At 71.1% G+C, this 56,438-nt stretch carries 53 protein-coding genes, 1 tRNA gene and 1 pseudogene (1 of these 55 running past the window's edge); 34 read left to right on the forward strand and 21 right to left on the reverse strand.

Going from position 1 to position 56,438, the window contains the following annotated elements; all coding sequences use genetic code 11:
* The coding region (locus PSH03_RS02550; RefSeq protein WP_305076066.1) for a rhamnogalacturonan lyase at window positions 1-1,802 on the forward strand (1,802 nt) is incomplete at its 5' end.
* A 200-nt stretch (window positions 1,803-2,002) separates the two neighbouring features.
* On the opposite strand, the gene PSH03_RS02555 is transcribed toward PSH03_RS02550, so the two are convergent.
* Both PSH03_RS02555 and PSH03_RS02560 read right to left on the reverse strand, forming a co-directional pair.
* Window positions 2,003-3,013, reverse strand: coding sequence for an LLM class flavin-dependent oxidoreductase (locus PSH03_RS02555; RefSeq protein WP_307850653.1), 1,011 nt, complete (start codon window positions 3,011-3,013; stop codon window positions 2,003-2,005).
* A 72-nt stretch (window positions 3,014-3,085) separates the two neighbouring features.
* Window positions 3,086-3,565 (reverse strand): Lrp/AsnC family transcriptional regulator, encoded by a 480-nt coding sequence (locus PSH03_RS02560; RefSeq protein WP_210785920.1) that lies wholly within the window; start codon window positions 3,563-3,565, stop codon window positions 3,086-3,088.
* A gap of 83 nt (window positions 3,566-3,648) precedes the next feature.
* Between PSH03_RS02560 and PSH03_RS02565 the strand changes: the two genes are divergently transcribed.
* On the forward strand, window positions 3,649-4,827 hold the full coding sequence (locus PSH03_RS02565) for a trans-sulfuration enzyme family protein (RefSeq protein ID WP_238688133.1): 1,179 nt from the start codon (window positions 3,649-3,651) through the stop codon (window positions 4,825-4,827).
* A gap of 3 nt (window positions 4,828-4,830) precedes the next feature.
* Here PSH03_RS02565 and PSH03_RS02570 read toward each other — a convergent pair whose 3' ends face one another.
* The 3 genes from PSH03_RS02570 to PSH03_RS02580 form a co-directional block, all read right to left on the reverse strand.
* Window positions 4,831-5,481: an NAD-dependent epimerase/dehydratase family protein gene (locus PSH03_RS02570; RefSeq protein WP_238688134.1), complete on the reverse strand. Its 651-nt coding sequence runs from the start codon at window positions 5,479-5,481 to the stop codon at window positions 4,831-4,833.
* 91 nt (window positions 5,482-5,572) lie between these two features.
* On the reverse strand, window positions 5,573-5,836 hold the full coding sequence (locus PSH03_RS02575; RefSeq protein ID WP_238688135.1) for a hypothetical protein: 264 nt from the start codon (window positions 5,834-5,836) through the stop codon (window positions 5,573-5,575).
* 517 nt (window positions 5,837-6,353) lie between these two features.
* Window positions 6,354-6,430: transfer RNA gene (locus PSH03_RS02580), tRNA-Leu, on the reverse strand.
* Window positions 6,431-6,535: 105 nt separating this feature from the next.
* Between PSH03_RS02580 and PSH03_RS02585 the strand changes: the two genes are divergently transcribed.
* From PSH03_RS02585 to polA, 11 genes are all read left to right on the forward strand, one after another.
* Complete coding sequence (locus PSH03_RS02585; RefSeq protein ID WP_112582684.1) at window positions 6,536-7,156, forward strand: ANTAR domain-containing response regulator; 621 nt, start codon at window positions 6,536-6,538, stop codon at window positions 7,154-7,156.
* Window positions 7,157-7,169: 13 nt separating this feature from the next.
* A complete protein-coding gene (locus PSH03_RS02590) occupies window positions 7,170-8,339 on the forward strand; it encodes a Kelch repeat-containing protein (RefSeq protein WP_238688136.1) in 1,170 nt (389 codons plus the stop codon).
* Window positions 8,340-8,596: 257 nt separating this feature from the next.
* A complete protein-coding gene (locus tag PSH03_RS02595) occupies window positions 8,597-9,757 on the forward strand; it encodes a branched-chain amino acid ABC transporter substrate-binding protein (protein ID WP_210785916.1) in 1,161 nt (386 codons plus the stop codon).
* Between the two features lie 109 nt (window positions 9,758-9,866).
* A complete protein-coding gene (locus PSH03_RS02600) occupies window positions 9,867-10,817 on the forward strand; it encodes a branched-chain amino acid ABC transporter permease (protein WP_210785915.1) in 951 nt (316 codons plus the stop codon).
* Window positions 10,814-11,923: a branched-chain amino acid ABC transporter permease gene (locus tag PSH03_RS02605; RefSeq protein ID WP_091407909.1), complete on the forward strand. Its 1,110-nt coding sequence runs from the start codon at window positions 10,814-10,816 to the stop codon at window positions 11,921-11,923. The genes PSH03_RS02600 and PSH03_RS02605 overlap by 4 nt, the downstream gene beginning before the upstream one ends.
* Window positions 11,924-11,969: 46 nt before the next feature.
* The gene (locus PSH03_RS02610) at window positions 11,970-12,761 is read left to right on the forward strand and encodes an ABC transporter ATP-binding protein (RefSeq protein WP_210785926.1); all 792 of its coding nucleotides are present in this window, start codon (window positions 11,970-11,972) and stop codon (window positions 12,759-12,761) included.
* Window positions 12,751-13,461, forward strand: a complete 711-nt coding sequence (locus tag PSH03_RS02615) for an ABC transporter ATP-binding protein (RefSeq protein WP_091407914.1) — start codon at window positions 12,751-12,753, stop codon at window positions 13,459-13,461. The genes PSH03_RS02610 and PSH03_RS02615 overlap by 11 nt, the downstream gene beginning before the upstream one ends.
* 37 nt (window positions 13,462-13,498) lie before the next feature.
* Complete coding sequence (locus tag PSH03_RS02620) at window positions 13,499-14,410, forward strand: ABC transporter substrate-binding protein (RefSeq protein ID WP_210785914.1); 912 nt, start codon at window positions 13,499-13,501, stop codon at window positions 14,408-14,410.
* Window positions 14,411-14,413: 3 nt separating this feature from the next.
* Window positions 14,414-15,391 carry an amino acid ABC transporter permease gene (locus PSH03_RS02625; protein ID WP_210785913.1) on the forward strand — a complete coding sequence of 326 codons (978 nt, stop codon included), beginning with the start codon at window positions 14,414-14,416 and terminating at the stop codon, window positions 15,389-15,391.
* A complete protein-coding gene (locus PSH03_RS02630) occupies window positions 15,391-16,197 on the forward strand; it encodes an amino acid ABC transporter ATP-binding protein (protein WP_282102895.1) in 807 nt (268 codons plus the stop codon). Before PSH03_RS02625 ends, PSH03_RS02630 begins: the two co-directional genes overlap by 1 nt.
* A gap of 90 nt (window positions 16,198-16,287) precedes the next feature.
* Window positions 16,288-18,987 (forward strand): DNA polymerase I, encoded by a 2,700-nt coding sequence (gene polA / locus PSH03_RS02635; protein ID WP_238688137.1) that lies wholly within the window; start codon window positions 16,288-16,290, stop codon window positions 18,985-18,987.
* A gap of 105 nt (window positions 18,988-19,092) precedes the next feature.
* Here polA and PSH03_RS02640 read toward each other — a convergent pair whose 3' ends face one another.
* The 5 genes and pseudogenes from PSH03_RS02640 to PSH03_RS02660 form a co-directional block, all read right to left on the reverse strand.
* The gene (locus PSH03_RS02640) at window positions 19,093-19,440 is read right to left on the reverse strand and encodes a DUF3140 domain-containing protein (protein ID WP_030489062.1); all 348 of its coding nucleotides are present in this window, start codon (window positions 19,438-19,440) and stop codon (window positions 19,093-19,095) included.
* Entirely contained in the window at window positions 19,427-19,645 is a 219-nt protein-coding gene (locus PSH03_RS02645) for a hypervirulence associated TUDOR domain-containing protein (protein ID WP_238688138.1), read from the reverse strand. Before PSH03_RS02645 ends, PSH03_RS02640 begins: the two co-directional genes overlap by 14 nt.
* A 36-nt stretch (window positions 19,646-19,681) precedes the next feature.
* Window positions 19,682-20,122: pseudogene (locus PSH03_RS02650) on the reverse strand (Uma2 family endonuclease); the annotation flags it as partial.
* Between the two features lie 15 nt (window positions 20,123-20,137).
* Entirely contained in the window at window positions 20,138-20,284 is a 147-nt protein-coding gene (locus tag PSH03_RS02655; protein ID WP_238688140.1) for a hypothetical protein, read from the reverse strand.
* Between the two features lie 57 nt (window positions 20,285-20,341).
* Complete coding sequence (locus PSH03_RS02660; RefSeq protein WP_238688141.1) at window positions 20,342-21,148, reverse strand: class I SAM-dependent methyltransferase; 807 nt, start codon at window positions 21,146-21,148, stop codon at window positions 20,342-20,344.
* A 432-nt stretch (window positions 21,149-21,580) separates the two neighbouring features.
* On the opposite strand from PSH03_RS02660, the gene rpsA reads away from it, so the two are divergent.
* Both rpsA and coaE read left to right on the forward strand, forming a co-directional pair.
* A complete protein-coding gene (gene rpsA / locus PSH03_RS02665) occupies window positions 21,581-23,092 on the forward strand; it encodes a 30S ribosomal protein S1 (RefSeq protein WP_091407939.1) in 1,512 nt (503 codons plus the stop codon).
* 250 nt (window positions 23,093-23,342) lie between these two features.
* The gene (gene coaE / locus PSH03_RS02670) at window positions 23,343-24,524 is read left to right on the forward strand and encodes a dephospho-CoA kinase (RefSeq protein WP_238688142.1); all 1,182 of its coding nucleotides are present in this window, start codon (window positions 23,343-23,345) and stop codon (window positions 24,522-24,524) included.
* Between the two features lie 8 nt (window positions 24,525-24,532).
* Here the strand turns inward: coaE and PSH03_RS02675 are convergent, their stop codons facing one another.
* Window positions 24,533-26,461 (reverse strand): hypothetical protein, encoded by a 1,929-nt coding sequence (locus tag PSH03_RS02675; RefSeq protein ID WP_238688143.1) that lies wholly within the window; start codon window positions 26,459-26,461, stop codon window positions 24,533-24,535.
* Between the two features lie 206 nt (window positions 26,462-26,667).
* Between PSH03_RS02675 and uvrB the strand changes: the two genes are divergently transcribed.
* The 4 genes from uvrB to PSH03_RS02695 all read left to right on the forward strand — a co-directional run bounded on the left by uvrB (window position 26,668) and on the right by PSH03_RS02695 (window position 31,181).
* The gene (gene uvrB / locus PSH03_RS02680) at window positions 26,668-28,776 is read left to right on the forward strand and encodes an excinuclease ABC subunit UvrB (protein ID WP_210785907.1); all 2,109 of its coding nucleotides are present in this window, start codon (window positions 26,668-26,670) and stop codon (window positions 28,774-28,776) included.
* Window positions 28,777-28,858: 82 nt separating this feature from the next.
* A complete protein-coding gene (locus PSH03_RS02685; protein ID WP_238688144.1) occupies window positions 28,859-29,668 on the forward strand; it encodes a helix-turn-helix domain-containing protein in 810 nt (269 codons plus the stop codon).
* A 90-nt stretch (window positions 29,669-29,758) separates the two neighbouring features.
* Complete coding sequence (locus PSH03_RS02690) at window positions 29,759-30,127, forward strand: VOC family protein (protein ID WP_238688145.1); 369 nt, start codon at window positions 29,759-29,761, stop codon at window positions 30,125-30,127.
* Between the two features lie 196 nt (window positions 30,128-30,323).
* Window positions 30,324-31,181, forward strand: a complete 858-nt coding sequence (locus tag PSH03_RS02695) for a helix-turn-helix domain-containing protein (RefSeq protein WP_210785905.1) — start codon at window positions 30,324-30,326, stop codon at window positions 31,179-31,181.
* A gap of 122 nt (window positions 31,182-31,303) precedes the next feature.
* Here the strand turns inward: PSH03_RS02695 and PSH03_RS02700 are convergent, their stop codons facing one another.
* Window positions 31,304-31,597, reverse strand: coding sequence for an antibiotic biosynthesis monooxygenase family protein (locus PSH03_RS02700; protein WP_210785904.1), 294 nt, complete (start codon window positions 31,595-31,597; stop codon window positions 31,304-31,306).
* A gap of 83 nt (window positions 31,598-31,680) precedes the next feature.
* Between PSH03_RS02700 and pnuC the strand changes: the two genes are divergently transcribed.
* The 3 genes from pnuC (at window position 31,681) to PSH03_RS02715 (ending at window position 34,769) form a co-directional block, all read left to right on the forward strand.
* The gene (gene pnuC / locus PSH03_RS02705; protein WP_124858838.1) at window positions 31,681-32,337 is read left to right on the forward strand and encodes a nicotinamide riboside transporter PnuC; all 657 of its coding nucleotides are present in this window, start codon (window positions 31,681-31,683) and stop codon (window positions 32,335-32,337) included.
* Window positions 32,334-33,458, forward strand: a complete 1,125-nt coding sequence (locus PSH03_RS02710) for an AAA family ATPase (RefSeq protein ID WP_238688146.1) — start codon at window positions 32,334-32,336, stop codon at window positions 33,456-33,458. Before pnuC ends, PSH03_RS02710 begins: the two co-directional genes overlap by 4 nt.
* A gap of 312 nt (window positions 33,459-33,770) precedes the next feature.
* On the forward strand, window positions 33,771-34,769 hold the full coding sequence (locus tag PSH03_RS02715) for a TerC family protein (RefSeq protein WP_238685543.1): 999 nt from the start codon (window positions 33,771-33,773) through the stop codon (window positions 34,767-34,769).
* 44 nt (window positions 34,770-34,813) lie between these two features.
* Here PSH03_RS02715 and PSH03_RS02720 read toward each other — a convergent pair whose 3' ends face one another.
* Together PSH03_RS02720 and PSH03_RS02725 are read right to left on the reverse strand one after the other, a co-directional pair.
* Complete coding sequence (locus PSH03_RS02720; protein WP_238688147.1) at window positions 34,814-35,737, reverse strand: C40 family peptidase; 924 nt, start codon at window positions 35,735-35,737, stop codon at window positions 34,814-34,816.
* Between the two features lie 59 nt (window positions 35,738-35,796).
* Window positions 35,797-36,894, reverse strand: a complete 1,098-nt coding sequence (locus PSH03_RS02725; protein ID WP_238688148.1) for a mandelate racemase/muconate lactonizing enzyme family protein — start codon at window positions 36,892-36,894, stop codon at window positions 35,797-35,799.
* A 44-nt stretch (window positions 36,895-36,938) separates the two neighbouring features.
* Here PSH03_RS02725 and PSH03_RS02730 point away from each other — a divergent pair, with 44 nt between their 5' ends.
* Complete coding sequence (locus PSH03_RS02730) at window positions 36,939-37,736, forward strand: tyrosine-protein phosphatase (protein WP_210785899.1); 798 nt, start codon at window positions 36,939-36,941, stop codon at window positions 37,734-37,736.
* Here the strand turns inward: PSH03_RS02730 and PSH03_RS02735 are convergent.
* From PSH03_RS02735 to typA, 3 genes are all read right to left on the reverse strand, one after another.
* Window positions 37,705-38,406 carry a lysoplasmalogenase gene (locus PSH03_RS02735; RefSeq protein WP_238688149.1) on the reverse strand — a complete coding sequence of 234 codons (702 nt, stop codon included), beginning with the start codon at window positions 38,404-38,406 and terminating at the stop codon, window positions 37,705-37,707. The two genes, PSH03_RS02730 and PSH03_RS02735, sit on opposite strands and share 32 nt — an antisense overlap.
* Window positions 38,407-38,481: 75 nt before the next feature.
* On the reverse strand, window positions 38,482-39,333 hold the full coding sequence (locus PSH03_RS02740; protein WP_238688150.1) for a serine hydrolase: 852 nt from the start codon (window positions 39,331-39,333) through the stop codon (window positions 38,482-38,484).
* 114 nt (window positions 39,334-39,447) lie between these two features.
* Window positions 39,448-41,316 (reverse strand): translational GTPase TypA, encoded by a 1,869-nt coding sequence (gene typA / locus PSH03_RS02745; RefSeq protein ID WP_124858831.1) that lies wholly within the window; start codon window positions 41,314-41,316, stop codon window positions 39,448-39,450.
* Window positions 41,317-41,449: 133 nt separating this feature from the next.
* Here typA and PSH03_RS02750 point away from each other — a divergent pair, with 133 nt between their 5' ends.
* The gene (locus tag PSH03_RS02750; RefSeq protein WP_210787206.1) at window positions 41,450-42,871 is read left to right on the forward strand and encodes a DedA family protein; all 1,422 of its coding nucleotides are present in this window, start codon (window positions 41,450-41,452) and stop codon (window positions 42,869-42,871) included.
* A 34-nt stretch (window positions 42,872-42,905) separates the two neighbouring features.
* Window positions 42,906-43,781, forward strand: coding sequence for a lytic transglycosylase domain-containing protein (locus PSH03_RS02755; RefSeq protein WP_210787204.1), 876 nt, complete (start codon window positions 42,906-42,908; stop codon window positions 43,779-43,781).
* A gap of 45 nt (window positions 43,782-43,826) precedes the next feature.
* Here the strand turns inward: PSH03_RS02755 and PSH03_RS02760 are convergent, their stop codons facing one another.
* Window positions 43,827-45,953 carry an MMPL family transporter gene (locus PSH03_RS02760; RefSeq protein WP_238688151.1) on the reverse strand — a complete coding sequence of 709 codons (2,127 nt, stop codon included), beginning with the start codon at window positions 45,951-45,953 and terminating at the stop codon, window positions 43,827-43,829.
* A gap of 123 nt (window positions 45,954-46,076) precedes the next feature.
* Here PSH03_RS02760 and PSH03_RS02765 point away from each other — a divergent pair, with 123 nt between their 5' ends.
* The 5 genes from PSH03_RS02765 (at window position 46,077) to PSH03_RS02785 (ending at window position 51,266) form a co-directional block, all read left to right on the forward strand.
* Window positions 46,077-46,592, forward strand: a complete 516-nt coding sequence (locus PSH03_RS02765; RefSeq protein ID WP_210787200.1) for a MarR family winged helix-turn-helix transcriptional regulator — start codon at window positions 46,077-46,079, stop codon at window positions 46,590-46,592.
* A gap of 3 nt (window positions 46,593-46,595) precedes the next feature.
* Window positions 46,596-48,287: a CocE/NonD family hydrolase gene (locus tag PSH03_RS02770; protein ID WP_238688152.1), complete on the forward strand. Its 1,692-nt coding sequence runs from the start codon at window positions 46,596-46,598 to the stop codon at window positions 48,285-48,287.
* A gap of 143 nt (window positions 48,288-48,430) precedes the next feature.
* Complete coding sequence (locus tag PSH03_RS02775) at window positions 48,431-49,306, forward strand: hypothetical protein (RefSeq protein ID WP_238688153.1); 876 nt, start codon at window positions 48,431-48,433, stop codon at window positions 49,304-49,306.
* A gap of 107 nt (window positions 49,307-49,413) precedes the next feature.
* Window positions 49,414-49,989, forward strand: coding sequence for an ArsR/SmtB family transcription factor (locus PSH03_RS02780; protein ID WP_238688154.1), 576 nt, complete (start codon window positions 49,414-49,416; stop codon window positions 49,987-49,989).
* On the forward strand, window positions 49,986-51,266 hold the full coding sequence (locus PSH03_RS02785; protein WP_238688155.1) for an MFS transporter: 1,281 nt from the start codon (window positions 49,986-49,988) through the stop codon (window positions 51,264-51,266). The genes PSH03_RS02780 and PSH03_RS02785 overlap by 4 nt, the downstream gene beginning before the upstream one ends.
* 48 nt (window positions 51,267-51,314) lie before the next feature.
* Here the strand turns inward: PSH03_RS02785 and PSH03_RS02790 are convergent, their stop codons facing one another.
* Window positions 51,315-51,518: a cold-shock protein gene (locus PSH03_RS02790; protein ID WP_007462771.1), complete on the reverse strand. Its 204-nt coding sequence runs from the start codon at window positions 51,516-51,518 to the stop codon at window positions 51,315-51,317.
* A gap of 193 nt (window positions 51,519-51,711) precedes the next feature.
* Here PSH03_RS02790 and PSH03_RS02795 point away from each other — a divergent pair, with 193 nt between their 5' ends.
* Both PSH03_RS02795 and PSH03_RS02800 read left to right on the forward strand, forming a co-directional pair.
* Entirely contained in the window at window positions 51,712-52,395 is a 684-nt protein-coding gene (locus PSH03_RS02795) for a class I SAM-dependent methyltransferase (RefSeq protein ID WP_307850698.1), read from the forward strand.
* A gap of 100 nt (window positions 52,396-52,495) precedes the next feature.
* Window positions 52,496-53,104, forward strand: a complete 609-nt coding sequence (locus tag PSH03_RS02800; protein WP_238688156.1) for a DedA family protein — start codon at window positions 52,496-52,498, stop codon at window positions 53,102-53,104.
* A 228-nt stretch (window positions 53,105-53,332) separates the two neighbouring features.
* Here the strand turns inward: PSH03_RS02800 and PSH03_RS02805 are convergent, their stop codons facing one another.
* A complete protein-coding gene (locus PSH03_RS02805; RefSeq protein WP_210787635.1) occupies window positions 53,333-53,986 on the reverse strand; it encodes an MBL fold metallo-hydrolase in 654 nt (217 codons plus the stop codon).
* 7 nt (window positions 53,987-53,993) lie between these two features.
* Complete coding sequence (locus tag PSH03_RS02810) at window positions 53,994-54,710, reverse strand: maleylpyruvate isomerase family mycothiol-dependent enzyme (RefSeq protein ID WP_210787634.1); 717 nt, start codon at window positions 54,708-54,710, stop codon at window positions 53,994-53,996.
* A gap of 178 nt (window positions 54,711-54,888) precedes the next feature.
* On the opposite strand from PSH03_RS02810, the gene rsgA reads away from it, so the two are divergent.
* The gene (gene rsgA / locus PSH03_RS02815; RefSeq protein ID WP_238688157.1) at window positions 54,889-55,959 is read left to right on the forward strand and encodes a ribosome small subunit-dependent GTPase A; all 1,071 of its coding nucleotides are present in this window, start codon (window positions 54,889-54,891) and stop codon (window positions 55,957-55,959) included.
* A 230-nt stretch (window positions 55,960-56,189) separates the two neighbouring features.
* Window positions 56,190-56,438, forward strand: the start of a protein-coding gene (gene uvrA, locus PSH03_RS02820) for an excinuclease ABC subunit UvrA (RefSeq protein WP_238688158.1). 2,694 nt of this gene lie beyond the right edge of the window; only the first 249 of its 2,943 coding nucleotides appear in the window; its start codon is at window positions 56,190-56,192; its stop codon lies beyond the right edge, outside the window.

Below are 56,438 nucleotides of genomic sequence, written 5' to 3' on the forward strand. Positions count from 1 at the left end.
CCACCACCCCGCCACCCACCACGCCACCTCCGACCACGCCGCCGCCGTCGACCGGCGTGGTACAGATGGAAAAGCTGGACCGAGGGCTGATCAGCGTCCGCTCCGGCAACGGCAACCTGGTCTCCTGGCGCCTGCTCGGCACCGAAACCTCCGGGGTCGCGTTCAACCTCTACCGGGGATCCACCAAGGTCAACGCCAGCCCGATCACCGGCGCCACCAACTACCTCGACAGCGGCGCGGCGGCCGGCTCGGCGTACACCGTGCGGGCCGTGGTGGGCGACACCGAGCAGGCGGCGTCGGCGTCGGCGTCGCAGTTCGGCGCGGGCTACCTGGACGTGCCGTTGCAGGTCCCGGCCGGGGGCAGCACCCCCAGCGGCGAGAGCTACTCGTACAGCGCCAGCGACGCCTCCGTCGGTGACCTCAACGGCGACGGCAACTACGAGATCGTGCTCAAGTGGGAACCGTCGAACGCCAAGGACAACTCCCAGTCCGGCTACACCGGCAACGTCTACGTCGACGCGTACACACTCACCGGCACCCGGTTGTGGCGGATCGACCTGGGCCGCAACATCCGGGCCGGCGCCCACTACACCCAGTTCCAGGTGTACGACTACGACGGCGACGGCCGCGCCGAGGTGGCGATGAAGACCGCCGACGGCACCCGCTCCGGCACCGGTCAGCTCATCGGCTCGTCGTCGGCGGACCACCGCAACTCCAGCGGTTACGTGCTCTCCGGCCCGGAGTACCTGACCATGTTCAACGGGCAGACCGGCGCGATCGCCTCCACAGTCAACTACGATCCGCCGCGCGGCACCGTGTCGTCCTGGGGCGACTCGTACGGCAATCGGGTGGACCGTTTCCTCGCCGGCACCGCGTACCTGGACGGGCAGCGCCCCTCGCTGATCATGGCCCGGGGTTACTACACCCGCGCGGTCATCGCCGCCTGGGACTTCCGCAACGGCACTCTGACCAAGCGCTGGACGTTCGACTCGAACTCCTCCGGCAACGGCGCCGCCGCCGGTCAGGGCAACCACCAACTCTCCGTGGCCGACGTCGACGCCGACGGTCGCCAGGAGATCGTGTACGGGGCCGCCACCATCGACGACAACGGCCGCCTGCTCCACTCGACTGGCAACGGCCACGGCGACGCCATGCACGTGGGGGACCTGGACCCGGGCCGCGCCGGCCTGGAGGTGTTCAAGGTCGACGAGGACGCCAGCAAGCCCAGTTCCTACTTCGCCGACGCCCGTACCGGTCAGGTCCTCTGGTCCACGCCGGCGTCCGGCGACAACGGCCGGGGCGTCTCCGCGGACATCTGGGCGGGCAGCCCCGGCGCGGAGTCCTGGTCGTCAGCGGTCGCCGGGCTGGCCAACACCAGGGGGCAGAACGTCGGACGCAAACCGTCCTCGGCCAACTTCCTCGCCTGGTGGGACGGCGACCCGGTGCGGGAACTGCTCGACGGCACGAAGATCGACAAGTACGGCACCGGCGGTGAGACCCGGCTGCTCGACGGCAGTCAGGTGGCGTCCAACAACGGCACCAAGTCCACGCCGACGCTCTCCGGCGACATCCTGGGCGACTGGCGCGAGGAGGTGATCTGGCGGACCACCGACAGTCGGGCGCTGCGCATCTACAGCACACCCACCCCGACCAGCACCCGGATCTACACCCTGATGCACGACCCGCAGTATCGGGTGGCGATCGCGTGGCAGAACACCGCCTACAACCAGCCGCCGCACCCGGGGTTCTTCATCGGCAACGGAATGGGCACCCCACCCACACCGGACATCCACCTACGTTGATGCAACCCCTGGCGGTCCCGAGCGGGGTCGCCTAGGGTGGCAGGCACCGGGCCGCAGCCGCGGAATCCGCTCAGCTCCGGCCCGGTGCGCCACACCGCGGCATTCCCAACCCGTCCCGACCGGGAATGCCGTACCACCACCGGCACCAACATTAGGCACCGTCCGGGTCGGCGGGGTGACGCTGACGTGAAGATCGTGTTTCACGCGCTCCGGCGCAGACCGCCCGCCACCTGCTCGGCGATCAATTCGTACGACCGCACCCGGTCCTGCACGTCGTACACCAGCGTGGTCAGCATCAGCTCGTCCGCGCCGGTGCGCTCCACCAGGTCGGTCAGCTGCCGACGCACCGTATCCGGCGAGCCCATCGCCTGCCCGTCACGGCGCGCCACGACGAACTCCCGCTCGATCTCCGAATACGGGTAGGCCGCCGCCTCGTCGGGCGTGGACAGCGGCTCCGGCCGCCCGGAGCGCAACTTCAGGAACGACAGGGCACTCGGCCCGGCCAACCATTCGGCCCGCTCGTCGGTCTCCGCGCACACCGCGTTGACCGCCACCATCGCGTACGGCTTGTCCAACCACTGCGACGGCCGGAAGTTCTGCCGGTACAGGGCCAACGCCGGCAGGGTGTTCTGCGAGCTGAAGTGGTGCGCGAAGGAGAACGGCAGACCGAGCAGGCCGGCGAGCTGGGCGCTGAAACCGCTGGAGCCCAACAGCCACACGGCCGGCTGCTCACCGCGGCCCGGCGTGGCGATGATCTGCCCCGGCTTCTCCCCGCTGAAGTAGTTCATCAGGTCCGTCAGCTCGCGCGGGAAACCCTCCGCCGACAGGCCCTCCATGGTGCGCCGCAACGCCAGCGCGGTCACCTGGTCGGTGCCCGGCGCCCGCCCGATGCCCAGGTCGATCCGACCCGGGTGCAGCGCCTCCAGGGTGCCGAACTGCTCGGCCACCACCAGCGGCGCGTGGTTGGGCAACATCACCCCGCCCGACCCCAGCCGGATCGTCGAGGTGTTCGCCGCCAGGTGCGCCAGCAGCACCGCGGGGGCGGAGCTGGCGATCGCCGGCATGTTGTGGTGCTCGGCCACCCAGAACCGGTGGTAGCCCAACTCCTCGGTGCGCCGGGCCAACTCGGTGGTGGCCTGCAGCGCCGCGCCGGCGGTGGTGCCCTTGGCGACCGGGGCAAGATCAAGAACAGACAACGGTACGGTGATCACACGCTCAGCCAACCCGTCACCGACCGGCTTTGTTCCAGCATGCGGGTTTTCGTCGGCCACCTCACCCGCCACTCACCCCATCCCACGCGCCTGCTCGAAGATCAGACTGGTCTGCGTGTGCTGCACCACCGGATCCACCGCCAGATGGTCCAGCACGAAGTCCCGCAACGCGTCGCCGGACGCCGCCCGCACGTGCAGCACGTAGTCCTCCGCGCCGGCCACGTGGAACACCGACACCACCCCCGGCAGCCGCACCGACCGGGCCCGGAACGCGTCCACCGCCGCCCGCTCGTGCGCTGTCAACCGCACCGACACCAACGCCTGCAACGGCAGACCGAGCGCCGCCGGATCCACCTCGGCGTGAAAGCCACGGATCGCACCACGCTCGCGCAGCGCCCGGGTACGCGTCAGGCACGTCGACGGCGCCACACCCACCCGCTCGGCGAGAGCGTTGTTCGGCAGCCGGCCGTCCGCCGCCAGCTCGGTCAGGATCGCGCGATCCACCTCGTCCAGGGCCGAATACGGCCGCAGATCATTCGGCTCAGAGGGCATTGCGCCATCCTCGCCCGAACCCAACACGGAAACCAACCCCACTCACAGAATCATCTGCCGAACCATTGCCCATCAGTCGCCAGATGTTCGACGCTACCGCCATGACAACGATGGACACCCGGGCCGTCCACGCCGGCCGCGACGACCTGCGCACCCTCGGCGTGCACGTACCACCCATCGACCTGTCGACCACCAACCCGCTGCCCTCCATCGACGACGGCGGCGCCGCGTACGAGCAACTCGCCACCGGCGGCACGCTCCCCGCCGACGGCGGCGCCGTCTACCAACGGCTCTGGAACCCCACCGTCGCCCGCTTCGAAACCGCCCTCGCCGAACTGGAAGGCACCGCCCAAGCCGTCGCCTTCGCCAGCGGAATGGCAGCCCTCACCGCCACACTGCTCGCCGCCACCCGCGACGACCGCCGGCACGTCGTCGCCGTCCGACCCCTCTACGGCGGCACCGACCACGTCCTCGCCACCGGCCTGCTCGGCACCACAGTCACCTGGACGCGCCCCGACGAGGTCGCCGCCGCCATCCGCCCCGACACCGCACTGGTCATCATCGAGACACCCGCCAACCCCACCCTCGACCTGGTCGACATCGCCGCCCTCGCCGCCGCGGCCGGCGACATCCCACTGCTGGTCGACAACACCGTCGCCACCCCCGTACTGCAACAACCCGCCCGCCACGGCGCCACCCTCGTCCTGCACAGCGCCACCAAGAGCATCGGCGGACACGGCGACGTCCTCGCCGGCGTCGTCGCCTGCGACGACACCTGGGCCATACGGCTACGCCAGGTCCGCGCCGTCACCGGCGCGATCCTGCACCCCCTCGGCGGCTACCTGCTGCACCGCGGCCTGCAAACCCTGCCGCTGCGGGTCCGCGCCCAACAGGCCACCGCCGAAAAACTCGCCGGCTGGCTCGCCGACCACCCCGCCGTACACCGAGTGCACCACCCCTCCGTGCACGACCCGGCGGCGCTGGTCGGGCGGCAGATGTCCGGACCCGGCAGCCTGCTCGCCTTCGAGGTACACGGCGGCGCGCCCGCCGCGGCCGCCGTCGCCGGCGCCTGCCGCCTCATCACCCACGCGGTGTCCCTCGGCGGCGTCGACACCCTCATCCAGCACCCCGCCTCACTCACCCACCGGCCGGTCGAGGGCGACGCCAAACCCGCCGCCGCCCTGCTGCGACTCTCGGTCGGCCTCGAAGACCCCGAAGACCTCCGCGCCGACCTGGCGCACGCCCTCGACACGATCACCTGACCCTCAGCGCAGCTCGCGGTTGCCCAACACCCGCACCGGCGAACCCTGCCGAGCCACCCGCAACATCGCCCGACCGATCCCGTCGGTGGTGGTGACCTGGTTCGGCAGCAACCGACGCAGCACCGGAAACAGCGGACGGGTGACCGCGTACCCGAACCGGTACCACAGCGTCTTCGACACCGCCCCGTACGTCGGCTGGATGAACCCCGGCCGCGCCGCGAAACCGTTGGGCAGCAGATCCATGATCGCGTTCTCGGCACGCCCCTTGACCCGCGCCCACATCACCCGACCCCGACCCGACGAATCGGTCCCCTGACCCGAGACGTAGACGAAGGTGACCTGCGGGCTCACCTGCGCGAACAACCGCGCCGCCGCCATCGGGTAGTCGTAGCTGACCCGCGTGTACGCGACCTCGTCCAGACCCAACGAGGACACCCCCAGGCAGTAGAAACACGCGTCTACACCGGTCAACTCGGCCCGCACCGCGTCCAACTCGCCCACGTCCGCGACGGTCAGCTCCCGCAGCTTCGGATCCCGCACACCAGTCGGCCGCCGACCGACAGTCAGCACCTCCCGCACGTCATCGGCGAGCAGGCACTCGCGCAACACGCCCTGACCGACCATCCCGGTCGCACCGAAGACAACCACCCGCATCAGATCGCACCCCTGTCGCCGCCACCGCCACCGGCCTTCCGGCCGCGCGTCAGCCAGGCTGCCACGGTCGGCGTGATCCGCGCGGTACCGGTCAGGACTTGGGGCCGACGTGCCGGTCCAGCGTGGCGACGGCGTCGCGTCGCGCCACCGACAACGAGTTGCGTCGGTTCATCCGCCAGGCGACGCCGAGCAGGTCGAGGCTCCACTGGCAGAGCCCCATGATGTCGGCCGACTCGTTGACGAACATGTAGCGCGGGTAGACGTACGCCTTGCCACGCACCGTCACCCGGTTGGCGAACCGGCAGCCGTCGGAGTGGAACAGCCCACGCAGGAAGTCGCCCGGGTGTGCCGTCACGAGATCGCGCTGCCAGTCGGCCAAGATGATCGGGCGTTCGTGTTTTTTTGCCAGGGCCATGCTGAGGGAGCAGGCACGGCCAGTGCTTGCCGGAACTTTGCACGCTGACGCAGCCGACCTGCTGGACGCGCTGCACCCTCGCGGCGAGCACTGCTCGCATAGCGGCGTCACAGGCCTCGATCAGGCTGGCCACCTGTCGCTGCAGGCGATGCGAAGCACCGGGACCCGGGTGGACGTGACGAGATGACCGTCGCCCAGGTAGAGGCCAAGCAGGTATAGGTATGACGACGGGTCTGTCTGAATGTTGACGTTGGGCCGGCAGCGGAAGCAGCGAGACTCGGTGCACTGCTGTTGTGGCTCAGCCTGCCCCCTGCACCAGCCGCGAACGGTTGGATAGGGAAGTCTCAGTCGTCGGGCGACCTCAGCGACCGTGCTGCCGGCGAGGTGCTGCCGCCGTGCTCGTAGGCGCAGTTCAGGTGGGTGCACAGCACGATTTTGGAACAGCCGTACGACAATTTGGTGCCCCCGGTGGGATTCGAACCCACACTGTCGGAGGTTTGAGCTCCGCTTCTCTGCCGGTTGGAATACGGGGACGCTTGGCCGAATGCTCTGGTGGCCTCCCATAGGTTACCTACTACGCTGAGGGCGGCGACACCCGGTCGGGTTGGTGTCGGCTTATGACTGGTGGGGGTAGGGCTGGTGGCTGAGATGCCGACGGATGCCGAGCGTAGGCGCGTACTGATCGCCGAGGACGAGGCGCTGATCCGGCTGGACCTCGCCGAGATGCTGGTCGAAGAGGGTTACGAGGTGGTGGGGGAGGCCGGCGACGGCGAGACAGCCGTACGCCTCGCCGAGGAGCTGAAGCCCGACCTCGTCATCCTCGACATCAAGATGCCGATCATGGACGGGCTGGCCGCCGCCGAGCGCATCGCCGGTGCCCGGATCGCCCCGGTGATCATCCTGACCGCGTTCAGCCAGCGTGATCTGGTGGAGCGGGCGCGGGCGGCGGGCGCGATGGCGTACCTGGTGAAGCCCTTCCAGAAGAGCGACCTGGTCCCGGCGGTGGAGATCGCGCTGTCGCGTTACTCGGAGGTCGCGGCCCTGGAGGCGGAGGTCGCGAGCCTGACCGACCGCCTGGAGATCCGTAAGTCGGTGGAGCGCGCCAAGGGCGCGCTGATGACCACGTACGGGATGACCGAGCCGCAGGCGTTCAAGTGGATCCAGCGCACGGCGATGGACCACCGGATGACCATGAAAGAGGTTGCCGAGCGGATCCTCGCGGAGACCGCTGGCGGCGAGGTGACTCTGCCGGCTCCCTGATCGGCATCGACCCGTGTCGAGGCGGATGACGGCAGTGCTCGGCGTTCTCGCCGTGCTGGCGGCCGCCTGTGAGTCCTCGGCCTGTCCCGACTGTGAGCAGCCGCCACCGGTCCGGCCGGCCTGGCAGTCGGTGGTCCTGCCGGACCCGCCGGGTCTGCCGGGTCGACCGGTGCTGCGCGACGCCACCGCCTGCGCCGACCGGTGGTACGTGGTCGGCGGCGTGGTCGATCTGGCCGGGGAGACCCGCCCGGCCGCCTGGAGCAGCCCGGACGCCAGTTCCTGGGGGCCGGTGCCGACGGCGCCGGTGACGTTCTACGGCAAGCAGCACGTGCTTTCCGCGGCGGCCTGCCGGGACGGGCGGCTGGCGGTGGTCGGGGCGAAGAGCGGGGGCGCGCACGGCAATCCCCGCACCGGCACCTGGAGGCAGGCGTCGGACGGCACGTTGCACGAGGTGGACGCGCCCTTCGAGCGGTACGCCGGGCCGCGCGCGGTCAATGTGGCCCGGTTGGCGGCGGGGCCGCGGGGCTGGTTGATCGCCGGTAGTCGGATCGACGGTGCGGCGGTCTGGATCTCCCCGGACGCGGCCGGGTTCGCGCTGGTGGAGGGCGCACCAGAGTTGGCCGGTGACGAGCGGGGGCGGACGGCGGCGTACGACGCGGTCGCCGTGCCGTCGGGCTGGCTGGTGGTGGGTGCGTTGCTGCCGCCGGGGGGTACCGCGTTGGTGCCGCTGGCCTGGTCCTCGGCGGACGGCCGGAGTTGGCGGCGGGCCGCCCTGCCGGTGGTGGACGGGCGGGGGCAGGCGCAACGGGTGGCGGTGCTTGGTGAGGTGCCGGTGGCGGTCGGGCCGGTGCGGGCTGGATTCGGCAGTTGGCGGCTGACGACGCAGGGCTGGCTGCCGGCGGGCGGGTTCGGGGCGGCCGGACCAGGTGTGGCGTCGGTGGTCGGGCTGGTGGCCGTCGGGCGGAGGTTGGTGGCGGTGACGAGGGAAGGGGACCGTCACGCACTGTGGCTCTCGGTCGATATGGGCGAGTCGTGGCGGGCGATGATCATGCCGCGGCCGGTACCGGACAGCGGAGACACTGCGGTCGCGGTGACCTCGACGGGAGATCGACTGCTGCTGGTGACCGACGATGGGAAGACGTCGCGTGCCTGGTGGGCGGGGGTGTCAGACCTCGATCGGTAGCTGACGGAGGCCTGCTGGCCGGTGCCGACGAAACAAAGGTGAAAAGACTTCACGACCGAAGGTTCTTACAGGGATCGTTTCGAATCCGCCACGGCGTGTAACGGTTCGGTCAACCCGCTCGCTTGGGGCTTACGTCACAGCTCCACGGTGGGATAACGTCCGGCCCCAGACCGGCGACGACGGTCTGGTTCGTCCGCCCCCGCAAGGGCCAATAGCCAGCGGGTGGTTCGGACCATGGGACGAGGAGGGTTCGGGCCTTGAGGCAAAAGCTCGCGCGCGTTATCGGTGGGGTCGCCATGGTGGCGCTCGTCGCCGGCGGAACCGCATGCTCCAGTGGCGACGATGCGGCAGGCGGGGGCGGTGACGCCTGCGGCAGCAAGATCGCATTCTTCGGCGCGCTGACCGGCAGCTCGGCCGCGCTCGGCATCAACGAGAACAACGGTGTCAAGCTCGCCGTCGACAAGTACAACAAGGAAAACGCCGACTGCAAGGTCGAGCTGGCCTCCCTGGACTCGCAGGGCAGCCCCGACCAGGCGCCTGGTCTGGCGCAGAAGGCGATCGACGACACCAAGATCCTCGGCGTCGTCGGCCCGGCCTACTCGGGTGAGTCCGAGGCTGCCGGCCCGCTGTTCAACGAGGCTGGCCTGGTGACCATCACCCCGTCCGCGACCCGGCCGAGCCTGGCCGACCAGAAGTGGAAGACCTTCTTCCGCGCGGTCGGCAACGACTTCAGCCAGGGCCCGGCGGCCGGCAACTACATGAAGAACGTGATGAAGGCCGACAAGGTCTACGTCATCGACGACCAGTCCGCGTACGGTGCCGGCCTGGCCGACGAGGTCAAGAAGGTGCTCGGCTCGGCGGTTGTCGGCTCGGACAAGGTCCAGGGCGAGGGCAAGCAGACCGAGTTCTCCGGCGTGATCACCAAGGTCAAGGCCGCCAACGTGAAGGCGATCTTCTACGGCGGTTACTACCAGGAGGCCGGCCTGATCCGTAAGCAGCTCACCGCTGCCGGGGTCACCGCGCCGCTGGTCGCCGGCGACGGCGTCAACGACGGTGCGTACATCACCTCCGCTGGTCAGGCGGCGGCCGAGGGCACCATCCTCACCTGCCCGTGCCAGCCGGCCGCTGAGGCCCGTGGCACCTTCGTGCAGGAGTTCAAGGCGCTCACCGGCACCGACCCGGGCACCTACAGCGACACCGCCTACGACGCGGCGAACATCCTGCTGGCCGGTATCAAGGCTGGCAAGACCACCCGTGAGGGCCTGCTGGAGTTCGTGAAGGGCTACAGCGGCGAGGGTGTCGCGGCGAGCTACAAGTTCACCGAGACCGGCGAGCTGGACCCGGCTCAGGTCAAGGTCTGGGCCTTCAAGGTCACCGGCGGCAAGGTTGTCCCGGACCAGGAGATCCCGAAGTCCTGATGTTGGTCGCTGCTTCGGCGATTGAGTTGTGATCGCGGGTGCGGCCGGGAGCTGCTCGCTCCCGGCCGCACCCCAATTTTCTCTCCAGACGTGATGGAGCGTCCCTCCCTTGGACTTCAATGGACTGTTCTCCAACTTCGGGGAACTCACCACGACCGGCCTGACCCAGGGCGCGATCTACGCCCTGGTCGCGCTCGGCTACACGCTGGTCTACGGCGTGCTGAGACTCATCAACTTCGCTCACTCCGAGGTCTTCATCGCCGGCGCGTTCGCGGCGATCTGGACCTGGAACGGCTTTGGACTCGACCAGAACTCACAGGTCAGCGGGGTTGGATCGATCCTGTTCTACCTGCTGGTGGCGATGATCGTCGCCGCCATCGCCTCGGCGGGCACCGCGACGGTGATCGAGCGGGTGGCGTACCGGCCGTTGCGTAAGCGCAACGCCCCGCCGCTGGCCTTCCTGATCACCGCGATCGGCGCCTCGATCGCGATCTCCGAGGCCTTCGGCATCTGGACCCGCCGACTGCCGGAGGGCGCGCCCAGTCTGGTGAGCAGCAAGCCGCTGTTCCACCTCTTCGGCGTGCCGATCGACTCGATCCAGCTGCTGACGATTGGCGCGGCGCTGCTGATGATGGTCCTGCTGGACCTGTTCATCAACCGCAGCCGTACCGGCCGGGGCATCCGGGCCGTGGCCCAGGACGCCAACACCGCCGCGCTGATGGGCGTGAACAAGGACCGGATCATCCTGATGGTCTTCATCACCGGTGGTGCCATGGCCGGTGTGGCCGGTCTGCTCTACGACGTGCGGATCCAGACCCTGACCTACAGCGTCGGCTTCCTGCTGGGGCTCAAGGCCTTCACCGCCGCGGTGCTGGGTGGTATCGGCAACCTGCGCGGGGCGCTGATCGGTGGCCTGCTGCTGGGCGTGGTGGAGAACTACGCCGCCGGTCTGTTCGGCAGTCAGTGGAAGGACTTCGCTGCCTTCGCGGTGTTGGTGGTGCTGCTGATGTTCCGGCCGACCGGTCTGCTGGGCGAATCGCTGGGGAGGGCACGGGCATGACGACCGTCCTGGAGAGGGTGCGCTCTGGCCGCGAGGCGGCCGGAGAACGGTGGCGCGGCGCGCCGCGCTGGGTGCGTTGGGCGTTGCTGGTCGCGGTGATCGCGTTCTTCTACGCGCTGCCGAACAGGGAGTTCTACCAGTATCTCGGGCCGATCCCGACCCCTGGTGCGAACTTCACGCAGGTGCTGTTCACCGTCTCGATCTACGTGCTGCTGGCCGTCGGGTTGAACATCGTGGTCGGTTTCGCCGGCCTGCTCGACCTGGGCTACTTCGGGTTCTTCGCCGTCGGCGCGTACACCGTCGCGGTGTTGACCTCGCCGAGCAGCAACCTCAAGACGCTCTGGCCGTGGCTGCTCGTGGTGCCGCTGGCGATCGGGTTGACCATGCTCTCGGGTGTGATGCTCGGTACGCCGACGCTGCGTCTGCGCGGTGACTACCTGGCGATCGTGACGCTCGGCTTCGCCGAGATGATCCGGATCGCCGCGGTCAGCTCGGAGTTCCTCAAGGGCCAGCGGGGTTTCAACCAGATCCCGCACCCGCCCGGCAAGTACGCCGACGGCAAGCCGTTCTTCGGCGTGCTGGACGCCCGGCCGTACTACTGGCTGGTGCTCACGCTGATCATCCTGGTGGTGATCGGTGTGCGGAACCTGACGCACAGTCGGGTCGGTCGGGCCTGGATCTCGATCCGGGAGGACGAGGACGCCGCGCAGCTGATGGGTGTGCCGACGTTCAAGTTCAAGCTCTGGGCGTTCGCCTCGGGTGCCGCGATCGCCGGTCTGGCCGGCGCGCTCTTCGCGGGTAAGCAGAACTTCGTCAACTCGCAGAACTTCGAGCTGCTCAACTCGATCATCATCCTGGCGGCGGTGATCTTCGGTGGTTCGGGCAACATCGTCGGCGCGATCGTCGGTGGTGGCCTGGTGGCGTACATGATCGAGCGGTTCCGCGGCATCGAGTTGTTCGGCGTGGAGCTGTACGAGTACCGGTTCCTGATCTTCGGTCTGGTCCTCGTGGTGATGATGATCTTCCGGCCGGAGGGCCTGATTCCGAACCGACGACGGGCGGCGGAGTTCAAAGACCGTCGCAAGGAGGTGATCGTCGGTGAGTGACACCGATCAGACGCCGGCTGTTCCGGCGCAGGCCGGCGCGCCGGCGATGGAGGCGGTCCCCAACCGGGAGCCGCTGCTGGAGGTCGACAACGTCACGCTGCGCTTCGGCGGCGTGGTCGCGCTCGACAACGTCAACTTCACCCTTTACAAGGGGGAGATTCTCGGGCTGATCGGCCCGAACGGCGCTGGCAAGACCACCTGCTTCAACGCGATGACCGGCATCTACCAGCCCACCAGCGGTGAGATCCGGTTCCGTGGCGGCAAGATCAGCGGGAAGAAGCGCCACCAGATCACCCAGATGGGTATGGCCCGGACGTTCCAGAACATCCGCCTGTTCCCGGAGATGACCGCCCTGGAGAACGTCCAGGTCGGCGCGGACGCGCACCACAAGACCAGCGTGGTCTCCGCTCTGTTCCGGTTGCCTCGGCACCGGCGCGAGGAGCGTGAGGGACGGGAGAAGGCCGAGCGGCTGCTGGAGTTCGTCGGCATCCGGCACCGGCTGCACGAGTTCGCCCGCAACCTCTCCTACGGGGAGCAGCGGCGGTTGGAGATCGCCCGGGCGCTGGCCACCGATCCGGTGCTGCTCTGCCTGGACGAGCCGGCCGCCGGCTTCAACCCGGCGGAGAAGGAGGAGCTGCTCCAGCTCATCCGGCAGGTCCGGGACACCGGCGTGACCGTGCTGCTGATCGAGCACGACATGCGCCTGGTCATGGGCGTCACTGACCGGATCGTCGTGCTGGAGTTCGGAAAGAAGATCGCCGAAGGGCTTCCCGCCGAGGTGCGGGACAACCCGAAGGTGGTCGCGGCGTACCTGGGGGTGCCGGACGATGTTGCTTGAGATCGACGATGTGAGCCTGCTCTACGGGCGGATCCAGGCGTTGCACGGCATCAGCCTGACCGTGGCCGAGGGTGAGATCGTCGCACTGATCGGCGCCAACGGCGCCGGGAAGTCGACCACCATGCGGGCGATCTCCGGGATTCGGCCGATCGCGACCGGCAGCATCCGCTTCGAGGGTGAGGACATCTCCAAGCTCCGGGCGGATCTGCGGGTCCGGCGGGGGCTCTGCCAGGCGCCCGAGGGTCGGGGGATCTTCCCCGGCATGTCGGTGCTCGAGAATCTGGACATGGGGGCGTACACCCGGCGCGACCGCGCCGGGATCGCCGAGGACCTGGCCCGGGTGCTCGACCTCTTCCCCAGGCTGGCGGAGCGACGTAAGCAGGCCGGAGGTACCCTTTCCGGCGGCGAGCAGCAGATGCTGGCGGTCGGTAGGGCGTTGATGAGCCGGCCCAAGCTGCTGTTGCTCGACGAGCCCTCGATGGGGTTGGCGCCGATGCTGATCCAGCAGATCTTCGACATCATCAAGGAGATCAACGAGCAGGGCACCACGGTCCTGCTGGTGGAGCAGAACGCGCAGCAGGCGCTGGCCCGAGCGCACCGGGCGTACGTGCTCGAGACCGGCAAGATCGTCAAGACCGGAACCGGCGCCGAGCTGCTGCACGACCCGGCGGTCAAAGAGGCATACCTCGGCGTGGCCTGAGCGGCCGTCACACCCCTCACGCAAGGAGTGCAGAGACATGTTCAATACCAACGGTGCCCGCCGGGCGGCGCTCGGTGCCGCCAGTGCGGCGCTGATCGCCCTCTCGCTGACGGCGTGTGGGGAGAAGGAGAACAGCGGCTCGCCCGGTGCCGGTCCGACCGTCACGGCGGCGGCCGACTCGGCGCTGGCCGGGAAGGTGCCCGACGCCATCAAGGCCGACGGTGTGATCAAGGTCGGCACCGACTCGACGTACGCCCCGGCGGAGTTCCTCGACGCCGACGGTAAGACGGTGGTCGGTTTCGACGTCGAGCTGTTCAACGCGGTGGCGCAGAAGCTCGGTCTCAAGGCCGAGTACGAGTCGGCGCCCTTCGACGCGATCCTGCCCGGTGTCGACTCCGCCAAGTACGAGGTCGGCGTGTCGTCGTTCACGATCAACGCCGAGCGGCTCAAGAGCGTCAACATGGTGAGCTACTTCTCCGCCGGCACCCAGTGGGTGACCAAGGCCGGCAACGCGGCCAAGATCGACACTGAGAACGCCTGCGGCAAGAAGATCGCCGTGCAGACCGGCACCGTGCAGGTCGACGACATCACCGCCCGGTCGAAGAAGTGCACCACCGGCGGCAAGCCGGCGATCAGCATCGACCAGTACCAGTCGCAGAGCGACGCCACGGCCGCCGTGTTCAGCGGCAAGAACGACGCCATGCTGGCCGACTCGCCGGTCGGGGCGTACGCGGTGAAGCAGAGCAACGGCTCGCTGGAGCTGGTCGGCGAGATCTACGAGTCCGCCCCGTACGGCTACGCCGTGAAGAAGGACCAGAGCGCCTTCGCCGAGGTGCTCAAGGAGGCCGTCCAGGCGGTCATCGCTGACGGCTCGTACCAGACCGCGTTGAAGAAGTGGGGCGTCGAGGGCGGCGCCATCACCTCCTCGGCGCTGAACCCCGCCAGCTGACGCATGTCGTCGGAAACGGACACAACCGAACGGGCACGGCCGGAACCCATCCAGGCCGTGCCCGTCCGGCATCCCGGGCGTTGGGTCGCGGTCGCCGTGATCGGGGTGCTGGTGGCCATGTTCGTCCACCTGCTGGTGACGAACAAGGCGTTCAACTGGGCGTTCATGGTCGACGAGATGTTCCGGCCGCCGATCATGGAGGGTCTGCGCGGCACTCTCGCGCTGACAGTGCTCGCGATGCTGATCGGCGTCAGTCTCGGCGTTGTCGTCGCCATCATGCGGTTGTCGGAGAACCCGATCCTGCGGGGCGTCTCCTGGGCGTACACCTGGTTCTTCCGGGCGGTGCCCCGGCTGGTGCTGGCGATCCTCTTCGGCAACCTCGGCATCCTCTGGGCCCGGATCGAGTTCGGGCTCCCGTTCGATCGGCAGATCGGCGCGCTCTTCGGCGTCGACGACTTCGAGGCACGTCTGTTCGGCTTCTCCGCGCTGGAGATCCTCACGGGATTCGTCGCCGGCATGCTGGCGCTCGGGCTCTCCGAGGCGGCGTACATGGCCGAGATCGTGCGGGCCGGGATCCAGTCGGTGGACGAGGGACAGACCGAGGCGGCGCAGGCGTTGGGCCTGAGCCGTACCCAGATCCTGCGCCGCATCGTGCTGCCGCAGGCGATGCGGGTGATCATCCCGCCGACCGGCAACGAGACCATCGCGATGCTCAAGGACACCTCGCTGGTGGCCTTCGTGCCGGTCTCCACCGAGCTGTTCTTCCAGCTCAAGGCCGTGGGTAACCGGACCTTCCAGGTCTTCCCGATGTACGTGGCGGCCTGCCTGTGGTACTTGCTGCTGACCAGCGTGCTGCTCGTCGGGCAGTACTACCTGGAGCGGCACTTCTCCAAGGGGTTCGGCAAGAGCGGCCAAGCGAAGATCAGACTGCGCGGGATCACCGCTGAGGCCGGCGGTAGCGCGAGCGAGGCGGGTCGGTGATGACGCAGGTGACGACACCGGCGGGGGCCGCGGGAACGGCCGGCGACGGCGTGATGGTCCGCGCCGAGCAGGTGCACAAGTCGTTCGGGTCGGTGGAGGTGCTCAAGGGCATCGACCTCGAGGTCCGCAGCGGCGAGGTCTGCTGTCTGCTCGGGCCCTCCGGCTCGGGCAAGTCGACGTTCCTGCGCTGCATCAACCACCTGGAGAAGATCAACGCCGGCCGGATCCGGGTGGACGGCGACCTGATCGGCTACCGGGAGCGCGGCGGCAAGCTGCACGAGATGCGGGAGAAGGAGATCGCCGCCCAGCGCCGCGCGATCGGCATGGTGTTCCAGCGGTTCAACCTCTTTCCGCACATGACCGCCCTGCAGAACGTCGCCGAGGCGCCGGTGCTGGTGGGCCGGGAGCGCAAGGCCGCCGCCCGGGAAAGGGCTGCCGCGCTGCTCGAGCGGGTCGGGCTCGGCGACAAGCTGGGCAACTACCCTGGGCAGCTCTCCGGCGGGCAGCAGCAGCGGGTGGCCATCGCCCGGGCGTTGGCGATGCAGCCGAAGCTGATGCTCTTCGACGAGCCCACCAGTGCGCTGGACCCGGAGCTGGTCGGCGAGGTGCTCGACGTGATGAAGGACCTGGCCCGCGACGGCATGACGATGATCGTGGTGACCCATGAGATCGGCTTCGCCCGGGAGGTCGGCGACTCGCTGGTCTTCATGGACGACGGCGTGGTGGTGGAGTCCGGCGCGCCGCGCGAGGTGATCGCCAACCCCCGGCACGACCGGACGAAGGCGTTCCTGGCCAAGGTGCTCTGAGCCGGTACTCGGCGCGGCCGTTCGGAACGGCCGCGCCGGGCGTCGTGCCGGTGTCCCGTCCTGTCGTAGCGGCGGGCTAGAGTCGCTGCCGTGACAGCTACGACACCGCGCCTGCTTCTCGTTGACGGACATTCCATGGCATACCGGGCGTTCTTCGCCCTGCCTGTGGAAAACTTCTCCACCACGACGGGGCAGCCGACCAACGCGGTGTACGGCTTCACCTCGATGCTGATCAACGTGCTGCGCGACGAGCAGCCCACCCACATCGTCGTGGCCTTCGACGTCTCCCGCCACTCCTTCCGCACCGACAAGTACGCGGAGTACAAGGCCGGCCGCAGCGAGACCCCGACCGACTTCAAGGGCCAGGTCAGCCTGGTCAAGGAAGTCCTGGCCGCGCTGCAGATCCCGGTGGTGGAGAAAGAGGGCTTCGAGGCCGACGACGTCATCGCCACGCTCGCCTGCCAGGCCCGCGACCAGGGCATGTCGGTGCTGATCAGCAGCGGTGACCGCGACGCGTTCCAGCTGGTCGACGATCAGATCACCGTCCTCTACCCACGTAAGGGCGTCTCCGACCTGGCCCGGATGGACCCGGCGGCGATCGAGGCGAAGTACGGCGTGCCGCCACAGCAGTACCGGGACCTCGCCGCGCTGGTCGGCGAGACCAGTGACAACCTGCCCGGCATCCCGGGCGTCGGCCCGAAGACCGCCGCCAAGTGGATCACCACGTACGGCGGGGTGGAGGGCGTGATCGCCCGGGCCGACGAGATCAAGGGCAAGGCCGGCGACAGCCTGCGGGAGCGGCTCGCCGACGTGATCCGCAACTACGAGATCAACTGCCTCGTCTCCGACCTGGAGCTGCCGCTGCGCCCGGAGGACAGCCGCTGGACGGGTTGGGACCGGGAGGCGGTGCACCAGGTCTTCGACACCCTGGAGTTCCGCATCCTGCGCGACCGTCTCTACCAGTACCTGGAGGCGGTCGAGCCGGAGGCCGAGTCCGGCTTCGACCTCACCGGCGAGGTGCTCACCGAGCCCGGCGCGCTGGCCGGGTGGCTGACCACGCACGTTCCGACCGGCACCCCGGTCGGGTTGGCGGTCAAACTCGACACCGGCCCCAACCGCCGGCACACCGCCTCGATCACCGGTCTCGCGCTGGCCACCGCCGGCGGCGCGGCGGCCTGGGTCGACCCGGCAAGGCTCGACCCGACCGACGAGGGCGCCCTGGCCAGCTGGTTGGCCGACGAGCAGCGCCCCAAGGTGCTGCACGACAGCAAGCCGGCCGTGCTGGCCTGCGCCGCGCACGGCTGGCGGCTCGCCGGCATCGTCCGGGACACCCAGATCGCCGCGTACCTGGCCCGCCCCGACCAGCGGTCCTACGACCTGACCGACCTGGCGCTGCGCTACCTGCACCGGGAGCTGCGGGTGGACGTCCCGGAGTCCGGTCAGCTCACCCTCGACGGTCTCGGCGACGAAGGGGTGGTCGAGCAGAACCTGATGCTCCAGGCCCGGGCCACCCTCGACCTGGCCGACGCGATCGACGCCGAGCTGTCCCGCGACGGCGAGCAGTCCGCCCGGCTGATGGCCGGCGTGGAGCTGCCGCTGATGCGGGTGCTGGCCACCATGGAGAGCACCGGTATCGCCGCCGACACCCACTATCTCTCCGAGCTGGAGGCCCACTTCGCCGCCGAGGTGAAGGCCGCCGCGCAGGGCGCGTACGAGGCGGTGGGTAGGGAGTTCAACCTCGGCTCGCCCAAGCAGTTGCAGGAGATCCTCTTCACCGAGCTGGGTCTGCCCAAGACCAAGAAGATCAAGACGGGCTACACCACCGACGCCGACGCCCTGCAGTGGCTCTACGCGCAGCAGCCGCACCCGGTGCTGGCCCACCTGCTGCGTCACCGGGACGTGGCCAAGCTCAAGTCGACAGTCGACGGGCTGCTGAAGTCGGTCTCCGACGACGGTCGGATCCACACCACCTTCAACCAGACCGTGGCGGCCACCGGCCGGCTCTCCTCCACCGAGCCCAACCTGCAGAACATCCCGATCCGCACCGAGGAGGGCCGTCGGATCCGTCGGGCCTTCGTGGTGGGAGACGGCTACGAGTGTCTGCTCACCGCCGACTACAGCCAGATCGAGATGCGCATCATGGCGCACCTCAGCTCGGACGACGCGCTGATCGACGCGTTCAACTCCGGCGCCGACTTCCACGCCGCCACCGCCTCGTCGGTCTTCGGGGTGCCGCTCGACGAGGTCACCCCCGACCAGCGCCGCAAGATCAAGGCCATGAACTACGGCCTGGCGTACGGCCTGAGCGCCTTCGGCCTGTCCCAACAGCTCAGCATCAGCACCGAAGAGGCGCGCGGGCTGATGGAGAACTACTTCGCCGGCTTCGGTGGGGTGCGCGACTACCTCCAGCAGGTGGTCGCCCGCGCCCGCCAGGACGGTTACACCTCCACCATCCTCGGCCGACGCCGCTACCTGCCCGACCTGGTCAGCGACAACCGGCAGCGCCGCGACATCGCGGAGCGGATGGCGCTCAACGCGCCCATCCAGGGCTCCGCCGCCGACATCATCAAGGTGGCGATGCTGCACGTCGACACCGCGCTGCGCGAGGCCGGGCTGCGTTCACGGATGCTGTTGCAGGTGCACGACGAGTTGGTCTTCGAGGTCGCCCCGGGTGAGCGGGAGTCGTTGGAGGCCCTGGTCCGGGGGGAGATGGGCGGGGCCTACCCGCTGTCGGTGCCGCTGGAGGTGTCGGTCGGTCTGGGCCGGGACTGGAACAGCGCCGATCACTGATCTTGGTTGCGGTGTGGGGGTTCCGGGGCTGCCCCGGAACCCCTGACCGGGTCGTCCTGGTCGCGGCCGCCGGGGTGGTGGATCAGGGTCGTCGGGCTGCGCCGGCTACTTCAGGGGGTCGTGGCCCCAGTTCATGAGGGACCAGCGCCACTTGGTGTCGCGGACGTTGCCGGAGGGACGCTGCGCCATGTGCCGGCGTACGTAGCCGACGACCTTGCGCATGTGCTTGTAGTCGCCCTCGGACAGGTCACCGCGTTTGCGACGGAGCAGGTTGATGATCTTCCGCCCGGATTCGTGCCCGACGGACTCGCCACCACCAGCACGACCGCCCTTGTGCCAGCCGACCTGCTTCGACTCGTCGGTCTCCAGCCACGTGGACAGCTCACCGGGCTTCATGTTCACCGCTTCGGTGAACTCCCGGTAGGTGTCCCGGCCGTCGTCACTTCTGCTCATGGCGCAGCGCCTCGGGGCGGTGGGCCACGTCGCGGCCCGTGCCGACACTGCGGACCCGGTACTGCGGGTCGTCGGGGTCCGCGTTCACGGCCCGCCCGCGGATCCGCGTCCGCTCGGTGATCGTCCCCCGCACCACGCCGTACGCGCGGCTGCCGTGGGCCGACCAGGAGACATGGTCGCCCTTGTGGAATCGCTGTTCGGCCATGGTCCTCGGCTACCCGGGGCGGCCAGTGCGAAACGACTACGGGGTGATCTCGGCGATCGGCAGCTTGATGTCGAACGGCTCGGCCAACTCGATCACGTCGGCGCCGTCGGCGACCAGCTCGTACTGCCGCTCACCGCCCGGCCCCACCTGGTCGCCGATCCGGTACGCGTACACGTGCACCGGGTCCTGCTCGATCCGCCAGTAGAACGGGATGCCGGCGGCGGCGTACTCACCCGGCTTCGCGAACCGGTCGATCCGTCGCGTGCCGGGCGAGACGATCTCCACGGCGAGCACGACGTCCGACGGCCGCAGAGTGGACCGGGATGGCGCCACGCCGGCCCGCCGTAGGAGCACGTCCGGCTGTCGGCTGGTGTTGGGACTCAGTCCGACTCCGACGGCCTGGACGACCCGGAGGTCAGCCGGCACATGTTGCAGCAGCCAGTGCGCTAGCAACAGCGAGATGTCTTGATGGCCCCAGGGTGAGGGAGGGTGTCACCTGGATAACTCCGTCGACGAGTTCGACGCGGGGGCGTCGTCCGGCAGGGTGAGCAGGTCCTCGAGCGTGTAGTCGGCACGCTGCTGCCGCATCGGATCCGGACACCAGGGGCCAGGTGATGTCGGGACGGGCTCGGCGCTCATGGGCACGAGCCTACCGGCGATCGATGGGGCACACGTCGGACAACGGGTGCGGCGCGCTCAGTCGGCGGGCTTCTCGGTGACGAAGATGGCGGTGCCGGGGAAGAGCCGTCCGCGCAGCGGGCTCCACTGCCCCCAGACCCCCTCGTGTCCCTCCGGCCACTCCGGCTCCACCAGGTCCAACAGCCGGAACCCGGCGCCGACCAGCTCGCGGATCCGGTCGCCGAGGGTGCGGTGCTGCTCGACGTAGGTGGCCACGCCGCTCTCGTCCTGCTCCACGTACGGGGAGCGGTCGAAGTACGAGTGCACGGCCGTCAGGCCGCCCTCGCCGGGGTCGTCGAGGAAGATCCACCGCATCGGGTGGGTCACCGAGAACACCCATCGGCCGCCCGGGCGCAGCACCCGGTGCACCTCGGCGAGCAGCGCCGCCGAGTCGTCCACGAACGGGATCGCGCCGAACGCGGTGCAGGCGACGTCGAACGACCGGTCGGCGAACGGCAGGGCGAGCGCGTCGGCCTGCACCAGCGGTATGCGTACCCCGGTGCGGTCGGCGGCCTCGGCGGCGTGGCGCAACATGCCGGCGGACAGGTCGAAGGCGACCGGCCGGGCGCCCTGGGTGGCGAGCCAGCGGGCGGCGGCCGCGGCGCCGGCGCCCACCTCCAGCACCCGCCGCCCCGACACGTCGCCGAGCAGCCGGACGTCGGCCTCGCGCAGGCCCTCGGGGCACCACACGAAGTCCACGTCGCCGAGGAACGCGCCGTGTTCGGCCTGGTAGTCGTCGGCGTCGGTGTCCCACCAGCCGCGGTTGGCGCGCCGGGCCTCGGCGTCACCCACCCGGCGCCGGGTAACCCGGCTGTCGTCATCCACGCGCTCACGCTAGGCCCCACCCACCCCATTGGGTACGGCGGCGCGTCCACGATCTGCGCGACTCCTCGCGCGGCGGGCTTGATCGACTCGTCTCCGGTGACGTCGCGCTGTCCGAGCCGGCGGGGCGGGAGGGACTGCTGTGACGCGGGATACAGCAGGGGTGCTTTCCGGGCGATTGTTCGGCTTTCGCAGGTCATCGCACGAAGAGAACCCGGGAGGGCTTGCACGCTGTGGTAATGCGCACGGTAGGCTAGACGATGCGCTCGCGGATCGCGTTGCCTCGGCAGGGAGCAGGTGCGCGGTCGACGGAGCCACATCATGATCTCACTAGGCGATCGTTCGGTGTGCCCGGCGACGGATCCGCTGGCGCGAACAGGTCACTGCGACACACCAGCCTGCTGTGACAACCCACCGACCGGAGCAACCGCCCACATGACGAGCAGCATCGAGGCCCCCTCGAGCGCCACCCGGGTCACCCACGACGATCTCGGTTCCGAGGAGGCATTCCTCGCCGCGATCGACGAGACCATCAAGTACTTCAACGACGGCGACATTGTCGAAGGCACCGTCGTCAAGGTCGATCGGGACGAGGTCCTGCTCGACATCGGCTACAAGACCGAGGGTGTCATCCCCTCTCGGGAGTTGTCGATCAAGCACGACGTGGACCCCGCCGAGGTTGTGACGGTTGGCGACCACATCGAGGCCCTGGTCCTCCAGAAGGAGGACAAGGAGGGTCGTCTGATCCTCTCCAAGAAGCGGGCACAGTACGAGCGGGCCTGGGGCACGATCGAGAAGATCAAGGACGAGGACGGCGTCGTCCGCGGTTCGGTCATCGAGGTGGTCAAGGGCGGCCTCATCCTCGACATCGGGCTGCGCGGCTTCCTGCCCGCGTCCCTGGTCGAGATGCGTCGTGTGCGCGACCTGCAGCCGTACGTCGGGCGGGAGCTCGAGGCCAAGATCATCGAGCTGGACAAGAACCGCAACAACGTGGTCCTGTCCCGCCGGGCCTGGCTCGAGCAGACGCAGTCCGAGGTGCGCACCGAGTTCCTCAACAAGCTGCAGAAGGGCCAGGTCCGCAAGGGCGTCGTGTCCTCGATCGTCAACTTCGGCGCCTTCGTGGACCTGGGCGGCGTCGACGGTCTGGTGCACGTCTCCGAGCTGTCCTGGAAGCACATCGACCACCCGTCCGAGGTCGTCGAGGTGGGCCAGGAGGTCGAGGTCGAGGTCCTGGACGTCGACCTGGACCGCGAGCGGGTCTCGCTGTCGCTGAAGGCGACCCAGGAAGACCCGTGGCGGCAGTTCGCCCGCACCCACGCGATCCAGCAGATCGTGCCGGGTAAGGTCACCAAGCTGGTTCCGTTCGGTGCGTTCGTCCGCGTGGACGACGGCATCGAGGGCCTGGTCCACATCTCCGAGCTGGCCGAGCGCCACGTGGAGATCCCGGAGCAGGTCGTCCAGGTTGGCTCCGAGGTCATGGTCAAGGTCATCGACATCGACCTGGAGCGCCGCCGGATCTCGCTGTCGCTCAAGCAGGCCAACGAGGGCTTCGTCGAGGGCGAGGAGCACTTCGACCCCACCCTCTACGGCATGGCCGCGACGTACGACACCGAGGGCAACTACATCTACCCCGAGGGCTTCGACCCGGAGACGGGCGAGTGGCTCGAGGGGTACGACAAGCAGCGCGAGACCTGGGAGAACCAGTACGCCGAGGCTCGTCTGCGCTGGGAGGCCCACACCAAGCAGGTGCAGACCTCTCGGGCTGCCGACGCCGAGGCTGCCGCCAACCCGACTCCGGCCGTTCCGGCCGCAGCCGGTGGCGGTGGCGGTGGCACCACCTCCTCGTCCAGCCCGGCCCCGAGCCGGCAGGCCGAGGAGCCGGCCGGCACGCTGGCCACCGACGAGGCGCTCGCCGCACTGCGGGAGAAGCTCGCCGGCGGTAAGTGACCCGCTGAACGACGACGGGCCCCGTCCCCGCGATCTCCGGATCGCTGGGGGCGGGGCCCTCGCCGTACCCGCCGCCAGCCGCGCGGCACCCTCGGCGGTGGGCACCGACCGGCTGGATCGTGCTCGATCCAGGATGTAGGGGCCTTCCGGGCACCGCACACCACTACATCCTGGATCAACCACGATCCTGCGGGCACGCGGGCGATGGGTGGGTTTGGCGGCGGGCTTGTCGATCCGGTTGACTGTTCGGGTGCTGAGGGTGGGGTTGACCGGCGGGATCGGGTCAGGCAAGAGCGCGGTGGCCGCGCGGCTCGTCGAGCGGGGCGCGGTGCTGATCGACGCCGACCGGGTGGCCCGGGAGGTGGTGGCGCCGGGTACGGACGGGCTGGCCGAGATCGTCGCCGCCTTCTCCGACGCGGTGGTGGGCGCCGACGGCGCACTGGACCGTGCCGCACTGGGAGCGGTGGTGTTCGCCGACGAGACCGCCCGCCGTCGGCTGGAGGCGATCACCCACCCCCGGGTCCGGGCCCGCACCGCGGAGCTGGCCGCCGCGGCGGCACCCGACGCGATAGTCGTCAACGACGTACCGCTGCTGGTCGAGGTGGGTCTCGCGCCGACGTACCACCTGGTGGTCGTGGTGCAGACGGCAGTGACGACCCGACTGGAGCGGCTGGCGCGCGACCGGGGGATGGGTCGCGCGGAGGCGGAGCGGAGGATCGCCGCCCAGGCCGACGACGCCCGCCGCCGGGCGGCGGCGGACGTGGTGCTGACAAACGACGGGAGTCTGACGGCGCTGCACGACGCCGTCGACAGGCTCTGGAAGCAGCGGTTGGTGCCCTACGAGGACAACCTGCGTCAGCGGCGGGTGGTCCCGCCGGACGCGGCCGCGGTGGCCGGGGTCGACGCGAGTTGGCCGGAGCAGTACGCGCGGCTGGCCGCCCGGATCCAGCACGCGCTCGGCTCGGATGCCCTCCGGATCGATCACATCGGTTCGACGGCGGTGCCCGGCCTGGCCGCCCAGAACGTCATCGACGTGCAGGTGGCCGTCGCCAGCCTCACCGACGCCGACGGGCCGCTTGCCGATCGGCTGGCGAGCGCCGGGTTTCCGCGGGTGCCGGGGCAGTGGTGGGACGACCCGCGCCCGGCCGGTAGGGGCCGGTGGGAGAAGCGGTTGCACGGGAGTGCGGACCCGGCCCGCCCGGTTCGTCTGCACGTGCGGGTGGCGGATTCGCCGGGTTGGCGGTACGCGTTGCTGATGCGTGACCACCTGCGTGCCGACCCGGATCAGCGGGCCGCGTACCTGCTGCTCAAGCGGGATCTGGTCGACGCGGCGCCGGAGGCCGGCGATTCCGGCACGGCTCGCAACCCGTGGTTCGACGAGGAGTACCTGCGGGCCGAGCAGTGGGCCGCGCAGACCGGCTGGCGCCCCTGAGGCGTCGGTCAGCGGGCACCAGATCGAGGGCTCGGAGACCGAGGGGTCGAAGGTCGAGGGGCGGCGGGCCGAGGGTTGGCAGCCGGTCGGGGCACGACGGCGGGCTGGAGATCCAGGTGCGCCCACGCGCCGGCGTCGGTCTGCAACTCGAGCCGGCGGAGCGACCCGTCCCGGTCGAGCCAGTAACGCAGCCGCGCGTCGGCCGGACCCGACTCGATGACGTCCACGGTCCGTCCGGCGGCAACGTCCTCGCGTACCCGCACTGCCGCGCCGCGCTGCCCGACCGACCCGGCGGCGATTGCGGCGTCGACCAGCACGCTCAGGTCGTCTCGGGCGGGCCGGGAGACCCGCCATCCCCCGGCCGGGGGCGGCAGCGGCGGCCGGACCGGCGCCTCCGCGGTGCCGCCGCCGGCATCGGCAGCCCGCAGGTCCGCCCGGGCCAGACCGGCGGCGTCGCGGCGCAGCAGGGTCCGGCGATCCGGTACGCCCAGGTCGGCGACCGCGAGGTACGCGGTGCGCGCGGTCCAGCTCAACCAGCCGGCGCCCCGCAGGTTCGTGTCAGTGCCCACCGGTGCGGTCAGCGTCACAGTGGCACCGCCGTGGGCGCGCAGCCGCGCCGGCAGCCGGTCGAGCCGACGTTGCTCGGCGTCGGTCAGCGCGCGGGGCAGACCGGGGCGGCCACCGAGTGCGTCGACCGGCCGTAGTGTCGGCCGGTCCGCGCGGTTGAAGATCATCGTGACCGGGCCGGCGCCGGGCAGCAGGGTCACCAGCTTGTGCAGCCGGGCGTCCTGATCGAGCCAGTACCGGGTCTGCCGGTCCGGGGCGGGCGTCGCGGCGCTGGGTGTGCCGATGGCCGTGCCGGCGGCTGGCGCCGCCCCGGTGGGCAGTGGTGCCTGTATCACGTCCAGTGGGCCGGCCGGGACGGCCTCGCGGGCGATCCAGCGCGCCCCGTCGGACGGTGCCGTCCGGGTCGGGGTGTCGGGACGGTCGGCGGCGAGATCGAGGAGCAGGTCGAGCACCGGTGCCAGGTGCGCCCCGGGTGCCAGTCGGTGCAGCCGCCACCGGTCCGTCGGGGGCATCAGTGGTGGAGCGGCGGGTGTGGGCACCGCCGCCGGATCGGGCCGGATCACCAGCACCGGACCGCTCTTCTGCAACAGCCCGCGTTCGGCGCCCGCTCCCGGCCCGCCCACGTCGAGGTAGAGCAGTGACCGGGACCAGTCCACCCAGCCCACCAGTTCGATGCGGGCGGCGCCGGTGCCGGCCGTGACCCGTACGCCGGCGCGCAGGTCCCGCAGGTTGGTGACCCGCACGGCGGCCAGCCGCTCGCCCTCCGTCAGGGTCAGCGGCCGGGCCGGCTCGGGCGGGTCGGGCGCCCAGCTCAACAGCCCGAGCACCAGCGCCGTCGCAGACGTCACCGCCGTCAGACCGAGCAACAGCAGCACCGTACGCCGACGACGGCCGGCCGAGGGTGGCGCGGTGGTGTCGACGGCCCCGGTGGTGTCGGCGGTGTCCGGGGTGTCGCCTGGGCGGGAGGTCTCGCGGTTCTCCGTGAGGCTTCGCTCGGCGGCGGCCCGCCGCGTGTCGCCGATCTTGCCGCCGGCGGTGGCTCGGCGCGCGCCGCCGGCGGACCGCCCGGCTGTGGACCTGCCTCCGGTGTCGTTGGCTCGGCCGGCCTTGGACGTGTTCTTGGTGTCGTTGGTTCGGCCGGCCGCCGTGGCACCGCCGGTCGAGCCGGTGCGGTGCCGCCCGCTGCCGTTGGCCGGGCCGCTGCCGGGGCTTCCGGCCTCCGGTCGGGGCATGGCGGTGCGGGCGGTGTCGGGTGCCGGGGTCGGAGAGGTGTCCACGGAGATGAAACGGGCGGGGAGGCGCCGGGGTGACGAGCAGGGGCGCTCGCGGCGGCCGGTCTGCGCCTCGAGCGCGACCACACGGGTGCGCACGCCGGACGAGCCGGGTGCTGCGACCGCAGTGCCGGGGGTGACCGGCCGTGATGTTGGCCTGGCCACCGGCCCGGTCGGCCGCCGCGAGCGGCCTACATGAAGAGGGTAGTCCCGGTGACATGGGCCACACAATGGGAATATTGAAGCCGATCACGTACCTGGCGTGACGGCCGTTCCTGTCGGACCTCCGGCGTACCGTTGACGGCATGGCGCTCGACATTCCCCGGCTGGACAGCCGCTTCCAGGTCGTCAGTGACTTTCAGCCGGCCGGCGACCAACCGGCAGCCATCGACGATCTTGAGCGTCGGGTTCGGCGCGGCGACCGCAACACCGTTCTGCTCGGCGCGACCGGCACCGGCAAGAGCGCCACCACGGCGTGGCTGATCGAGCGGCTGCAACGCCCCACCCTGGTGCTCGCCCCGAACAAGACCCTCTGCGCGCAGCTGGCGAAGGAGTTCAGCGAGCTGCTGCCGCACAACGCTGTCGAATACTTCGTCTCGTACTACGACTACTACCAGCCCGAGGCGTACATTCCGCAGACCGACACCTACATCGAGAAGGACTCCTCGATCAACGAGGAGGTGGAGCGGCTGCGGCACTCGGCGACGATGTCGCTGCTCACCCGCCGCGACGTGATCGTGGTGGCGACCGTCTCGGCGATCTACGGCCTGGGCACTCCGGAGGAGTACCTCAACCGGGCGGTGAAGGTGCAGATCGGGCAGGAGCTCGACCGCGACCAGCTGCTGCGCCGGCTGGTCGACATCCAGTACACCCGCAACGACATGGCCTTCCAGCGGGGCACCTTCCGGGTCCGCGGCGACACGCTGGAGATCATCCCGGCGTACGAGGAGCTGGCGATCCGGATCGAGCTGTTCGGTGACGAGGTGGAGAAGCTCTACTACCTCAACCCGTTGACCGGTGACGTGGTCCGCGAGGTCGACCAGCTGGTGATCTTCCCGGCCACCCACTACGCGGCCGGTCCGGAGCGGATGGAACGGGCGATCCGTGACATCGAGGTCGAGTTGGCCGAGCGCCTCGCCGAGCTGGAGCGGCAGGGCAAGCTGCTGGAGGCGCAGCGGCTGCGGATGCGCACCACCTACGACATCGAGATGATGCGGCAGGTGGGCTTCTGCTCCGGCATCGAGAACTACTCGATGCACATGGACGGGCGGCTGCCCGGCAGCCCGCCGCACGCCCTGCTCGACTACTTCCCCGACGACTTCCTCACAGTGGTCGACGAGTCGCACGTGACCATCCCGCAGATCGGCGGCATGTACGAGGGCGACGCGTCGCGCAAGCGGATGCTCATCGACCACGGCTTCCGGCTGCCCAGCGCGGCCGACAACCGGCCACTGCGTTTCGACGAGTTCCTGGAGCGGGTCGGCCAGATGGTCTACCTCTCCGCGACCCCCGGCACCTGGGAGATGGAGCAGGCCCAGGGCGAGTTCGTCGAGCAGGTGATCCGACCCACCGGTCTGGTCGACCCGGAGGTCGTGATCAAGCCGACCAAGGGCCAGATCGACGACCTGATGCACGAGATCAAGCTGCGGACCGACCGGGACGAGCGGGTGCTGGTCACCACGCTGACCAAGAAGATGGCCGAGGACCTGTCCGACTACCTCCTGGAGAACGGCATCCGGGTGCGCTACCTGCACTCGGAGGTCGACACGTTGCGCCGGGTGGAGCTGCTGCGCGAGCTGCGCAAGGGCGACTACGACGTGCTCGTCGGCATCAACCTGCTCCGCGAAGGTCTGGACCTGCCCGAGGTGTCGCTGGTGGCGATTCTCGACGCCGACAAGGAGGGCTTCCTGCGCAGTGGCCGGTCGCTGATCCAGACCATCGGGCGGGCCGCCCGTAACGTCTCCGGCCAGGTGCACATGTACGCCGACAAGATCACCCCGTCGATGGCGGCGGCGATCGACGAGACCGATCGGCGTCGGGCCAAGCAGATCGCGCACAACGAGGCGCACGGCATCAGCCCGGAGCCGCTGCGCAAGAAGATCCACGACATCCTGGACGACATCTACCGCGAGGCGGAGGACACCGAGAACTCCCGGGTCGGCGGCGCGGTGCGTCAGCTTTCCCGAGGCAAGGCACCGGTCAAGGAGACCCGCAGCCGGAGCCGGTCCGCCGCGACCACCACCTCACGGGAGGGGATGGCCCGCGCCGACCTCGCCCAGCTCATCCAGGAGCTCAACGACCAGATGTTGGCCGCCGCCCGCGAGCTTCAGTTCGAGTTGGCGGCCCGGATTCGCGACGAGGTCTCCGACCTGAAGAAGGAGCTGCGCGGCATGGACGCCGCCGGCGTGAAGTGACGGCCACCCGGTCGGCCCCGCCCAGCGCACCGCTCGGGCCCGACCGACCGGGGCACGCGAAGGGCGGGCACTGTTGACGGCGGTGGCGCCGACCGGCGAGATGGTCCTCGGGCTGCCCCACGCCAGCCTGCGTCCGTTCGTCGACAGGTACGTGGGCTACCGGGAACGGGCGGACGTGCCGCTGGTCCGCCGGGAGTCGGCGGGCGTCTTCGTGGTGCTGATCCTGGGCTGGGGCGCTCCGCTGGACGTGACAGACCCGCGTAGCGCGCAGCGTGGCGCCACCGCTGTCGACTCGTTCGTGGCCGGCACCTTCGACAGTTGGTGCACCACACGCACTGTGGGTGTGGGGGAGGGCGTCGAGTTGCTGCTCGCCCCCCTGACCGCCCGCCGGCTTCTCGGTCTGCCTCTGAGTGAGCTGACCAATCGGGCCGTCGGCGTCGGGCAGCTCCCGGGCCGTTGGCTGGATCGGCTGCGCGGCCGACTCGCCGAGGCCCCCGGCTGGTCGGAACGGTTCGACCTGCTCGACCGGGTGCTCGCCGCCCGGCTGGCGGCGTCCCCGCCGGTGGACCCGCGGCTCGACTGGGCGTGGCAGTGGCTGACCGCCAGCGGTGGACGGGGGAGCGTCGGTGTGCTCGCCGACGAGTTGGGCTGGAGCCGCCGGCACCTCGCGTCCCGGTTCCGGCTGGAGGTCGGGCTGCCGCCCAAGATGGCGGCCCGGCTGCTGCGTTTTCAGCAGGCTCACGCCGCGTCGATGCAGGCCGGCGGGGTCGGGCGGGGAGTCGACTGGGCCGCCGTGGCGGCGGGCTGTGGCTACTACGACCAGTCCCACCTGATCCGGGACTTCCACGAGTTCGCGGGGGCCACGCCGGCCGCGCTGCTCTCCGCCCGCTGACGACCGCCGGCCGACCGCAGTCGGGTCGGCGACCCGCCGAGGTCACATTCGTCCAATCCGGGGTCGCACCGCCGGCCGCAGAATCGGGTCATGCGAACCATCTATCCGATCTTCCGCTATCCCGATCCGCGCGCCGCGATCGACTGGCTCGGTGTCGCCTTCGGTTTCCGGGCGCATGCCGTGCACGAGTCGCCGGACGGCGCGGTCGCGCACGCCGAACTGGTCTTCGACACCGGCATGATCATGCTGGGTGGTCGGGCTGACACCCCGCCCCGGCCGGCCGACGACGACTGGTCGGTCTACGTGGCCGTGCCGGATGTCGACGCCCACTGCGCCCAGGCCCGCGCGGCCGGCGCCGAGATCATCCGCGAGCCGTTCGACACCGACTACGGCTCCCGTGACTACGCGGCCCGCGATCTGGCCGGCAACGTCTGGTCCTTCGGCACCTACCGACCCTGAGCCCGCCCACGCCGATGGGGGACGGGCGGCCGGCAGGCCCCGGCCTTCGCGGCCTGAAACCGTGCTGACCTGCGGGAACGGTGTGTTCGGGCTGGCCGGGCCGGCCGACGGTGTCGAATGCCCTGATTGCGGTGCGCGAGCGAGCTATTGCACTGGGTGATCGTCCTGCGTAGTCTCCCTCGGTGGGGAGGCCGGGATGCCGCTGCCAACAAGTCCTGTCATTCGACGTGCACGTCTCGGCGCAGAGCTGCGCCAACTCCGTCGGCGCGAGTCGCTGACCCTGGAGCAGGTCTGCGACCGGCTGGGCTGGGCCTCGACGTCGAAGCTGTCCCGCATCGAGCTGGGCCAGAGTCGCCCTGACCTCGCCGACGTGCTCGATCTGCTGGATGTCTACAAGGTGCCCACGCCCGCCCGGGAGGCGCTGATCGTCATCGCCCGGGACGCGGCGACCAGTCGAGGCTGGTGGAAGACGCTGGGCGAGATGAGCGAACGGCAACGCACCTACGCCGAGTTGGAGGCGGGCGCCGCCGACATCGTCGAGTACCAGCCGTCGGTGGTGCCGGGGCTGCTCCAGACGCCCGCGTACGCCCGGGTGTTGGTTGTCGCCGGCGCCCAGCTCACGCCAGAGGTCGATGTGGAGGCCGAGGTGCGCGCAAGGGCGCTGCGGCAGGAGGTGCTGCGACGGGCCTACCCGCCGCGCTACACGGCGGTGCTCGCCGAGGCCGTCTGCGACCCGGGTGACCTGCCGGTGGCGGTCTGGCGTGAACAGCTGCGTCATCTGGTCGCGGTGACCGGCCTGTCCCACGTCACGGTGCGGCTGTTGCCACGCGGAGCGGCAGGTGGCGGGCTGCATCCGCTCACACCGTATTCCTGCTACGCCTTTCCCGACCCTGCGGACCCGCGCACCGTCATGCTCGAGGCGTTGACCACCGACGTCCGGTTGGCCACCGTGCTCGACGTCGACCGCTACGAGCGGATGACAGCGGCGCTGCTGGCCGCGGCGCTGTCACCGGAGGAGACGGTCACAGCGCTGGCCCGCCGCGTCGGCGAGTAACGGCTCAGCGGTGCCGACGACGACGCGCCGCGCGGCCACCGGGCCCGGCGCCCCCGAGCCCGTCGGGACCGGCGGCCGGCGCGTGCGCCCGGCACGATAACCGCGGGGTACGACAGCTCGGCTCAGGCCGGTACGTCGAGGAAGTGTTCGACAACGGGCGGTCCCGCGAAGTGCGGCCCGATCAGCGCGCGCCACTTGTCGAACCGTTCGGTGGCCCGGAAGTTCTTCTCGTGCGCCTCGACCGAGTCCCATTCGACGAGCAGCACGAAGCGGGTCGGTGACTCGATTCCTCGGGTCATCCGCACGGAACGGCAGCCGGTCGCCCCGGCGAGCACCGGGTGACCCTCGGCGTACGCGGCGGCGAACGCGTCCTCGTGTCCGGGTAGTACGTCGATCAGCGCGACCTCAAGCACCATGTCGGACAGCCTCCCACGGCGGTCGGGGCGGGCGGTGTCGCGGGGGTCTGGCCCGGCGTCGGCGACGCACCTAGGGTGGCCTCGTGATCATCGATTGGCTCACCGGCACCGCGTTTCGGGTGGCCGGTACGGGCACCACGTGGGCGGAGCTGCTCGGGTTCGTGACCGGTGTGCTCAACGTGTGGCTGGTGGCCCGGCAGAAGATCGCCAACTGGCCGATCGGCATCGCGAACGTGCTGCTGCTCATGGTGCTGTTCTGGACCGCCGGGCTGTACGCCGACGCCGGGCTCCAGGTCGTCTACGTCGCACTCGGCTGCTACGGCTGGTGGCACTGGCTGTTCGGGGGCGAGCGGCGCACCCGGCTCACGGTCAGTCGGACGGGGCGGCGGGAGTGGCTGGCGCTGGCCGCCGCCGGGCTGCTGCTCACCGGCGCGCTCTGGGTGCTGCTGGACCGGGCCACCGACTCGACAGTGCCGCTGCCGGACGCGTTGACCACGGCGCTGTCCCTGCTGGCCACGTACGGGCAGACCCGCAAGCGGGTGGAGAGTTGGTGGCTCTGGATCGCCGCCGATCTGATCTACATCCCGTTGTACGCGTACAAGGGGCTGCACCTGACGGCCGTGCTCTACCTGGTCTTCCTCGCCCTGTGCGTACTCGGGTTGCGGGCCTGGCGCGCGGATCTGCGTCGGGCCGACCGGCCGAGCGCGGTCCCGCCCGGCCCGGCCCCGGTCACCGCGTGAACGCCGAGACATCCGGCCGCGCGCCGGCGCCACGCGGGCCGGCGCGTCCGGCCGCCGCGGAGTTCGGGCACGGGATGGTGGTGGGCAAGTTCTATCCACCGCACGCCGGGCACCACGCGCTGATCCGGGCCGCCGCCGCCCGCTGCGCCGAGGTGACAGTCGTCGTGGCGCCCGCACGTCGGGAGTCCATACCGCTCTCGCTGCGCCTCGACTGGCTGCGCGAGGTGCATGCGGACACGCCGTGGGTCCGTTTCGTCGGCCGGTACGACGACCACCCGGTGGACTATGCCGATCCGGCGGTCTGGGACGCGCACTGCGCCGTGTTCCGCGAGGCGGTCGGGTCGGGGTCGGTGGACGCGGTCTTCTCGTCCGAGGCGTACGGCGCCGAGCTGGCGCGCCGCTTCCACGCCGTACCCGTGTCGGTGGATCCGGACCGGCGGACCGTGCCGGTGTCCGGGACGGCGGTGCGCGCGGACCCGGCGGGTCACTGGCGGTGGCTCAGCCCGCCGGTGCGGGCGTGGTTCGTCCGGCGGGTCGTGGTGGTCGGGGCCGAGTCGACCGGGACCACGACGATGGCGGCGGCGCTCGCCGGGCACTACGGCACGTCCTGGGTGCCGGAGTACGGCCGGGAGTTGACCGCTCGCAAGCTGGCCCGGTTGCGGGAACGAACGCCGGAGGCGACCGTCTTCGACGTCGCCTGGGACCGGGACGACTTCCGCGCGGTGGTCCGCGAGCAGCAGGCGGCCGAGGACGCGGCGGCCCGGACGAGCGGGCCGTTGCTGGTCTGCGACACCGACGCGCGGGCGACGGCGGTGTGGGAGGAGCGCTACCTGGGCAGCGCGTCGGAGGAGGTACGGGCGGCGGCGCGTCGGCCGGCGCTGTATCTGCTGACGGATCACCAGGGGGTGCCGTTCACCGATGACGGGCTGCGCGACGGTGAGCACCTGCGGGCCTGGATGACCGAGCGCTTCCGGGCCGAGCTGGCCGGGTGCGGGGTGCCGGTGGTGGAGTTGGCCGGGTCGCACGCCGATCGGTTGGCCCGGGCGGTGCGGGCCTGCGACGACCTGCTCGCTGCCGGGTGGCCGCTCGCCGACCCGATCGCCGCACCAGACGTGCACTAGCCTCCTAGGAAGCCGAAGGCGATGTGACGCGCCGAGCAGTGTCCGGCGCCACCGGCTGCCCGGGGTGTGATCACGGGGCGTGGTGGGCAACAATGGTCACCGAGGAGGGGAGTATTCCCCCGCAACGGAGTCGTCAGCACGGTCGATCGCCGGAACCACGGCGCCCGACCCGGCCCCGTAGGTCGCCGCCCCTCTCCGGGGCGACGGCGGAAGAGACCTCCGACAGTCACCAGAGTGAGCGACAGCGGCACGCCGGCTCCCGCAGGGGCGTACGGTGTGCCCGACGCCGCGTGTCTGCCGGAGGAATGAACGTTGGACGTGTCCGGATTGGTGTGGGCGGGAACGCTTGTCGCACTGACTGCGGTCCTGCTCGTCGACCTGTTGATCATCGGTCGACGCCCGCACGAGCCGAGTGTGCGGGAGTCGAGCCTCTGGGTCGGCTTCTACGTCGGTCTCGCCCTGCTCTTCGGTGTGGGTGTCTGGCTGACCTCCGGGGCCAGCGCGGCCGGCCAGTTCTACACCGGCTGGCTCACCGAGTACAGCCTCTCGGTGGACAACCTCTTCGTCTTCGTGATCATCATGGCTCGCTTCGGGGTGCCTCGGCAGTACCAGCAGAAGGTGCTGCTCGTCGGCATCGTGCTGGCGCTGGTGATGCGCGGCGGGTTCATCGCCGCGGGTGCGGCGCTGATCACGCAGTTCTCCTGGGTCTTCTACATCTTCGGCGCGTTCCTGATCTACACCGCGGTGAACCTGGCGCGGCAGGGTGAGCCGGACGAGGACGAGTTCTCCGAGAACGTGCTGATCCGGTGGAGCCGCAAGGCGCTGCCGATCTCGAAGGACTACGACGGCGCGAAGCTCACCACCCACGTGGCCGGCAAGCGGCTGTTCACCCCGATGCTGATCGTGATGATCGCGATCGGCACCACCGACCTGATCTTCGCGTTGGACTCGATTCCGGCGATCTTCGGCATCACCCAGGAGCCGTACCTGGTCTTCACCGCGAACGTCTTCGCGCTGATGGGCCTCCGGCAGCTCTACTTCCTGCTCGGTGGCTTGCTGGACCGGCTGATCTACCTGAGCTACGGCCTGGCCGTCGTGCTCGGGTTCATCGGGGTCAAGCTGGTGCTGGAGGCACTGGCCGACAACAAACTGCCGTTCATCAACGGTGGCGAGCACGTCGGCTGGGCGCCGCACATCCCGATCTGGTTGTCGCTGCTGGTCATCATCGGCACCCTGGGCGTCGCCACCGCCGCCAGCCTGATCAAGTCCTCCCGGGACCGGCGTCGCGAGTTGGCCGACGCCCGACACTGACCGTTAGCCGGCCGGGTGCGGACACGCGCCCGGCCGGTAACCGGTCAGACCCGGTGCGCGCCCACCAGCGTGGCGGTCCGGTCTGCCGGCAGTTCCTCTTCGATGACCCGCCGCCGCCGGTAGCAGGCGTGCAGCATCCGGCGCTGGCCGCCGTCGTCTGGGGTGGCGGTGACGATGCCGATGTGATGGATCTTGCGGCCGGGTCGGGCGAAGAAGTAGAGATCGCCGGGGCGTTCCGCGCCCAACGGCAGCGGGGTGGTGGCCACTGCCTGATCGTCGGCGTCGCGGGGCAGCAGCACCCCGAACCGCCGCCAGGCCAGATGCACCAGCCCCGAGCAGTCGATTCCGTGCGCGGAGAGACCGCCCCAGATGTAGACCACGTCCAGCAGGCGTTGTGCCACCGCGAGTGCCTGCGCGGCGGCCGGCGACGCGGCCGAGGACGGGGCCAGGTGGCGGTCGGGCAGCCAGAGCGGGGTGGCCCGGCCGGGGACGTGCACCGGCCGCCAGTCGTCGAGCGCGGGGCCGGCCGGGACGAGCCGGGTGCCGACGACGACGCCGGGCAGCACCACCGGCCCGTTCGGGGCGGCGTGCAGCCCGGTGACAGTGGCGTCCACCACCAGCGGACGGTCGATGCTGGTGTGGGCCGGGTCGGGAACGGCCAGCTGATCGGCGGGGAGCCAGCCCGGGTAGCCGCGGGGGTCCAGCTTGGCGGCTGGTTGTTCGACCGCGACGACCCGGGCCCAGCCGTCCGGGCGTAGCTCGCTGACGAGGACCCGTTCGCCGAGCAGGAGTTGGCTCAGTACGCAGTCGCCGACCTGTTGGTCGGTGTCCATTCCGGAGACCCAGGTCGGGATGTCGGCGCCGGCGCTCAGCGCCGGACGGTCGACCGGGCGGACGGCCTCGGGGGAGGTCCACAGCGTCGCCACGGCGACCCGGACGACGGCCTCGCGGCCCGGTTGCAGCTCCACGTCAACCCCCAGATCGTGTCGGCTGTCCAGGGGAACCCTATGAAAGAAACCGACGGCCATCAACCACGAGCTTGCACTTTTGCTTCAGCGAGGCCGGAGATGCCCAGGCCAGGGGCGTCCGGCAGCACCACTGTCGCCCCGTCGTAGCGGATGCCGCCCTGCACCGGTGACCAGGCCAGCCACCAGGCGGCGTCCAGATCGGCGACCGCTGTGGTGCCGTACGCGGCGACCAGGCTCGCGGCCGCCCCGATGCCGACCTGGCTCTCCATCATCGAGCCGACCACAGTGCCGAGCCCGTGCGCGGTGGCCAGGTCGAGGAGGGTACGGGCCGGATGCAGCCCACCGCACTTGGCCAGCTTGACGTTGACCAGGTCGGCGGCCCGGCGGCGGATCACCTCCACCAGGTCACGGACCCCGAAGACCGCCTCGTCGGCCAGGATCGGCACGGACACCCGGTCGCTGACCCAGGCCAGCCCGTCCAGGTCCCAACGGGCCACCGGCTGCTCGACCAACTCCACGTCGAGCCCGGCGTCCTCGATGCCGCGGATCACCCGGACCGCCTCCCGGGGCGTCCAGCCCTGGTTGGCGTCCAGCCGGATCCGGGTGCCGGGGCCGACGGCCGCCCGTACCGCGCGCACCCGGTCCAGGTCGCCGGCCGCGTCGGTGCCGACCTTCAACTTGAGCACGCCGAAGCCGTCGGCCTGCCGCTGCCGTGCCGCGGTCGCCAGGTCCACCGCGTCGCCGGCGGCGAGGGTGACGTCCGTCGGGACCCGCAGCGTGGTGCCCCCGAGCAACCGCACCAGGGGTACGCCCAGCCGCCGCGCGGCGAGGTCGTGCAGGGCGACGTCCACCGCCGCCTTCGCGGCCTCGTTGCCGACCACGGCGCGCTGCACCTCGGCGCAACGGGTCACCAGGTCGTCCGGGTCACGGCCGATCAGCTGTGGGCCGAGCAACTCGCGGACGCACGCCTGCGCGCCGGCGACCGACGCGCCGGTGACCTGCCAGACCTGGGGTGCCTCACCGAAGCCGGACCGGCCGTCGCTGTCGACGAGTTCGACGACCAGGGTGTCCACTGTGGTGGTACGCCGCAGCGCGGTGACGAACGGGGTGTGTAAGGGGGCGGAAACCCGGTGGGTGCGTACCGCCGAGATCGTCATGTGAGGCACCCTATACAAAGGTTCACGGTGGGAGGGGAGACCGGATGACCGGGCAGGGCTGGGAGCTGGTGGGTGCACCGAACGCGCGTGACCTGGGTGGGCTCGTCGGCGCGGACGGGCGGCGGGTCCGGGTCGGGCAGTTGATCCGTACTCCGGCGCTGGGTCGGCTGACCGACGAGGACCTACCGGTGCTGGCGAAGCTGGGGCCGGCGTGCGTGGTGGATCTGCGCGACGCCTCGGAGATCGCTGTCGCGCCGGAGGACCGGTTCGCCGGTGAGCCACTGGTGGTGCGTCTGCCGGTGCACGACGCGGAGCACCCGGTCTTCACGTACGTCTCGGCGGTGCTGCTCGGTCACGACCTGGACGCGTACGCGGAGCTGGCCCGGCAGGGCACGGCGGGGGCGATGGCGGCGATCTACCGCTGGTTCGTCACCGGTGAGTCGGCGCGGGTCGGTTTCGCCGAGGCGGTGCGGCTGGCGTCCCGGCCGGAGAACCTGCCGCTGCTCTACCACTGCTCCGCCGGCAAGGACCGCACCGGTTGGCTGACAGTCATCCTGTTGACGGCGCTCGGGGTGGACGAGACGGCCATTCGCGCCGACTACCTGCGCAACAACGAGCTGACCGACAGCCTGCGGGCGGTGATCGTCGAGGCGATGCGTCGGCGGAATCCCGAGTTGGACGTCGACGCGGTGTTGCCGGTGCTGGAGGTTCGCGCCGAGTACCTCGACGCCGGTTACGCCGAGGTGCGTCGGGTGCACGGCTCGTTCGACGCGTACCTGCGCGACGGGCTGGGGCTCACCGATGGCGACCTCAGGGCGTTGCGGGCGCAGTTGCTGGAGTGACAGGTGCGCCGGTGCCGGTGCCGGTGCCGGCGGCGCGGCCGGTGACGATCAGTGCCTGGCCGGCGGCGTAGGTCGCCATGACCAGCACCGGCGCGCCGGCTGGCTGGGCCACCTCGGCCACCCCGGCGGCGATCAGCAGGTCGGAGCCGAGGAAGAGCGCGGCGCCGAGACCGACCCGCCAGCCCTGGGTGGCGGCGGTGCTCGCCATGGCGGCCAGCGCGATCGCGTAGCCGGCCACCGGTACGGCCAGCCCGACGTCGGTCAGCCCCGCCCACATCCAGGTCAGCGCGATGACGGTCAGCACCGCGTACCCCAGGGGGACGGCGACCAGCGGCGTGCGGCGCAGCGCTGTCGCGGCGCCGTGTCGGGTGAAGGCCGCGAGGTAGCAGAGGTGCGTGCCGAGGAAGCAGGCCATGCCGGCGAGGAACCAGCCGGTGCCGTCGATCATCAGGGCGACGTCGCCGCCGGTGGCGAAGGCCAGCGCGGCGAGTAGCAGCCGGTCCGGTCGGGCCGCGCGTTCGGCGCTGACCCGCCAGAGGTACGCGGCCAGCAGCGGCATCAGCAGCGGCTTGGTCAGCAGGAAGGCCAGGCCGCCGCCGGTGGCGTTGGCCAACAGGTTCGCGGCCGTCACGACGAGGAAGGCGATCAGCACGGTGCGACTGCGGGGCATCGGCGGCTCCGGGGTGGGGGTGCGAGCAGCCTAGCCGCAGTCGGTGGCGCTGACCTCGCCGCCGAGGCTGTCGGGTCAGAGCTGGTGGCGGGCCGCCCAGACCTGCGCCGAGATGTGCGCGAGCAGCAGGCAGGCGTCGTCCTCCACCTGGTCGTCGCCCCCGGCCAGGTCGGTGGTGGTGCAGACGGCGATGAGGTACGGCGGGGCGTCGTCGGGCAGCACCAGGCCGGCGCCGTGGCGGACGCCGCGTACCCAACCGTTCTTGTGCGCGATGCGGGTGCCCTCGGGCAGGCCGGCGGCGAGGTCCTCGCGGTGTTCCTGGGCGAGCAGGACGTCCAGCATTGTGGTGCAGGCGGCCGGTGAGGCGAGTGGGCCGGGGGTGCCGGTCCCGGTGGCCAGGGCGCCGAGCAGGGCGGCCAGGTCGGCGGCGGTGACCGTGTTGGTGATGCCGGCCTCGCGGGCGGCGAAGTCCTCGATGCCGCGGCCGGTGACGCTGTTGCGGGCGCCGGCGAGGGCCCAGACCTCGGCGACCGCGGGCAGCCCGACGTGGCCGAGGACGAGGTTGGTGGCGAGGTTGCTGGAGCGCACGATCATCCGGTCGGCCAGCCAGCGCAGTGTCGCGGTGCCGCCGACGCGGTCCCAGACCGCGTCGTCGTTGTCGTAGGGCTGCGCGTTGGCGAAGCGGGGTGCGCCGGGCTGGGCGGAGTCGAAGTCGTTGACGACGGGGACCGGGGCGTCCAGGTCCAGGGTGCCGGCCTCGGCGGCGCGGTGCAGCGCGGCGAGCACCGCCACCTTCATGGTGCTCGCGGCGTAGTGGCCGGCGTCCGCGTGGCGGGTCCAGGTCGGCGGCGCGTCGAGCCGCCCCACGTACGCGGAGACGGTGCCGGGCACCCGGTCCAGGTGGGCGTCGAGATCATCCCAGGTCATGCCGGTGACCGTAGCGGATCAAGCGGGGGTGGGCTCGCGTACCCGTCGGGGGAAAAAATCACCGGGCGCGCCGGCCGCTTGCGGCCGACGCGCCCGGTGTCGGGTGCTGGTGGGTCAGCCGGCGTGCTTGCGGCGGGCGGCGGCCCGGCCCCGCAGCTGCTGGTCGAGCACCACCTTGCGGATGCGCACCGCGGTCGGGGTGACCTCGACGCACTCGTCCTCGCGGCAGAACTCCAGGGCCTGCTCCAGCGAGAGCTTGCGCGGCGGGATCAGCTTCTCCGTCTCGTCGGAGGTCGACGCCCGCATGTTGGTGAGCTTCTTCTCCTTGGTGATGTTGACGTCCATGTCGTCGGAGCGGGAGTTCTCCCCGACGATCATGCCCTCGTACACCTCGGTGGTGGGGTCGACGAAGAGCTGGCCACGCTCCTGAAGGTTGATCATCGCGAAGGCGGTGACCGCGCCGGCCCGGTCGGCGACCAGCGAACCGTTGTTGCGGGTGCGCAGCTCGCCGAACCACGGCTCGTAGGACTCGAAGACGTGGTGCAGGATGCCGGTGCCCCGGGTGTCGGTGAGGAACTCGGTGCGGAAGCCGATCAGGCCGCGCGCCGGCACCAGCCACTCCATCCGGATCCAGCCGGTGCCGTGGTTGACCAGCTGCTCCATCCGGCCCTTGCGGGTGGCGAGGAGCTGGGTGATCGCGCCCAGGTACTCCTCCGGGGCGTCGATGGTCAGCCGCTCGACCGGCTCGCAGGTCTTGCCGTCGATCTCCCGGGTGACCACCTGCGGCTTGCCGACGGTCAGCTCGTAGCTCTCCCGGCGCATCTGCTCGACCAGGATGGCCAGCGCCAGCTCGCCGCGGCCCTGCACCTCCCAGGCGTCCGGCCGCTCGGTGGGCAGGACCCGCAGGGACACGTTGCCGATCAGCTCCTTGTCGAGCCGGTCCTTGACCATCCGCGCGGTGACCTTGGAGCCCTTGACCCGGCCGACCAGCGGCGAGGTGTTGGTGCCGATGGTCATCGAGATGGCCGGCTCGTCGACCGTGATCAGCGGCAGCGCGACCGGGTTCTCGACGTCGGCGAGGGTCTCACCGATCATGATCTCCGGGATGCCGGCGACGGCGATGATGTCGCCCGGGCCGGCGGTCTCGGCCGACGTGCGCTCCAGGCCCTCGGTCATCAGCATCTCGGAGATGCGGACCCGCTGAGTGCTGCCGTCGGTGCGGCACCAGGCCACCGTCTGACCCTTGTTGATGGTGCCCTGGCGGACCCGGCACAGCGCGAGCCGGCCGAGGAACGGCGAGGCGTCCAGGTTGGTGACGTGGGCCTGCAACGGCGCGCCGTCCTCGTACGAGGGTGCCGGGATGGTGTCCAGCAGGGTGCGGAACAGCGGCTCCAGGGAGGTGCTGTCGTCGGGCACCGAGCCGTCGGCGGGCTGGGTCAGCGAGGCGATGCCGTCGCGGGCGCAGGCGTAGACGATCGGGAAGTCGATCTGCTCCTCGTCGGCGTCCAGGTCGAGGAAGAGCTCGTAGGTGTCGTCCACGACCTCCTTGATCCGGGCATCCGGACGGTCCACCTTGTTGATCACCAGGATGATCGGCATCCGGGCCCGCAGCGCCTTACGCAGCACGAAGCGGGTCTGCGGCAGCGGACCCTCGCTGGCGTCGACGAGCAGCACCACACCGTCGACCATGGTCAGGCCGCGCTCCACCTCGCCGCCGAAGTCGGCGTGGCCGGGGGTGTCGATGATGTTGATGGTGACCGGGTCGGAGCCGTCCGCCGGCAGGTAACGCACGCCGGTGTTCTTGGCCAGGATCGTGATGCCCTTTTCCCGCTCCAGGTCACCGGAGTCCATCACCCGCTCGGTGTTCTCGCCGCGTGCGCCGTACGCGCCGGCCTGCCGCAACATGGCGTCGACCAGGGTGGTCTTGCCGTGGTCGACGTGAGCGATGATGGCGACGTTGCGGAGGTCGGTGCGAAGCTGCATACCCTCTATCCTTCCGCCTGCGCTCGCGCAGGCTGCGTCGGGGTCACCCCCAGGTGCCCCTGATCTATGGTGAAACCGCTGTGCCGGTGGTTCCCCGGGCTGGCATGCTGGCACCCGTGTCCCGGGGGCCTGAGTGCACGAGCTGCTGACCTGGGTGCAGGGTCTGCCCACCCTGTGGATCTACCTGGTCGCCGCGCTGATCGTGGCGGGCGAGACCGCGGTGATCTTCGGCCTGCTCGTGCCGGGTGAGGCTACCCTGCTGCTCGTCGGCTTCCTCACCTACAACGGTACCTTGCGGCTCGGGCCGGCGTTGCTCGCGATGATCGTCGCGGCGGTTCTCGGCGATGGGCTGGCCTTTCGGGCCGGACGGCGGTACGGCCCACGGCTGCGCGCCGGGCTGGGTCACCGGGTCGGGCCGCAACGGTGGGCCCGCGCCGACGCCATGCTCGCCCGCCTCGGTGGTCGGGGGGTGTTCGCCGCCCGATGGGTGGCTTTCGCCCGGACCCTGGTGCCCCGGCTGGCCGGTGCGGCCGGTATGCCGTACCGGCGGTTCGCCCTCTGGAACCTGGCCGGGGTGGTGACCTGGGTGGGCGGTTCGGTGCTGCTCGGTCACCTCGCCGGTGAGTCGTACGACACGGTCTCCCGGCTGCTCGGCCGGGCCACCGGGGTGACATTCCTGTTGCTGGCCGGCCTGGTGGGTGTGGTGCTCGTGGGTCGATGGCTGGGCCGTAACCCCGACCCGGTGCGCGCGCTGCTGTCCCGGGCCGGCGCGCTGCCCCCGGTGCGGTGGCTCACCGCCCGCTACGGGGTGCTGTTCTTCCTGGTGGCCATGCGGATCGGCCCGGCCTGGACGCTGCTGCTCAATCTGGCCGCCGGGCTGTTGCTGCTGTTCGCCGCCGGGCTCGCCATCGCCGGTCTGCTCGCGGTGGCGGTCCGCAACAGTGGGCTCGCCGCGCTGGACGGCGCCATCGCGGGGTGGTTCGCCGCTCGGCGTACCCCGGACGCCGCCGACGCCACACTGGTAGTGGTGTCGGTGGTACGCGGGTCGGTGCTGATCCTGTTGGTGGCGCTGGTGGCGGCGGTGCTGGCGTGGCGCAACCGACCCTGGCGGGCGGACCTGCTCAGCGTGGTCGGCACTGTGGGCGCGTTCGTGCCGCTGGTGGTGCTGGCCCTGGTGGCCGAACTGACCGGCCCGAATGGGACCGCCCCGGGCGGCGGTGAGGTGGCTCCGCTCTCCACCCAGAACGCCGTGGTCGCGGCGAGCTTCTGCACCCTGGCGTGGCTGGTGTCGCGCAGCGCCCACTGGCCGGTGGCGGTGGCCGCCTGGACCGCTGCGGCGGCAGGGGTGCTCGGGATCGGCGGCGCGCGGCTCTACCTCGGACTGGACACGGCGAGCGGGACGGCCGCGGCGGTGCTGCTCGGGGTGCTCTGGACTGTGGTGTTCATGGTCGCCTGGGCGACTCGGGACCGGGCGGTGGGCGACGGTCAGCCCCCGGTCGACCAGGCCCCCCGGCGGCCCTCGCAGGGGCAACGCCGCCCGGTCGAACCTTGTTAGGGTGCGGCGACAATCACACGGGGGAGGCAACGCCATGGTTCGACGCACCGATCGGCTGGGCGCCGCAGTGCTCGCCGGGCTTCTGCTGGCGAGCGCACTGGTCGGCTGCGCCGCCAAGGGGGAGAGCCCATCGGGCCTGGCCGCGCCGGTCGCCGTCACCGACGGGCCGACCGATGCACCTTCCGACGAGGTCGACGGGGAGCCGAGCCCGTCGGTGAGCGCCGTGGAATCGATGGGTTCCGCGCCGAGTCGTAGCGCGACCCCGAAGCCGAAGACGACGAAGAAGCCGACCCGGGCGGCGCCGAAGCCGCGAGCGGTGCCGAAGCCGCCCACCGAGACCGAGGTTCCGCCGGCGCCCCCGAAGCCGGCACCCAGTTCCTGCAAGCCGACCTACAAGGGCACCCAGGCGAGCCGGTCCGAGGTGAAGGCAGCGCTGACCGATGCGGCCAACCGCACCTACTGGCCGGTCTCCGCGCCGGACATCAAGATCCCGCTCAACCTGCTCAAGGCCACCGCGTGGCAGGAGAGCGGCTGGCAGTCCAACATCTACGCCTGCGACGGTGGGGTCGGGCTGTTGCAGGTGATGCCGGACACCGCTACCTGGATGAACCAGCGGTTCGAGAAGAGCTACAAGATCGACGCCTACCAGGACAACGCCTACCTCGGCGCCACCTACCTGGCCTGGGCGACGAAGTACATCGGCGACATGTACTTCGAGTCCGACTTCCGGCTCGATCCGGCACTGTGCACCAGCGAGCTGAATTCCTGCCTGCTCAACGCCGTCATCGCCGCGTACAACTTCGGTCACGGTGCGGTGGCGCAGGAGGGGGAGCCGCTGGCCATCCCCAACCCGTCGTACGTGCGCAACGTGCGGGCGCTGATGAGCGAGTGCGTCTGCCTGGCGTACTGACCTGGTCGGGGCCGTGGCGGATTCGCCACGGCCCCGACGAGTCGGTCAGTCGTGCGCGGCGACCGGCTCGGGCGAGCGCGGGGTGGCCCGCACCGGGTCGCGCGTGTTGCGGCCGGGCCACCAGAAGCGGTCGCCGAGCAGGAACGCCAGCGCCGGCACCAGGACCGTGCGGACCAGCAGGGTGTCGAGCAGGACACCGATGCAGACGATGATCCCGATCTGGGTCAGGGTGATCAGCGGGAGCACGCCGAGCACGGCGAAGACCGCGGCGAGCAGCACTCCGGCGCTGGTGATCACACCGCCGGTGACCCGCAGGGCGGAGAGCATCCCGGCGCGGGTGCCGGCGCTGCGGGCGTCCTCCCGGGCCCGGGTGACCAGGAAGATGTTGTAGTCCACCCCGAGCGCCACCAGGAACACGAAGGCGAGCAGCAGCACACCGCTGTCCAGGGCCGGGAAGCCCAGCACGTGGTCGAAGAGCAGCCAGGCCGCGCCGAGGCTGGCGAAGTACGACGCGATCACGGTGAGCACCAACAGCAGCGGCGCGAGCAGACCGCGTAGCAGCAGCACGAGCACGGCGCCGACCAGCAGCAGGATGATCGGCAGGATGAGTCGCAGATCCCGGTCGTTGGCCTCGTCGGAGTCGTAGGTGGCGGCCACGGAGCCACCGACGATCGCCCCGGACGGGGCGTCGGCGCCGGCGGCGGCCGGCGGCGCGGAGTCGGGAACGGCGGCGACCGCCGCCCGTAGCGCCTCGATCGCGCGGTCCGAGGCGGTGGTGCCGGGTTCGGCGTCGAGGACCACGTCGACCTGGGCGACGGCCGCGCCGGCGTCGCCGGGGCGCGCCGAGGCGACACCGGGTACGGCGGTGGCGGCGGCGGTGACCGCCCGCACCGCCGCCGGGGTGGTGATCACGGCGACGGGCTGGGTGCTGCCGGCGGGGAAGGCCCTGGCCAGGGTCTGTGCCCCGGTCACCGCCTCGGGCTCGGCCCGGAACTGTTCGGTCTCGGACAGGCCGGTACGGATGCCGAGCCCACCCAGTGCCAGGCCGCCGAGCAGCACTGTGGCCAGCGTCGCGACCACCACCGGGCGGCGTTGCACGGCGGTGCCGAGTCGACCCCAGAGCCGACCCTCGCGCACCGGGCCGCCGACCCGGGGTACGAAGGGCCAGAACAGGCCGCGACCGAAGAGCACCAGCACGGCGGGGAGCACGAACAGGGCCGAGAGCATGGCGAAGACCACACCGGTGGCGCACGCCACGGCCAGTGCCCGGTTGGTCTCCTGCTCACTGAGCAGCAGGGTGAGGACGCCGAGCACGACGGTGCCGCCGCTGGCGAGGATGGGCTCCGCGGTGCGGCGCAGCGCGGCGCGCATCGCCGCGAACCGGTCCTCCTCGCGGCGCAGCTCCTCCCGGTAGCGGGCGATGAGCAGCAGCGCGTAGTCGGTGGCGGCGCCGAAGACCAGCACGCTGGCGATGCCGGTGACCTGGCCCTGCTGGAGGTTGATGCCGACGCCCGGCACGATGACGTCCACCGCGCGCAGGGTGAGCTGCTCGGTGGCGGCGACCACGACCAGCGGCACGATCCACAGGAACGGGCTGCGATAGGTGATCAGCAGGAGCAGCGCGACCACGCCGGCGGTCACCACGAGCAGTGTGACGTCGGCGCCGTCGAACACCGAGGAGAGGTCGGCGGTGAACGCCGGGGCGCCGGTCACCTCGGCGGTCAGCCCGTCAGGCAGGTTCATGAGGTTGGCGCGCAGCTGGGTCACCGTGTCGGTGACGACCTCCTGCCCGCCGGCGGTGTCCAGCGGCACGGCGACCAGGGCCACCGCGCCGTCCGGGGAGACCTGGGCGGGGCTGACCTGCCCGCCCACCGCGAGTCGGCGTAGGTCGTCGGCGCGAGCGCCGATGGTCGCCCGGTCGGTCCCGCTCAGCGCGCCGCCGTCACCACGACTGATCACCACGATGGCCGGCTGCACGTCGCTGGAGGGCAGCTGATCCTGGAGACGTTGCACCTGGGTCGACTGCCACTGCACGGACAGGCCGGTGGCGGAGACCGGCGCCGGGTTGTCCGGCTGGGGTGTGCCGAAGACGGCAGCGCCCACGACGATCGCGGCGGCCACTGTGAGCCAGGCGGCCAGCCGGCCACGAGCGACTCTGGTGAACACAGACATCAGGTGACCTCAAGGTCTTTCGGAAGTCGAGTATCTTGATAGCCGAGATTATCCGGGGCTGTTCTATGCTGCAACCCGGGAGACCGACGACGGGAAGAGCGGCGCGAGGTGGCGACTCACGGCATGTACCGACGGCGCGACACGCGCCGCGAGCAGCTGGTCGCCGAGATCACCAACAACCTCCGGCGGTACGCGGTGGACGCCCAGCAGGTCGGCCACGCCTTCGCCAACCTGAACGGCCTCAACCCGACCGACCTGCAGGCGTTGATCGCGGTGATGGACGCCGAGTTGCTCGGTGACCCGATCACTCCCGGCCGTCTCGGCGAGCAGCTGAACCTCTCCTCCGGCTCCGTCACGGCCCTGATCGACCGGCTGGAACGGGCCGGGCACATCCGCCGTGACCGGGACACGGTCGACCGGCGCAAGGTGCTGCTGCACTACGCCGACCAGGGCGCCACCCTGGCCATGGAGTTCTTCCGGCCGCTGGGCGCCCGTACCGACACGGTGATGGCCCGGTTCAGCGAGGACGAGCTGGAGGTGGTGCACCGGTTCATGGCGGAGATGAGCGAATCGCTGCGCGGGCACCGCGACGCGGTGCGCGCCGCCCGGCCGGAGTCACCCCGCCGCCCGACGGGCTGACCGGTGCCGGACCCCGTCACCCGCCTCGCCAGCGCCGCGCTGCGCCTGCCACCGACCCGCCCCGGCCCGGTGCGGGTCAGCCGTGACCTCCCGGTGCGGGCCCGCGACGGTGTGGTGCTGCGCACCAACCACTACGCCCCGGCCGTCCACGGCGCGCCGACCGTGCTGATCCGCACCCCCTACGGGCGGGGTGGACCGCTGCGGCTGCTCGGTCGGCTGCTCGCCGCCCGGGGTCGGCACGCGGTGATCCAGTCGTGCCGGGGCACCGGCGGCTCCGGTGGAACGTTCGCCCCGCTGGTGCACGAGCGCGACGACGGCGCGGACACGCTGGACTGGCTGCGTCGCCAGCCCTGGTGGTCCGGGCAACTCGGGATGTTCGGGGTCAGCTACCAGGGCTTCGCCCAGTGGGCCCTGGCCGCCGACGCCGGCGAGGAACTGCGGGCGATGGTCGCCGTGGTGACCGCCTCGGCGACCCGCGACTCGACGTACGCGGGGGAGTCCTTCGCCCTGGACACCGTGCTGACCTGGGCGGAGCTGCTGCACGCGCAGACCGTGCCGTGGCTGGCCCGGCAGTGGGAACTCAAGCGCGGGCAACCCCGGCTGGCCACCGCGCTGGAGCACCTCCCCCTGGCCGACGCCGACCGGGTGGCCACCGGTGTGACCATCCCGTTCTTCCAGGAGTGGCTACGCCACCACACACCGCAGGCCGCGTACTGGCGGAGCCGGGTCTTCGCCGACCAGGTCGCGAAGGTGCGGGCGCCGGTGGTCATGGTCACCGGATGGCACGACATCTTCCTGCCCGCCCAGCTCGACGACCACGCCGTGCTGCGCGCCGCCGGCACACCACCGCGCCTGGTGATCGGGCCGTGGACGCACGGCAGCCCCGGGCTGTTCGTGGCCGCGCTGCGCGAGGGGTTGGCCTGGCTCGACGAGCACCTGCCGGCCGCGTCTCGTACGCCCGTCCCGGCAGGACCAGCCCGGCCGCCCGTGCGCATCTACGTCGGCGGCGCCGGTGGCGGCTGGCGGGACCTGCCGGACTGGCCACCCCCGGCCGTCGAGACCCCCTGGCACCTGCAACCGGGTGGGGAGTTGGCGGCACGCCCACCTGTCGCGTCGACACCGGACACGTTCCGCTACGACCCGGCCGATCCCACCCCGTCGCTGGGCGGTCCACTGCTCGTCGCCCAACGGGCCGGCCCGGTCGACAACCGGCGCGTCGAGGCCCGTCCCGACGTGCTGACCTACACCAGTGCCCCGCTGACCGCGCCGGTCGAGGTGGTCGGCCCGGTCCGCGCCGAGATCCACGTCCGCAGTGATCTGCCGTACCTGGACGTGTTCGTTCGTCTGTGCGACGTGGACCGCCGGGGTCGCTCGTGGAACGTGTGCGACGGCCTGGTGCGGGTCACGCCCGAGCGCTTCCCGCCCGACTCTTCCGGGGCGCTGCGGATTCCGGTGCCACTCTGGCCGACCGCGTACCGCTTCGCCGCCGGGCACCGACTGCGGGTGCAGGTCTGCGGCGGCGCCCATCCACGGTGGGCCCGCAACCCCGGCACGGGGGAGCCGCTCGGCACGGCGGTGACGCTGCGTGCCGGTTGGCGGCAGGTTCTGCACGATCCGGCTCACCCGTCGGCGCTGCTGTTGCCAATCGTCCACTCTGACCCTCGGCAGTCTCCAGTTTGCACTGACCTGCTCTGAGCTGGGCGTTTGTCCAAAACGCGGGCTATGGTTGAGTCAACGCCCGGCGCCGTGCACCAGTAGGCCGGGCTCGCCCGAAGCCCAGCACCGCGTACGCGGTGTGACGTCGTGCCCGGTCCCCGCCTCTCGGAAAGGGGGACCCCATGACCCGGGCCCCGGCTAATCTTCTGGCCGTCCGAAGCCTGCTCCTCACTCACCTCGACAACGCCCCTGGGCCAGACGACCTGGACCCGGGCGAGGTCGGCATCGTCGGCGACTCGGCCCACCGGGGCGGCTACCACTGCGGATCGGACCGGGTCGTCACCGGCGACTACTCGGTGGTCGAGTCGCCCCGCGACCGGGCCGGGCTGACCCTCGACGCGGCGGCGTTGGACGTCGGCCAGTTCGATGTCCGCTCCGGTGGTCGTACGAACACGCTGCCCAGCTTCTCGGTCTGGTGCGTCGCGCAGTGCGCCGCGAACGCGGCCGACACCCGGGACATCCGGGAGATCATCTACAGCCCCGACGGCACCACTGTGAGGCGGTGGGATCGCCTCGGCAAGCGCACCAGCGGGGACAGCTCCCACCGCTGGCACACCCACTTCAGCTTCTTCCGCGACGCCATCAAGGCGGGCCGCGACCAGCGGCCCCTGTTCCGCCGCTACCTCAGCTCCATCGGACTCCTGGAGGACGACGACATGACCCCCGAAGAACACAACTGGCTGGCCACCGTCCACAAGAACCTCACAGTCCTGGACGGTCGCAACCCGATCGGGCAGATCTACACCCGGATGGCGATGGGTGAGGATGCCACGGTCCCGAACTTCGTCTCGGCGCACCCGACGTTGACGTCGCTCGCCGCCCAGGTGAGTGCGTTGCAGGCGGCGCTGATCGCGCTGTCCAACCGGGACTTCACCGACGAGCCGGCGATCGTCCAGGGCGTCCTGGCGTCGCTGACGCCGGAGAAGATCGCCGCAGCCATTCCGCCCACCATGGCCAAGCAGGTCGCCGACGAGCTGGCCCGCCGGCTGGTCGCCTGAGCGAGGGGCGGCCCGAGGCCGCCGGGCCGCCCCTCTTGGCGAACTCCGCAACGACTGTTGAGCAATAACTATTGCGCAAGAGTTGTTGCGGATGCCACCCTGTCGACATGGACAGCTCCGACGTACGCCAGATCATCGACTCCCGGGTGCTGGCCGCCATGTCCCACCCGCTGCGCCGCCGGCTGATGGACGTGTTCAAGGTCCACGGGCCCTCCACCGTCGGGCTGCTCGCCGAGCGCACCGACCAGGCCCCCGCGAACGTCAGCCACCACCTCAAGGTCCTCGCCGCCGCCGACCTGGTCACCGAGGCGCCCGAGCTGGCCCGGGACCGGCGCGAGCGGTGGTGGCGCCTGGTCGCCCGGGGGCTGCGGTGGTCCAACGCCGACTTCGACGCCGACCCGGCCGCCCGAGCGGTCGCCGACGCCGCCACCTCGCTCAACCTGGACCGGCACGTCGCCCTGGCCCGGGCCTGGCACGCCGCCGACGACAGCACCCAGGCCACCTGGAACGACGCGCCGTTCTCCACCGACCGCTGGCTACGCCTCACACCCGAGGAACTGGCCGAGCTGAGCCACGAGGTGATCGACGTCCTCGCGCGCTGGGCCGACCGGGAGCCACCCGACGACGACGCCGACCGCAGACCGGTCTTCGTGTTCGTCCACGGCGTACCGGCCCGACCGTGACCACCGCCACCCGCAGCGACCCCAGCGACGTCCGGCCGACCGCAGGGCTGCTGCGGCACCGCGACTTCCGGCTGCTCTGGGCCGGTCAGGCGGTCAGCAGCGTCGGCAGCAACGTCACCACTGTCGCGCTGCCCCTGGTCGCGGTCGCCGTCCTCGACGCCGGCACCTTCCAGGTGGCGGTGCTCACCGCCGCGGCCTGGCTGCCCTGGTTGCTGATCGGCCTGCCGGCCGGCGCGTGGGTCGACCGGCTGCCCCGCCGACCGGTGATGGTGATCTGCGACCTGCTCTGCGCGGTCGCCTTCCTCAGCGTGCCGCTGGCCGCCCTGTTGGACCGGCTCACCGTCGCGCAACTGCTCGTGGTCGCCCTCAGCGCGGGCGCCGCGCGGGTCTTCTTCGAAACCGCCGACCAGGTCTACCTGCCGGTGCTGCTGCGACCCGGACAACTGCCGGAGGGCAACGCCAAGCTCCAGGCGACCCAGACCGTCAGCTACGTCGTCGGACCCGGCCTCGCCGGTCTGATCGCCCAGCTCATCGGCGCCGTCGCCGCGCTGCTGCTGGACGCGCTCACGTTCCTGCTGTCCGCGGTGTTCCTCCTGCGCATCCGCACCCGCGAACCACGTGTACGCCCCTCGGAGCGGTCCCGGTCGCTGCGCCGGGACATCACCGAGGGGCTGCGCTTCGTCATCAGGGACCCGTACCTGCGGGTGCTCACGCTCTTCGGCGCGGCCAGCAACATCGGGCTGACCGGCTACCAGGCCGTCCTGGTGGTCTTCCTGGTCCGCGAACTGCGTCTCGAGCCGGGCCTGGTGGGTGGGCTCGTCGGGGTGATGAGCGCCGGCGGGATCATCGGCGCGCTGCTCGCCACCACTGTGGCCCGGCGCTACGGCACCGCGCGGGCGCTGCTGATCGCGGCGGCGCTCACCGGCCCGCCCGCGCTGCTCATCCCGCTCGCCGCGCCCGGCGTCGGGCTGGCCTGGCCAGCCCTCGGCGGCCTGCTGATCGGTCTCGGGGTGGCCATCGGCAACGTGGTCAAGGGTGCTTTCCGGCAGACCTACACGCCGCACCACCTGCTGGGCCGGGTGACGGTGAGCATGCATCTGCTCAACTACGGCACGATCCCGCTGGCGGCCGTGCTGGCCGGTGCCATCGGCGCACGTTACGGCGTCGAGACGGCAATTGTCGGGATGACCGCCTGGCTGGCGTTCACCCCGATGATTCTGTTGGTCGGGCCACTCCGGAGGCGGCGGGACCTGCCCGCCGCCCCGGCGGCGTCTTGAGTGCGCTGCGACGGCGGCCGGAGACCGGCCGCCGTCACCGGCACGGAGCTACATCGGGCGGACGTTGTCCGCCTGCGGACCCTTCTGCCCCTGGGTCACCTCGAACTCGACCTTCTGGCCCTCGTTGAGCTCCCGGTAGCCGCTCGAGGCGATGGCGGAGTAGTGGACGAACACGTCCGGCCCTCCACCGTCCTGCTCGATGAAGCCGAAGCCCTTTTCCGAGTTGAACCACTTAACCGTGCCGGTTGCCATGCATCTCTCCCTGTTCAAAGCGGCTGACCCTCGGCCTCTGGCCGATGATCGCCCGTACCTGTTCGACAGTAACGGGCAAAACCCCGATCCGCTGGCCGAAGTGCCGTAGGTATTTGACTGAACTCGGGTGAACTCTGCGCGGCGGCATGTGAAACCCGCCCCGACCAACCGCCGCTGGGGCATGCTTGCGCCGATGAGAGATGCCGCCGCCGACGCGCTGACCGAGCTGGAACGCGAGATTCACGCGCCCGGCGCCGGTCTGGACCGGCTCCGGTTGATGCCCACCCCGTTCGTCCCCGAGGTGCGGCTGCACCTGGCCGAGGACGCGATCGTCTGGTGGGCCCGGATGGAGGCAGCCGCCGGACACGCGCTGCCGGCACCGTACTGGGCGTCCGCCTGGGCCGGAGGACAGGCCCTGGCCCGCCACCTCCTCGACCACCCGGAGCTGGCCGCCGGCCGCCGGGTCCTCGACCTCGCCGCCGGGTCCGGACTGGTAGCCATCGCCGCCGCGCTCGCCGGCGCCGCGGAGGTGACCGCCAACGACATCGACCCGTACGCCGTCGCCGCCGTCACCCTCAACGCGCGAGCCAACCACGTCGCCGTCGAGGCCACCGGGGACGACCTGCTCGACAGCACCGAAGCGAAGGTCGACCTGGTCGTCGCCGGAGACGTCTTCTACGATCGGGCGATGGCCGACCGGATGCTGCCCTTCCTGCAGCGGGCCGCCGCCGCAGGTGCCGACGTGCTGGTCGGCGACCCTGGCCGCGGACACCTACCGACGGACCGTCTGACCGTGCTGGCCGACTACCCGGTGCCCACCACCGAACCGTCGGTCGACTCGTCGCTACGTCACGTGCAGGTGCTGCGTCCCGCCTGAGGCGGACCCCGACTCAGGGGCGACCCCGAGGCGGATACCAGGGGTCACTGGGGGCTACGACCCGATGTCCGAAGTGGTGCCACGGCCATAGCGTGGACGCATGACGCAATGGCTGGCCCAGATCGGAGAACTACCGATTCTGCTGCTGATGGGTGCGCTCGGGCTCGTCATGCTCTTCGACGCCGTACCCCTGCTGGGTGTCCTGGTCCCCGGCGACGTCGCGATCCTCGCCGCCGTCGGCGTCGGCCGCCCGAGCACCGGGCTGGCCACCTTCACCGCGGTGCTGATCGGCTGCCTGGCCGGCTGGTCGCTGAGCTTCCTGATCGGCCGTCGCTACTCCGACCGGCTGCGCGACAGCCGCGTCGGCGGCTGGATCGGCGAGGCCCGTTGGACAGCGGCCGAAGGCATCCTGCGTCGCGGCGGCGGCCGGATGATGATGGTCGCGCCGTTCCTGCCGGTCTTCAACGCGCTGCTGCCACTGGCCGCCGGCGGGCTGCGGATGTCGTACCGCCGATTTCTCGGCTGCGCGACGATCGGCGCGGCCGCCTGGGCCGGTCTCTACCTGGCCCTGGGCACCGCGTCGCGGTCGGTGGCCGGGCTGTTGCCGGGCGACCCCAGCCCGCTGCTGGTCACGATGGGGGTGGGGCTGGTGCTGGCTTCCGTCGCGTTGCTGGGGGCGCGGCGGCGGTTGTTCTCCGTCGTCGGCTGAGCTTTCTTCGTTCCCGGGGGGTCGCTGGGGCCGGGTTGCGGTGGGTGGGGGCGGGGGCCCGCCGTGCCCGGCTCCGGGCGGTCAGGCTTGATCCCTGCGCCGGGCACGGCGGGCCCCCGCCCCCGTCGTGGTTCCGGTTTGTGCGAGGGTGCCGCCGCCGTCGGTGGGTATTGATCTTGGTGGTTCTGTACCGACGGTTGGTGATCTTTGTTGGTGGTGGGGTGGGGGTTACCAGCCTCTGGCTTTCCACTGGGGGAGGGCGGGGCGCTCGGCGCCCAGGGTGCTGTCCTTGCCGTGACCCGGGTAGAACCAGGTGTCGTCCGGGAGCTGGTCGAACAGCTTGTTCTCGACGTCACCGATCAGCGCCGCGAAGCGCTCCGGGTCCTTGTCGGTGTTACCCACCCCGCCGGGGAAGAGACTGTCGCCGGTGAAGAGGTGCGGGGTGCCGGCCGGGTCGCGGTAGAGCAGCGCGATCGAACCCGGGGTGTGCCCCTTGATGTGGATGACCTCCAGCGCGCAGTCGCCGACCGCCACGGTGTCGCCGTCGGCCAGCCGCTCCGCCTCGATCGGCAAACCCGACGCGTCATCGGCGTGCACCAACGCCCGGGCGCCGGTCTTGGCGACGACCTCCTCCAGCGCCACCCAGTGATCCATGTGCTGGTGGGTCGTCACCACGGCGGTGAGCCCACCGTCACCGATCAGTTCGAGCAGCCGGGGCGCCTCGTTGGCGGCGTCGATCAGCACCTGGTCACCGGTGCCCGTGCAGCGCAGCAGGTAGGCGTTGTTGTCCATCGGACCCACCGACAGCTTGCTGATGGTCAGCCCGTCCAGCTCCCGAACCGCCGGTGCGCCGCCGTGCGTGACGTCTCCGCTGTATGTCATGACGTTTCTATATCCATTCCGGTGGAGTAGGCAGGGGACCGTCAGGGGTGACGGAGAGCTGGGCGCCGTCGGCGCGGCCGATCAGCCAGGCGGCGAGGTCGGGGGCGGGGCCGGCGACGACCGGGGCGTCCACGCGCTCCCCGATCACCACCTCATGCTCGCTGCCGTCGAGGCGCAGCACCATCGACGGCGGTGTCGGCCCCATGGCGTGATGACCGGCCGCCTCCCGCAGCAGACGGTGGGCGAACGTCTCCGACCAGTCCGCGGCCCGGTAGTCGGCGGCCAGATCGAGGTGGTGCACCTCGATCTCCCGCAGTCGACCCCAGACCAGCAGCGCCGCCGGCCACGGGCCCTTACGCGCCTGCACCGTCGCCGCCCAGGCGTCGGCCGGCATGGCCGCGACCGCCTCGGAGAACAGGTCCGCGGTGCGTCGCAGGTCGTCCAGGTGCGCGGCCGGCGGCCGGCCCGAACCGGCTTCGATGTCCGCGGTGCGGGCGTCCAGCGAGGCGTACATCGGCAGCGCCGCCCCGGTGCGGGCCGCGGTGAGCAGGTTGACGAAACCGTCGGCGTTGCGCGCCACATGCGCCAGCACGTGGCCGCGCGTCCAGCCCGGCAGCAGCGACGCGGCGGCCAGGTCCGCGGTGTCGAAAGAAGCGGCGGTACGCAGTAGTCGCCTGGTGGCCGCGTCCACCTCGCCCATCAGCAACAGCGGATCCGTTGTCACCCGTCGACCCTAGCGGTCCGCCGTCGCGCCGTCGCCGCGGAAATCGCTTTCGGCGCGTCGGCGCGCGACCTACCGTCAGCGGCAGACGCGGCACCGGGACATCGGACGGAGGTGGTGATCATGCCGGACGTGGCACGCGTGTTCCGCCATCACCAGCTTCGACACCGATGAGGATGCCATGACGATCGATCTGACCGCCCTCGGCTGGGACGCCGAGCGGACGGCGTACGCCGCGCGCCGCGGCGAGCACCAGCCGGGTCGGGTGGCCCGGGTGGACCGGGGGGTCTGCACGGTGCTCACCGCAGTCGGCCCGGTCCGGGCCAGCCTGGGTGGGGCGGTGCTGACCGTCGCCGCACGGGACCCGTCCGCGCTGCCCTGCGCCGGGGACTGGGTGCTGCTCACCCACTGGCCGGACCGCCGCGTCACAGTGGAGGTGGTGCTGCCGCGGCGAGGCGCGCTGATCCGGCGTACCGCCGGCAAGGACGCCAGCGGTCAGGTGCTGGCCGCCAACCTCGACGCCGCCGCCGTGGTGGAGCCGGTGCACCCCGAGCCGGACGTGGGCCGCATCGAGCGGCTGCTCTCCCTGGCCCACGAGTCCGGCGCCCGGCCACTTGTCGTACTGACCAAGGCGGACCTCGCGGCCGACCCGGCCGCGCTGGCCCGCCAGCTGGCCGCCGTCGCCCCCGGGGTGCCGGTGCTCCCGGTCAGCGCCGAACGTGGCCTCGGGCTGGAACCGTTGCGTGCCGAGGTGACGCCCGGCCGCACGCTCGGCCTGCTCGGCCCGTCCGGTGCGGGCAAGTCGAGCCTGGTCAACGCCCTCGTCGGGGCGGTGATGATGCCCACCCAGGCGATCCGGCGCGTCGACGGCAAGGGTCGGCACACCACCACCTGGCGGGCCCTCGTACCCATCCCCGGTGGCGGTGCGGTGATCGACACGCCCGGTGTCCGGGCGGTCGGCCTGCTGGACGGCGCGACCGGGCTCGACCGGGCGTTCGCCGACATCGCCGGGCTGGCCGAGGGTTGCCGGTACGCCGACTGCGGCCACGACGGCGAGCCGGCCTGCGCGGTCCGGGAGGCGCTGCACACCGGCGAGCTCTCCACCCGTCGGTGGGAGAGTTGGCGGCGGCTGCAGGGTGAGGTGGCCCACGAGAGCCGGCGGCGGGAGGCCCGGGTGGCGGCGGAGCGACGCGGCGGCTGGCGTTCGGCCCGGCGTCGGGCCGCGCGTCCGCCGACGCCCGGCGGCTACTGACCGGGCGCCCGCCGACGCGCGGGCGCCCGGGCCTGCGGGCGGCGCGGCCGACCGGGCTTGCGGGCGGCGCGGCCGACCGGGTTGAGCTGGGGGAATGGGCGGGCGAGGGAAACTGTCACACCTCGGGGCTAGAGTTGCCGAGGCGTGTTTTCCGCGCCCGTACGACCGCTCAAGACCACCCAGAGCGGGACAGATCCTTCGCTTCGTCTTCTCCCGGGAGTACACGCACCGTGGCCGACCGACTGATCATCCGTGGCGCGCGCGAGCACAACCTGCGTGACGTCAGTCTCGACCTGCCCCGGGACGCACTCATCGTGTTCACCGGGCTGTCCGGGTCGGGCAAGTCGAGCCTGGCCTTCGACACGATCTTCGCCGAGGGGCAGCGCCGCTACGTCGAGTCGCTCTCGTCGTACGCCCGGCAGTTCCTCGGCCAGATGGACAAGCCAGACGTCGACTTCATCGAGGGCCTGAGCCCGGCC

The sequence above is a fragment of the Micromonospora salmantinae genome (assembly GCF_022230905.1).
GTDB lineage: Bacteria > Actinomycetota > Actinomycetes > Mycobacteriales > Micromonosporaceae > Micromonospora > Micromonospora salmantinae.

What these genes read in the sequence shown, in the direction of transcription:
- PSH03_RS02560 (WP_210785920.1), bottom strand. Translation starts at nt 3,565, where the DNA reads ATGCCCTCTGAGCCGAATGATCTGCGGCCGTATTCGGCCCTGGACGAG.
- PSH03_RS02565 (WP_238688133.1), top strand. Translation starts at nt 3,649, where the DNA reads ATGTTCGACGCTACCGCCATGACAACGATGGACACCCGGGCCGTCCAC.
- PSH03_RS02570 (WP_238688134.1), bottom strand. Translation starts at nt 5,481, where the DNA reads ATGCGGGTGGTTGTCTTCGGTGCGACCGGGATGGTCGGTCAGGGCGTG.
- PSH03_RS02605 (WP_091407909.1), top strand. Translation starts at nt 10,814, where the DNA reads ATGACGACCGTCCTGGAGAGGGTGCGCTCTGGCCGCGAGGCGGCCGGA.
- PSH03_RS02610 (WP_210785926.1), top strand. Translation starts at nt 11,970, where the DNA reads ATGGAGGCGGTCCCCAACCGGGAGCCGCTGCTGGAGGTCGACAACGTC.
- PSH03_RS02615 (WP_091407914.1), top strand. Translation starts at nt 12,751, where the DNA reads ATGTTGCTTGAGATCGACGATGTGAGCCTGCTCTACGGGCGGATCCAG.
- PSH03_RS02620 (WP_210785914.1), top strand. Translation starts at nt 13,499, where the DNA reads ATGTTCAATACCAACGGTGCCCGCCGGGCGGCGCTCGGTGCCGCCAGT.
- PSH03_RS02625 (WP_210785913.1), top strand. Translation starts at nt 14,414, where the DNA reads ATGTCGTCGGAAACGGACACAACCGAACGGGCACGGCCGGAACCCATC.
- PSH03_RS02630 (WP_282102895.1), top strand. Translation starts at nt 15,391, where the DNA reads ATGACGCAGGTGACGACACCGGCGGGGGCCGCGGGAACGGCCGGCGAC.
- PSH03_RS02640 (WP_030489062.1), bottom strand. Translation starts at nt 19,440, where the DNA reads ATGAGCAGAAGTGACGACGGCCGGGACACCTACCGGGAGTTCACCGAA.
- PSH03_RS02645 (WP_238688138.1), bottom strand. Translation starts at nt 19,645, where the DNA reads ATGGCCGAACAGCGATTCCACAAGGGCGACCATGTCTCCTGGTCGGCC.
- PSH03_RS02655 (WP_238688140.1), bottom strand. Translation starts at nt 20,284, where the DNA reads ATGAGCGCCGAGCCCGTCCCGACATCACCTGGCCCCTGGTGTCCGGAT.
- rpsA (WP_091407939.1), top strand. Translation starts at nt 21,581, where the DNA reads ATGACGAGCAGCATCGAGGCCCCCTCGAGCGCCACCCGGGTCACCCAC.
- uvrB (WP_210785907.1), top strand. Translation starts at nt 26,668, where the DNA reads ATGGCGCTCGACATTCCCCGGCTGGACAGCCGCTTCCAGGTCGTCAGT.
- PSH03_RS02690 (WP_238688145.1), top strand. Translation starts at nt 29,759, where the DNA reads ATGCGAACCATCTATCCGATCTTCCGCTATCCCGATCCGCGCGCCGCG.
- PSH03_RS02695 (WP_210785905.1), top strand. Translation starts at nt 30,324, where the DNA reads ATGCCGCTGCCAACAAGTCCTGTCATTCGACGTGCACGTCTCGGCGCA.
- PSH03_RS02700 (WP_210785904.1), bottom strand. Translation starts at nt 31,597, where the DNA reads ATGGTGCTTGAGGTCGCGCTGATCGACGTACTACCCGGACACGAGGAC.
- PSH03_RS02725 (WP_238688148.1), bottom strand. Translation starts at nt 36,894, where the DNA reads ATGACGATCTCGGCGGTACGCACCCACCGGGTTTCCGCCCCCTTACAC.
- PSH03_RS02730 (WP_210785899.1), top strand. Translation starts at nt 36,939, where the DNA reads ATGACCGGGCAGGGCTGGGAGCTGGTGGGTGCACCGAACGCGCGTGAC.
- PSH03_RS02735 (WP_238688149.1), bottom strand. Translation starts at nt 38,406, where the DNA reads ATGCCCCGCAGTCGCACCGTGCTGATCGCCTTCCTCGTCGTGACGGCC.
- PSH03_RS02740 (WP_238688150.1), bottom strand. Translation starts at nt 39,333, where the DNA reads ATGACCTGGGATGATCTCGACGCCCACCTGGACCGGGTGCCCGGCACC.
- typA (WP_124858831.1), bottom strand. Translation starts at nt 41,316, where the DNA reads ATGCAGCTTCGCACCGACCTCCGCAACGTCGCCATCATCGCTCACGTC.
- PSH03_RS02755 (WP_210787204.1), top strand. Translation starts at nt 42,906, where the DNA reads ATGGTTCGACGCACCGATCGGCTGGGCGCCGCAGTGCTCGCCGGGCTT.
- PSH03_RS02760 (WP_238688151.1), bottom strand. Translation starts at nt 45,953, where the DNA reads ATGTCTGTGTTCACCAGAGTCGCTCGTGGCCGGCTGGCCGCCTGGCTC.
- PSH03_RS02765 (WP_210787200.1), top strand. Translation starts at nt 46,077, where the DNA reads ATGTACCGACGGCGCGACACGCGCCGCGAGCAGCTGGTCGCCGAGATC.
- PSH03_RS02775 (WP_238688153.1), top strand. Translation starts at nt 48,431, where the DNA reads ATGACCCGGGCCCCGGCTAATCTTCTGGCCGTCCGAAGCCTGCTCCTC.
- PSH03_RS02780 (WP_238688154.1), top strand. Translation starts at nt 49,414, where the DNA reads ATGGACAGCTCCGACGTACGCCAGATCATCGACTCCCGGGTGCTGGCC.
- PSH03_RS02790 (WP_007462771.1), bottom strand. Translation starts at nt 51,518, where the DNA reads ATGGCAACCGGCACGGTTAAGTGGTTCAACTCGGAAAAGGGCTTCGGC.
- PSH03_RS02795 (WP_307850698.1), top strand. Translation starts at nt 51,712, where the DNA reads ATGAGAGATGCCGCCGCCGACGCGCTGACCGAGCTGGAACGCGAGATT.
- PSH03_RS02800 (WP_238688156.1), top strand. Translation starts at nt 52,496, where the DNA reads ATGACGCAATGGCTGGCCCAGATCGGAGAACTACCGATTCTGCTGCTG.
- PSH03_RS02805 (WP_210787635.1), bottom strand. Translation starts at nt 53,986, where the DNA reads ATGACATACAGCGGAGACGTCACGCACGGCGGCGCACCGGCGGTTCGG.
- rsgA (WP_238688157.1), top strand. Translation starts at nt 54,889, where the DNA reads ATGACGATCGATCTGACCGCCCTCGGCTGGGACGCCGAGCGGACGGCG.